The following is a 53067-nucleotide window of genomic DNA, read 5'->3' as shown; positions in this document are numbered from 1 at the left end:
CGATCTCGAACGAGATCGGATTCGTTCTGGCCGTCGTCCTCGGCGGTCTGGCGCTCACGCTCGTCCTGAAGACGTCGTTCGGGTTCTCGCGACCGCCCGAGTCGTTGCAGGCGATTCCGCGCGACGGCCACGGCTTCCCGAGCGGCCACACGATGGCCGCGACGGTTTGCTGGGGCGCCTTGGCGCTGTGGGGGACCGCATTCGGCCGGCGAGAGCGGCTCCTGGGCGCGTCGCTCGCGATCGGACTCGTCGCCGCGTCGCGGCTCGTACTCGGCGTCCACTACGTCGTCGACGTCCTCGCGGCGATCGGCTTCGGCGCGGGCTACCTGCTCGTCGTCGGACGGGGACTCGACGGCGATCCCGACGCGGCGTTTGCGATCGCCGCCGTCCTGGGAATCCTCGCGGCGATCATCACCGGCGGAACCGCGGAGGGGATCCTGGCGACGGTCGGCTGCGTCGGCGGGGCGGCGTGTTGGTGGGCCCTCAACCGTCCCGCGGCCCGAAAACTGTGGGTGACGGTCGTTAACTGATGGCTTTCACGACTCCCGTCGCGGACTTCCGTCGTCGTCACCGCCGCCCGCACGAGGTAGTGGTGGAGACGTCGCACTGAGAACGGTGACCGGTAATTCCTCGCGGCGTCCGCGAGCGACGGCCACTTGGTGCCGGCGTGGTCCACCGATTCGGATCGAGTTTGCGTTCCGACGAGCGGACAGTCGGAACCGTTTTTTCCCTCGACTCGCACGGTCCGATCGATGACTGGGCTCAGCGGCCACCATGTCGGACTCACCGTCACCGACCTCGACGAGACCCTCGCGTTCTACCGGGACGTCCTCGGACTCGAGGTCGTCGCCGCGTTCGGCGTCGACGGCGACGCGTTCGCCGACGCCGTCAGCGTCGACGGCGCCAGCGCGCGGTTCGCTCACCTCGACGCCGATGGAATCAGGCTGGAACTCGTCGAATACGACCCCGAAGCCGAGGCTGCGGGGAGTCCCGAACTCAACCGACCAGGGACGGCACACGTCGGCCTCGCCGTCGACGATCTCGACGCGTTCTACGAGGCCCTCCCCGACGACGTTCCGACGATCAGCGAGCCGCGAACGACCGCGACCGGCACCACCATCCTCTTTCTGCGAGACCCCGAGGACAACCTCGTCGAGATTCTCGACGCCTAACCCCGGTCACTGATGCGAGAACGTCGATCGAACCCGTTCGACGTCGTTCTCGCACTCGGAACAGACGTCCTTCTCCGCGGCGATGTAGACGACCCGGCAGGTCGAACAGTGAAAGAGATTCCCGATCGAGTCGTCCGCCGCTCCCTTTCGCGCCGCAGATTCGCCGCCCGCGTCGGCCTTCGATTCCGGCGCCGCGCCCGTCGCGTCGGTCCGCAGCGACGATCGGACGCGGTCGCGGAGTCGGCCGAGTCGAGAGCGGGAGTCCATCGTCTGACGAAGATCCATACCGAGGGGTTAGCCGATGGCCGCAAAGTAGATACCGTCAAAAGAATTTGGCCCGCGCGTGTGATTCTCGCACAAAAACGGGCGACGCGAAGCCGGTGTCAGATCCCGGTCTCGAATCGCGTCGATCGTGCTCGACGGGACGGCTACCGCGTCGATTCGGGAGGCGGTACCGAGCGATCTCGGCCCTCCGGCCGACGCCTGTCACACCGCCTGAAGCGGGTTCCGCGTCGATCGCGCGGCTGGCGTTCGACTGCACCGTGCGATCGAACGCGTAACGACCCCCAGCGGCGACGATAGCAACCTTTTCCACGGTCGGGCGGCCACTCGCCTCCATGAACTTCTTCGATCGACTGCACGACCGCATTCGAACGGTCGACAGCGTGGTGAGCGTCGGCCTCGATCCGGATCCGTCGCGCATCCCCGAGCACCTCCGGGAGTACGACCTTCCGCGCTGGGCGTTCAACCGCCGGATCATCGACGCGACGCACGAACACGCCGCCGTCTACAAGCCCAACGCCGCCTTCTACGAGGACCCCGACGGCTGGCGGGCACTCGAGGAGACGATCGCGTACGCGCACGGAAAGGGCGTTCCCGTCCTGCTCGACGCCAAGCGGGCGGACATCGGGAACACCACCCGCCAGTACGCACGGGCGCTCGAACGGGTCGACGCGATCACCGTCAATCCGTACATGGGCCGGGACTCCCTCCAGCCCTTCCTGGCGGACGAGGAGTCGGGCGTGTTCGTCCTCTGTCGGACCTCGAATCCCGGCGGCGCCGATCTGCAGGGCCTCGAACTCTCGAGCGGCGAGCGGGTCTACGAACGGGTGGCCGCGCTCGCGGATCTCTGGAACGAAAACGACAACGTCGGACTCGTCGTCGGCGCGACCCAACCCGAGGAACTGGAGGCGTTGCGCGAGCAGGTGCCCGACCTTCCCTTCCTCGTCCCCGGCGTCGGCGCGCAGGGCGGCGACGCCGAAGCCGCGATCGAGTACGGCCTCGCCGACGGCGTCGGACTGGTCAACTCCTCGCGCGGGATCATCTTCGCGGGCGAGAATAGCGAGGCGAAAGGCGCCTCGGGCAGTCGAGCGGGGGGGCCGCGAGACCAGGGCGAAGAGTTCGCGAAAGCGAGCGGGCAGGCGGCCAAACGCCTGAAAGCACGGTTGAACCGGTATCGCGACTAGTCCGGTCGATCAGGATCGACGACGCGCCCGGCGAGCCGATCATCGACGACGCGGCCGAGGATCTCGACCATTACGGGGTCCGTCGGCGGTCGGTCGTCGAGTCGCTCCAGTCCCTCGACGACGGCGATATCCATCGGGCTGGCTGCGTTCGGGTGTTCGGCCACGAGCGTCCCGTCTCGTTCCTCGATGGAGAGACGGTGCGTCTCGCCGATGGCCAGCACGTCACCGAGCAGGTCGCGGATCGAAGTCATTCGATCGCGGCTCAGAACCGGTGGACGTCCACGTCCTCGTGTTCGCTCGGACGCGCCTGTGCGGCGCAGTCGGCGCAGAGTCCCATCTCCCGGTCGTAGTGGACCTCGCAGGCGAGCGTCCCGCAGTTCTGACACCGCTCCTGTGCTTGTCGGGCCTCGCAGATCTGACAGAGTCCGCTGACGCTCATGCTCGTCCGTACGGACTCGAGCGGCTTGAAAGCGGGCCCGGCAACGTCGGCCGGTGACCGCCGTCGGCCGAACCGACCGTCGATCGGTGGTCGAAACCGGTCGAACCGGGTCGGTGACCGCCGAGACGCCGACCACCGCCGATCGGGCTCGAATTCCTCGTCCGGTCGCTCAGGTGGCCTACCATGCGCTATATTGCCAATCCACGGGAAGGCTTTTGCCATGTGAGGCACTACCGGGGTACATGAGCCGTGACCGGGCCCTCCTCGAGCGGGCCCTGGAACGTGGCGAACAGGACGGTGGCAACGTCGAGTTCAAGGAACGCCTTCTACGGGACATACACCTCGAGGGTGGACGTCGGGAGAGTCTGGCAGCGCAGTTACGACACCGCCTCCTCTCCGGCGATGGCGAGGCGACGTACGTCCTCGGCGTGACGGACGACGGCGGACTCGCCGGCGTGGACCCGGACACGTTCTCCGAGACGATGGACGTCCTCTCGCTGCTCGCGGAGGAAGCCGACGCCCACATCGACGACGTCCAGACCTGGGGCATCGGCGACGGACTGGTCGGGCTCGCCTCGATCCGCGACGGCGCGGTCCTCGAGACCGACGACGAGCACGTCGTCATCGGTACGGCGGGCCACGTCGACCACGGAAAGAGCACGCTCGTCGGCTCGCTCGTCACCGGCAAACCCGACGACGGCGACGGCGCGACGCGCGCGTACCTCGACGTCCAGCCCCACGAGGTCGAGCGCGGCCTCTCGGCGGACCTCTCCTACGCCGTCTACGGCTTCGACGACGACGGCCCCGTTCGCGTGCGGAACCCGAACCGGAAGAGCGATCGCGCCGAGGTCGTCGAGGAGGCCGATCGACTCGTCTCGTTCGTCGACACCGTCGGCCACGAGCCGTGGCTCCGGACCACCATCCGCGGCCTCGTCGGCCAGAAACTCGACTACGGCCTGCTGGTCGTCGCCGCCGACGACGGCCCGACGCGGACGACCCGCGAACACCTCGGCGTGTTGCTCGCGACCGATCTCCCGACGATCGTCGCGATCACGAAAACCGACGCCGTCGACGACGAGCGCGTCGAGGAGGTCGAACGCGAGGTCGAACGCGTCCTGCGCGACGTCGACAAGTCGCCGCTGCGGATCGCCCGCCACGGCGTCGACGCCGCCGTCGAGGAGATCAGCGAGCGCGTCGTCCCGATCGTCGAAACCAGCGCGCTCACGATGAATGGCCTCGACGCGCTGGACGAGCTGTTCGATCGCCTCCCCAAGACCTCCCAGGACACCGGCGAGTTCCGGATGTACGTCGATCGGAGCTACTCCGTCACCGGCGTCGGCGCGGTCGCCTCCGGCACCGTCATGGCCGGCGAGGTCGAGGCGGGCGACGAACTCCTTATCGGACCGATGCCCGACGGCCGCTTCCAGGACGTCGAGGTCCGCTCGATCGAGATGCACTACCACCAGGTCGACAAGGCGCGCGCGGGCCGGATCGTCGGCATCGCGCTCAAGGGGATCAAGGAGAGCGCGATCGAGCGCGGGATGGTGTTGCTCCCCGGCGACGCCGACCCCGATCCAGTCCGGGAGTTCGAAGCCGAGGTGATGGTGCTCAACCACCCCACCCGGATCGGCGACGGCTACGAACCCGTCGTCCACCTGGAGACGATCGGCGAGGCCGCGGCCTTCTACCCCGAAGACGGGCGCCTGCTGCCCGGCGACACTGGGGAGACTACCGTCCGGTTCAAGTTTCGCCCGTACCTCGTCGAGGAGGGCCAGAAGTTCGTCTTCCGCGAGGGCCGCAGCAAGGGCGTCGGGACCGTGACCGACGTCACGCCGAGTCGGTGAGGAATCACTCCCCGCCTCGACTCGTCTTCCCTTCCGTCTCCACCGTCCTCCGCCACGTTTTACCAGCTAGGAATCTGCTACGTTGATATCGTCCACCGCTGGCGATCGCGCGGTCGATCCACCGTGCGCCTCTCGTCGGCGGCTAGAAAGTCGCCGATCGGCTGTCGGAGGACTCACTACGGCGGCGTCGCGAGGTCGGCGATCGAGCCAAGCGTGTGATCCGGCGCTGGATCCGGCGTTTCGGGGCAGTCGTCACCGAACGGAACCCAGATCGATCGTAGCCCTGCAGCCCGCGCACCGGCCACGTCGGAGGACAACGAGTTTCCGACGTGGGCCGCCCGATCGGGCGCCGATCCGAGCGCGTCGAGCGCGACCTCGAACGGTTCGGATGCCGGCTTCGCCGCCGCGTCGTACCCCGCGTAGACCACCGCGTCGAACGAGTCGCTCAGCCCGATCGCGGCGAGTTTCTCCCGCTGCATCTCGGGCGCGCCGTTAGTGACGAGTCCGAGACGATGCCGATCGCCGAGGGTCTCGACGACCTCGCGCGCGCCGGGGAGGAGATCGACGGCGTTCTGGTCGCGGACCGCGCTGTACTCGTCGGCGACGGCCAGCCCCGTTTCGCGATCTGCGCCGGCGGCGACGGCCAGATCCGCGAAACACCGGCGACGGAGGTCGTCGACGTGCGCGCTCTCGTCGAGGTAGTCCCGGTATCGCGCGTGGTAGTCGTCGACAGTCCACAGGCGCACGACGCCGACGCGCTCGAACGCTTGCGAGAGAACGTCCGCGCTCGACTGGGTGTACGTACAGAGGGTGTCGTCCAAATCGAAACAGACCGCGTCGACGTCCACAGTCACGTCACGAGATACGAGGAGCGGAGCTAAAACCTGTCGGCTCGCGATCGATTCGATCCAGTGACCGACCCGCGCGGATCGCCGCCGGGTCGATCGCCGCCCCGATTCGGCTCGCGACGGCGGCCGTCACAGCCCGAACGAGTCGGCGACTAGATCCTCGTCCGTCTCGCCGTGGACGTACGTCGGCCCGCCCAGCACGTCGATCGTCACCTCCGCGGGCGCGAACAGGTCGGCGGGGACCTCCTCGAACTCCCAGTCGAGATCGGCGAAGAGGTCGGCGAACGGCTCGCCGTGTTCGTCGGCGACCGTCGAGGGGACGTCGTCGAAGAACTCCGCGTCCTCGCGGACGGTCAGGTGTGCGGTCCCGCCGTAGGCGATCGCGTCGTTCGTGCGGGCGATCGCCGTCCGCTCGTCGTCGGCGACGGGAGGAACGGGGGCGCGACCCGTCGCGGAAACGACATCGAGCGGGTCGTAACCGAGTTCGGACAGCCGGAACGTGGCGAGTTCGGCCGCGCGAGCGGCGTTCGTGATCGAGCCCGCGAGGCTCGCGGTCCGGTAAGCGAGCAGGAAGACGCCGCTCGTCCCCACCTCGGCGAGCTCGGCGACCTGCTCGGCGGCGGACTCGGGCGGGAGGTCGTCCGTCTCGACGGCGAGCGCGGTGAGGTCGAAGACGTCGGTGTAGCCGATCCGCCGGAACTCCGATTCCTCGGCGACCAGCGCGCGGGCCGGCCCACTTCCCAGCCCCTCGAAGTCCTCGGTCGCGAGCTCCCAGCCCGCCTTCTGGGAGCACAGCAGCGACAGCGCCGGCTGGTCGCTGGTCAGTTCGACGTACGGGAGCGGAACGCCGTCGAGTTCGTCGAGCTCGTAACTCGGCGTCGCCAGCCCGGCCGTCTGGATCTCGGTGAGCAGGAGCGCCGCCTCGACGCCGCCGTCGAACTCCACCCCGAAGTCGAGGACGGTCGCGTCGTTTTCGAGGTCGTACCCCCCGACGTTCAACTCCTCGGCGTAATCGAGGGCTTCGTCGACCAGCTCGATCGCCATCCGATTGAGACTCTCCATACACCTCCTTCTGTCTCCGCGGTAAAACAGTTTGTCAGATCCGCCGTGGGAGTCCGCGACGACGGGGCGCGCGATCGAGACCGGGAATCGCTACGGTGTGACCTCGTACCCCGCGTCTTCGATCGCGCTCTCGATCGTCCCGACGTCGATCGACTCGTCGTGTTCGACGCGCACCTCGTCGGCTTCGTGATTCGCCGTCGCTGACGAGATCCCGGCGAGGGTTTCGAGCGTCTCGGTGACGTTCCGTTCGCAGCCGTCGCAGGCCATCCCGGCGACCTCGAGGGTCGTCTGTTCCATGGGCGGGCTACTCGCCGGGCCGAATTGAGCGTTCCGCTCCGATACGCCGTTCGGTTTTCGCGGTCGGCCGCCGTTCGACCTCACTCGGGTCGACTCGTCGGCTGCCGACCGAGTTCCTCGGCGACGGCGTCGACCTTCTCCCGGGCGGAAGTCTCCCGCGTCCGCTTGTCGTCGATCTTGAGGACGGTGCTCACCCGGTCGCCGTCGACCGCGTCGTGGGCGGCCTGCGCGGCCGCGAACAGTTCGTCCGTACTCTCGGCCTCGATCACGGTTCCCATCGGGTTCGTCTCGTACTCGACGTCGTACTCGTCGAGCGCCGCGACAGCCTTGGCGACCTCGCCCGCCATGCTGCCTTCGATCACCGGTGCCACGCTCAACAGTGCAATGACCGTCATGTCCGACCGTGACGATCGCAGGGGACCTAAATCCGCACCCTGTCGGCGGCGACGAGATGGCGGTGGACGAGTCGAAGGCCCGACGGTCGCTGCCGGCTGGCGGGCGACCTCGTGCATACGGCCGCCCTCGGTCTCGTAGTAAGTGAAGTGGACCGTAACAGTTCCGGCCGGCCGTCGCGAGCGCCGTTCCGCCGACGATACCCGTCGCAACCACGTTAGAGATCGCAAATTGTATTCAACGGTATCTGTGTTTAAAACGAGTTGGAGGCCGCCGAAGCGCGGACGCCACCGCGATCGGACCGGAAACTCAGCAGCGGCCGGGTGCGGAGTTACTGCGGGGACGCGGCCGGCGGGTAGATGATCACGTCACCGTTCGCGTACACGTACACCTCGTGATCGAGCGCGGTGAACGCGACGTGACCGCCGGTCCGCTCGGATCCGTCCATTTTCTTGCTAAAGATCCGCTCGAGAGCGTCCGGGTCGACGCTGTCGTAGAGCGAGAACTCTCCCTGCGAGACGTCTGTGTCTACGATGGACGCGAGCGCGTGAACGATCGTCGCAGTGATCGTCGCACTGCCGTCGTTGTCGTAGTGGAAGACGTACCGATCGTTGGCCTGGTCGTACCGAAATTCGTTCGTCTCGTCTGGGGGTGTTGTTTTCGGTTGCATGGGCGGCACTCGGTCGTTCAATCGTCCATTGAATAGTAGCTAGCTACGGTATAAAAGCTAATCGTCCCAACAATAAGTTGCCACGTGTGATAAAATCTCTCGTTTGAGTGTCGGGGATATCGAACGGTATCGATTGTCGATCTGCGCGCCGAATCGCCGGTCGATAGTCCGAACACGGAAGACGACCGGACAGTCACCCCGACATCGAGTACGCGGCACCATTAAACCCATACTGTGCGTAATGGTCGCATATGAGGCTCCGATCGTCTCGAGCTTCGGAAAGACACGTGGAGGTGACGTTCGATATCTCGGCCCTAGTGGGGCTGCGGGGGAACGATGTTTTCTGACGATATCGATCAAGTGGACACCATCGATCTCCTTCGGGAGACGTGGTACCGCATGGAGTACGCGCTCGAAGTCACGGACGCGGTGATCTGGGACTGGGATCACCGGACGAATACCGTGACGTTTTATCCCTCAGCGCTGGGAATCTACGGTCGAGTCGTCGAAACGACCGACGAATTTCTCGATATCGTACATCCCGACGACGAAGAGCGAGTGGAAGCGGTGTTCGAGTCGATGGGATCCGAGTTCGGCTCGACCACGGCCGAATTTCGTATCCGCAAATACGGAGAAATCCGCTGGATCGAAGCCAGAGGGCGCGTCGAGGAGGCCGACGATGGCGCGCCGGTTCGATCGGTCGGCGTCGCGCGAGATGTCACCGAGAAGAAACGACAGGAGCTGGAACTCCAGGAAAAGACGGAGCGCCTGGAGGAGTTTGCCAGCGTTCTCAGCCACGACCTTCGCAATCCGCTCACCGTCGCGAAGGGGTATCTCGAACTCGCTCAGATGGACTGCGAGAGCGAGCACTTCGAACACGTCGCTCAGGCCCACGATCGAATGGAGGCGCTGATAGAGGATCTCCTGACGCTGGCACGAGAAGGGGCGGACTGCATTACGCTCGCGGACGTCTCGCTCGCCGAGACCGCCGCACAGGCCTGGGAAACGGTCGATACGGCCGCCGCCTCGCTTCGTGTCGAGACGGACGCCGTTATCCGAGCCGACCGCAATCGGCTCCAACAGCTCCTCGAGAACCTCATTCGAAACGCGGTCGAACACGGGGGTGTGGACGTGACGGTACGGATCGGCGACCTCGACGACGCAACCGGCTTCTACGTCGAGGACGACGGCCGCGGCATTCCCGAAGCGGAGCACGAGCAGGTCTTCGAGGGCGGCTACTCGACGTCTCACGAGGGGACCGGGTTCGGACTGGCGATCGTCGAGGGGATCGCGGTGAGTCACGGCTGGAGCGTAGCGATTGCGGACAGTGACGCCGGCGGCGTTCGGGTCGAAGTTACCGGCGTCGAGAGCAACGAGTGATACCGAACACGATTACTCACATTGCTGCGCAACGCTCGTGGGGATGAGGTTCGAAAAATGCGCTGGCTGGGATTTGAACCCAGGTTGTGACCATGGCAAGGTCACGTGATACCACTACACTACCAGCGCCCTGCTGCCTTGTTGCATTTTCATCTATCTCGGGGTGGATGTATAAGAGTTGCGAATCGTAGCGGGCGTGGGGGTGGGCGCCGTACCACATCTCCCCCGAGGGCGTCCGGGTTTCGGCTCCGTTCCGAGTCCGATCGACTCGTCGTAACGATCAATTTTATTTCTTACGTGCGTGCGCGCTAGGCCGGCACGTGAATCGTGATAACCCGTCGCTTCGAACGACCTTCGTTCGTTTCGCCCTGTATGCGTCGAATTCTCATCCGTCAGGGGTTCACAACCGGAATTGATTCCGCTACCCTTTTAAGACGCTGTCCGCAAGACATCGCTACAGTCTAGTGACGCGGCGCCGAAGCGTCACGGCATGACCGTCAGCGTACTCGTGCCGTCGTCGCTCACCCGGGAAGCCGAGGACAAACGCGAGGCCACTCGCAAACTCGGCTACGTCGCCCGCGCGGCGACGATCTTCCGGGCCGATCGCCTGATCGTCTTCCCCGATCGGGAGGGCGAGACTGGGCGATACGACGGCGGGTTCGTAAGCACCGTGTTGCGGTACGCCGCAACGCCGCCGTACCTCCGAAACGAGGTGTGGGGGATGCGCGACGAACTGGAGTACGCGGGCATCCTGCCGCCGCTCCGCGCGGCGTCACAGACCGGCTCCGAATCGAACGGTTCGGGGTCGTCAAGACAAGGGATCGTGACCGAGGTCGGACCTGAAGGGCGCGTCCGGGTCAATTGCGGCTTGCAACACCCGATCTCCCTCAACGTACCGCCGAAAATGGCGGTCGAGGAGGGGGAGCGCGTGACCGTCAGGATCTCTTCGCGACGACCGGTCCGGGCGAAGCTCGTCGACGAGCCCCTTCCGGGGCTTTCCGTCGAGCAGACGGACCTACGGGCAGCACTCGGCCGTGAGGACGCCGGCGTCCGTATCGCGTCGTCCCGCTACGGTGAGGAACTCACCGTCGGGCGACTCGAGACGCTGGCCGGACGGGTCGAACGGGACGGAATGACCGTCGCCTTCGGCTCGCCCGAGAGAGGGCTGCCGGACATCCTCGACATCGAGGCATCGGCCGTCGAACCGTCGTCCGATCGGGACGGCGAGGCGGGGACCGATGACGGAGTCGAACCCACTGCCGATCCGGGGTTCGACCTCTGGCTGAACACGGTTCCGAATCAGGGTAGCGAGGTCGTGCGAACGGAAGAAGCGCTGTTCGCCACCCTCGCAACCCTCTCACTGAGAGCGTGATAGAATGCCACAAAAAAACACACCACGCAAAGGCTCACTCGGGTTCGGCCCACGCAAGCGTGCGACCAGCGAGGTCCCGCGCTTTAACTCGTGGCCGGACGACGACGGACAGCCGACGCTCCAGGGTTTCGCGGGCTACAAGGCCGGCATGACCCACGTCGTTATGGTCGACGATCAAGCGAACTCGCCGACCGAGGGGATGGAACAGACCGTTCCCGTGACGATCGTGGAGACGCCGCCGATGCGCGCGGTTGCGCTGCGAGCGTACGAAGACACGCCGTACGGAAAGAAGCCGATCACCGAGGTCTGGACCGACGAGTTCGTTCCCGAACTCGATCGCGTCCTCGACCTGCCCGGTGACGACTACGACGCCGACGCCGCCGAAGACGAACTCCGCGGCCTCGTAGAAGAGGGACGCGTCGACGACGTGCGCGTCATCACGCACACGGTTCCCGCCGAGGTCCCCTCGGTGCCGAAGAAGAAACCGGACGTGATGGAGACGCGCGTCGGCGGCGGCTCCGTCGAGGAGCGCGTCGACTTCGCCCTCGAGCTGCTCGCCGAGGGCGGCGAACACGTCATGAACGACGTGTTCCGCGCCGGCGAGTACGTCGACGCCAGCGGCGTCACGAAAGGGAAAGGGACCCAGGGCCCCGTCAAGCGGTGGGGCGTCCAGAAGCGCAAGGGCAAACACGCCCGGCAGGGATGGCGCCGCCGCATCGGGAACCTCGGTCCCTGGAATCCGTCCCGCGTCCGGTCGACGGTCCCCCAGCAGGGTCAGACCGGCTACCACCAGCGGACGGAACTGAACAAGCGCCTCGTCGACATCGGCGACGGCGACGACGCGACGGTCGACGGCGGCTTCGTCAACTACGGCGAAGTCGACGGACCGCACGCGCTAATCAAGGGCTCGCTCCCCGGGCCGAACAAGCGCCTCGTGCGCTTCCGCCCGGCGATCCGACCCGGAGGACAGCCGCGCCTCGATCCCGAGGTGCGCTACGTCTCCACCGCATCCAACCAGGGATAACACATGGACGCAACAGTACGAGACCTGGACGGTTCGGACGCGGGGCAGATCGAGCTCCCGGCGGTCTTCGAGACCACCTACCGCCCGGACCTGATCGCCCGCGCCGTTCGAGCCGCGCAGGCAAACCGGAAACAGGACTACGGCGCCGACGAGTTCGCCGGCATGCGAACGCCGGCCGAGTCGTTCGGCAGCGGCCGGGGCATGGCCCACGTCCCCCGACAGGACGGACGCGGTCGCCGCGTCCCCCAGACTATCAAGGGGCGCAAGGCCCACCCGCCGAAAGCCGAGAAGGACTGGACCGAATCGATCAACACGAAAGAGAAGAAGTTGGCCGTCCGCAGCGCGATCGCCGCGACGACCGACGCCGACCTCGTCGCCGAGCGCGGTCACAAGTTCGACGACGACACGGAGTTGCCGCTGGTCGTCAGCGACGATTTCGAGAGTCTGGAGAAGACGAAGGAAGTCGTCGAGTTCCTCGAGGCCGCCGGCCTCGACGCGGACGTCGAACGCGCCGACGAGGGCCGCAGCATCCGATCGGGTCGCGGCAAGACCCGCGGACGCAAGTACAAACAGCCCAAGTCGGTCCTCTTCGTCACGTCGAGCGAGACCGGCCCGTCACGCGCGGCCCGGAACCTCGCCGGCGCGGACGTTGCGACGGCCGCGGAGGTCAACGCGGAGGACCTCGCGCCGGGCGCCCAGCCCGGTCGCCTGACCGTCTGGACCGAGAGCGCGCTCGAGGAGGTGGCCGACCGATGACCGGCATCATCGAACACCCGCTGGTCACGGAGAAGGCGATGAACGACATGGACTTCGAGAACAAGCTCCAGTTCATCGTCAACGCCGACGCCACCAAGCCCGAGATTCGGGACGAAGTCGAGGAGCGCTTCGACATCTCGGTCGACACTATCAACACCCAGATCACGATGAAGGGGAAGAAGAAAGCAACCGTCAAACTCTCCGAGGACGACGACGCACAGGAAGTCGCCTCGCGAATCGGGGTGTTCTGAGGATGGGACGACGCATTCTCGGACAACGGCGCGGACGCGGTACGCCGACGTTCCGCGCCCCGTCGCACCGCTACAAGGCGAAACTCGACCACAAGAAGGCCGAGGACGGCGACGTCGTTCGCGGCACGGTCGTGGACATCGAACACGACCCGGCTCGATCGGCGCCCGTCGCCGCCATCGAGTTCGAGGACGGCGAGCAGCGACTCGTCCTCGCGCCCGAGGGCATCACGGTCGGCGAGGAGATTCAGGTCGGCGTCTCGGCGGAGATCAAGCCCGGCAACACCCTTCCGCTCGCGGAGATTCCGGAGGGCGTTCCGGTCTGTAACGTCGAGGCGAACCCGGGCGACGGCGGCAAGTTCGCCCGCGCCTCGGGCGTCAACGCGGACCTGATCACCCACGATCGAAACGCCGCGGTCGTCCAGCTTCCAAGCGGCGAGGTCAAGCGCCTCGATCCGCAGTGTCGCGCCACCATCGGCGTCGTCGCCGGCGGCGGTCGCACGGAGAAGCCGATCGTCAAGGCGGGGAAGAAGTACCACAAGATGAAAGCCCGGGGCTCGAAGTGGCCCCGCGTCCGCGGTGTCGCGATGAACGCCGTCGACCACCCGTTCGGTGGCGGCGGTCGTCAGCACCCCGGCAAGCCCAAGTCCGTCTCGCGGAACGCTCCGCCGGGACGGAAGGTGGGTGACATCTCCTCGCGCCGTACCGGGCGAGGTGGAAACAAATGAGCCAGGAGTACAGAACCGGCCGCGAAGGTGAGGAGTTCACCTACCGCGGCTACACGCTCGACGAGCTGCAGGACATGGAGCTCGAGGAAGTCGCGGAACTGCTGCCCGCTCGCAAGCGGCGAAGTATCGAACGCGGTCTCTCCGTCGAGAAGCGAAAGCTGCTCGAGGAGGCCCGCGAGAAGGACGAGGAAGAGACTGCGAATGCGCCGATCCGGACGCACCTGCGCGACATGCCGGTGCTGCCGGAGTTCGTCGGCCTGACCTTCGAGGTCTACACCGGCCAGGCGTTCGAGCGCGTCCGCGTCGAACCCGAGATGATCGGACACTATCTCGGCGAGTTCCAGCTGACCCGGACGTCCGTCGAACACGGACAGGCCGGCATCGGCGCGACTCGATCCTCGAAGTTCGTCCCACTGAAGTGATCATCGTATGGGAATCAACTACTCAGTCGACGCGGATCCGGACACCACCGCGAAAGCGATGCTCCGGGAGCGTCACATGAGCCACAAGCACAGCAAGGAGGTCGCCCGCGAGATCAAGGGTCGAACCGTCGCGAACGCTCAGGCGTACCTGCAGGACGTGATCGACGAGAAGCAGTCGGTCCCGTTCAAGTCCCATAACACCGGCGCCGGACACCGCTCCGACGTCGAAGGTTGGGACGCCGGCAAGTACCCCGAGAAGGTCTCGGAGGCGTTCCTCGATCTCCTCGAGAACGTCGAGGGAAACGCCGACCACCAGGGCTTCGACGGCGCGTCGATGGAGATCGCCCACGTCGCCGCCCACAAGGTCGGCGAGTCCGTCGGCCGCAAACCGCGCGCGATGGGCCGGGCGTCCGCCTGGAACACGCCGCAGGTCGACGTCGAGATCGTCGTGGAAGAGCCCGAGGACGAGGAGGGTGAGAACTAATGGCTGACGAACACCAGTTCATCGAAAACGGCCTGCAGCGGTCCCAGATCGACGAGTTCTTCGCCGAAGAGCTCGGCCGCGCGGGCTACGGCGGTATGGAGGTCGCCAAGACGCCGATGGGAACCCAGATCGTCCTCAAGGCCGAGAAGCCCGGGATGGTAATCGGCAAGGGCGGCGAGAACATCCGGAAGGTCACGAGCGCGCTCGAGGAGAAGTTCGACCTGGACGATCCCCAGATCGACGTCCAGGAAGTCGACGAACCCGACCTCAACGCGCGGATCGTCGCCGATCGGCTCGCGAACGCCTTAGAGCGCGGCTGGTACTTCCGGAAGGCCGGGCACACGACGATCGACCGAATCATGGACGCCGGCGCGCTCGGCGCCGAGATCGTCCTCTCCGGAAAGGTCACCGGCGCCCGCTCGCGCGTCGAGAAGTTCAACCGTGGCTACATCAAGCACAACGGCGAACCCGCCGAGGAGATCGTCGACGAGGGCCAGGGCGTCGCCGTCATGAAGCTCGGCACGATCGGCGTCACGGTGAAGATCATCCCGCCGAACGCCGAATTGCCCGACGACTTCCAGATCCAGGAGGACGTCGACCCCGAGGAACTCGTCCCCGACGCCGTCGAGGCCAACGAGGCCGAAGGCGTCGAGGAGCTCCTCGAGGGTGAACCCGAGGAGACCGAGGCCGCCGACGAAGGCGCCGAGGCCCCGGCCGACGACGCCGTCGAGCCGGAGATCGACGAGGAGGACGTCGAGGAGGTCATCGAGGAAGAAGTCGCCGCTGACGACGAGGAAGACGTCGAGACCCCCGACGAGTCCCCGATCGAGGAGGACCTCGACGAACTCGAGGAGGACGTCGAAGCCGAAGCCGAAGAGCTCGTCGCCGAGATGGAAGAGGACGACGAGGGAGGTGACGACTGATGGCAATCTTGCACGTCGAAGAGATCCGCGATATGACCCCCGCCGAACGGCAGGAGGAACTCGAGGAGCTCGAGACGGAGCTGCTGAACCAGAAGTCCGTCCTCGCCGCCGGTGGCGCCCCGGAGAACCCGGGTCGGATCGGCGAACTGAGTCGCACGATCGCGCGGATCAAGACGATCCAGCGAGAAGAGGGGGATCTCGAATGAGATCCGGAATCCGAACGGGCTACGCCCGTGAGGAAGGCGACCTGGACGAAGACGACGAATAACACCATGCCACTGACACCCGAGACGCTGCCGCGACACGAACTCAACGGACTTCCCGTCCGCGTCGTCGAGAGTGACGACGCCTCGCGGGAGGGTATCGAAGGGCGAGTCGTCATCGAGACGACGAACACGCTCTCGATCGAAGTTCGAGACGACGGCGAGTCTCGGGTCGTCATGGTGCCGAAATCGGGCTCGGTGTTCGAATTCGCGATCACAGATGACGCCGCTGACTCCGCCAAGGAGTCGGGGACCGCGTCCAAACTGGCCGACACTCAACCCTCGGCCGCCGGCGATCCCGGCGACGAGGACCGGGCTGCCGGCGATGCCGGCAGCCATCGCGGCGATCCCGAAGGGGACCGCCGCGCAGCTGGCGAGGGCGTGGCCTACGTTACGGTCGATGGATCGCGACTGCTCTCACGACCCGCCCGACGAACCGAAACGACTGGTGATTCACCATGGCAATTGGACTAGACGTTGAAACCCCTCCGGAACCAGAGAATCCGGAGGAATACGACTACGAGAAGTGTCCGTTCTACGGCGAGCTTCCCGTTCGAGGGCAAGTCCTCGAAGGGACGGTCGTCTCGACGGACATGGAGAAGACCGTAGTCGTCGAACGAGAGTACGACGTAGCGGTTCCGAAGTACGACCGCTACATGAAGCGACGCTCGCGCATTCCGGCCCACGTGCCGGGCGTGCTCGAGCCGCTCTCGGTCGGTGACACGGTCAAGATCGCAGAGACCCGACCACTGTCGAAGACGAAATCGCACGTGGTCGTCGAAGTAACCCAGGAAGCGACCGCGGAGGACCTCGCCGAGCTCACGAGCCAGGCCGAGCCTGAGCCGGAGCTCTCCGCCGAGGACCTCGCCGCAGGTGCAGACGAGGGTGATCAGTGATGGAAGCGATGAAAGCCGACGTCACGCAAGGCCTCAAAAAGGGGTCGCTAGTTACGTGCGCCGACAACACCGGCGCGCGCGAGCTGAAGATCATCAGCGTCTCGGGCTACCACGGCACCAAGAACCGCCAGCCGAAGGCGGGACTCGGTGATAAGGTGACCGTCTCGGTCACGAAGGGGACGCCCGAGATGCGCCGGCAGGTCCTCGAGGCCGTCGTCGTCCGCCAGCGGAAGTCGATCCGCCGACCGGACGGGACGCGCGTGAAGTTCGAGGACAACGCCGCCGTCATCATCGACGAGAACGAGGAGCCCCGCGGCACGGAGATCAAGGGGCCGATCGCCCGCGAAGTCGCAGAGCGCTTCGGTGCGATCGCGTCCACCGCGACGATGATCGTATAGAACCATGAGTAAGCAACCACACAAACAGCGAACGCAGACGGAGCGTGCGCCGCTACACAAGCGGCAAAAGCAGCTCCACGCGACGCTGTCCGACGAGCTCCGCGAGGAGTACGACACTCGGCGCACCCGCGTCAATGCGGGCGACACGGTCGAGGTCATGCGCGGCGACTACGCCGGCGAAGAGGGCGAAGTCATGCGCGCGATCCTCGAAGACGGCGTCATCCACGTCGAGGACGTGATGGTCGAGACGGCCGACGGCGAAGAAGTGCCGCGGCCGGTCGACCCGTCGAACGTCCGCATTACGGACCTCGACCTCGAGGACGAGCGTCGCGAGGCACGCCTCGAAGGTGATAGCGAATGACGAAACACCAGAAACGACTGTCGGTACCGAAGTCCTGGCCGGTCGAGCGCAAGACGGACGTGTTCACGGTCAAGGCCGGCGCCGGCCCGCACGGTAAAGAGGGCGTTCCCCTCCTCATCCTCCTGCGGGACGTGCTCGGCTACGTGGACTCGAAGAAGGAAGCCCGATACGCCCTGAGCGAGGACGCGATCCTCGTCAACGGCGACCCGATCAACGACGAACAGCGACCGATCGGGATCTTCGACATCGTCGCGTTCCCCGCGCGCGAGGAGTACTACCGCGTCTTCCCCGACGAGGGCGGTCGGCTCTCGCTGACCGAGGTCGGCGAGGACGCAGCCGGAAGCCGCCTCGGAAAGATCGAGGGCAAACAGCAAGTCCCCGGCGGGGACACGCAGCTGACGCTCCACGACGGCACGAACGTGATCGTCGAGGACGGCAGCGAGTACAGCGCGAACGACTCGATCGTCATCGACAACGAGGACAAGTCGATCGTCGCCCACTTCCCGTACGAGGAGGGCGCGCTCGTGACGGCCGTCCGTGGCAACCACGGCGGCAAGATCGGCGAGGTCGACGCGATCGACGTCACGCCCGGTAGCGGCTCGAACACCGTCACCGTTTCCACCGAGGACGGCGGCTTCGAGACGGTCGAGGAGTACGTCGTCGTGATCGACGAGAACTTTACAGGAGGTGACGACTGATGTCGGAAGCTGAAGCCGACTTCCACGCGATGCGCAAACCCTGCGTCGAGAAAGTCGTCGTCCACATGGGCGTCGGCCGCGGCGGTCGCGAACTCGGCCACGCCGAGGACATCATCGAGGAGATCACCGAACAGGAGAGCGTCCGCACCCAGGCGAAGCGGACCGAACCCGACTTCGGCATCCGCCAGGGCGACCCGATCGGGACGAAGGTCACGCTCCGCGGCGAGGACGCCTCCGAGTTCCTCGAGACGGCGCTGCCGCTCGCGGAACTCTCCGCGTCGCAGTTCGACGATACGGGCAACTTCAGCTTCGGCGTCGAGGAACACACCGACTTCCCGAGCCAGGAGTACGACCCGAACGTCGGGATCTACGGGCTGGACGTCACCGTCAACCTGGTGCGTCCGGGCTACCGCGTGGCCAAGCGCGACAAGGCCACCCGATCGATCCCGTCGCGGCACCGCCTGACCCCCGAGGACGCGATCGCGTTCCTCGAATCGAACTTCGACGTCTCCGTCGAGGAATCCACAGATGAGTGAAAGCGAAACCGAAAACGATCGCACGGGCGAGCACGCTGCAAAGCGCACCGGCCAGATCGAGGAGTGCCAGCGCTGCGGCCGCGAACAGGGGCTCGTCGGCAAGTACGACATCAACCTCTGCCGGCAGTGCTTTCGCGAGATCGCCCGCGACATGGGATTCAAGAAGTACCGATAATATGACCGGAAACGATCCACTCAGCAATGCGCTCTCGGGGCTCGACAACGCCGAGAGCGTCGGTCATCTGACCCACGAGGTAGCGCCCGCCTCGAACGAGATCGGCAGCGTGCTCGAGGTCTTCTACGACCGCGGGTACATCGACGGCTTCGAGTTCGTCGACGACGGCAAGGCCGGTCTGTTCGAGGTCGAACTGAAAGGAGCGATCAACGAGTGTGGCCCCGTCAAGCCCCGCTACGCCGCAGGTGCCGACGAGTTCGAGAAGTGGGAGAAGCGCTATCTCCCCGCTCGCGACTTCGGTGCGCTCGTCGTCACGACGAGCAGCGGCATCATGAGCCACTACGAGGCTCGTGAGCAGGGGATCGGCGGCCAGGTGATCGCATACGTCTACTAACCATGCGAGTCGAACTGGAAATCCCCGAAAACGTATCCGTCGAGGTCGACCATCTCGACGTGACCGTCGATGGACCGGAAGGCGCCGTTACGCGGCGTCTCTGGTACCCCGACGTGAGCGTCGATGTCGAAGACGACGCCGTGGTGATCGCAAGCGAGTCCGAGGACGCAAAGACCAACGCGACCGTCGGAACCTTCGAGAGCCACGTCGAGAACGCGTTCCACGGCGTGACCGAAGGCTGGGAGTACAAGATGGAAGTCTTCTACTCTCACTTCCCGATGCAGGTCCGCGTAGAGAGCGACGACGTCGTCATCGAGAACTTCCTCGGCGAGAAGGCAGCGCGACGAACGACGATCCACGGTGACACCGACGTCGCCGTCGACGGCGAGGAACTCGTCCTCTCCGGCCCGAACAAGGACCACGTCGGGCAGACGGCGGCGGACATCGAGCAGCTGACGCGCGTCAGCGGCAAGGACACCCGCGTCTTCCAGGACGGGGTCTACATCACCGAGAAACCCGCCACAGGAGGTGCCTGATAGATGGCAGACGAAGACCAATCCGACGAGCCACAGGAGCTCGAAGACATCAGCGGCGTCGGCGCGAGCAAAGCCGAAGCACTGCGCGAGGCCGGCTTCGAGTCGATCGAGGACATCAAGGAGGCCGACCAGGACGACCTGGCCGAGGCCGAGGGCATCGGTAACGCGCTCGCGGCCCGGATCAAGGCCGACGTCGGCGACCTCGAAGTCACCGATGAGACCGAGGCCGAGATCGAAGACGAAGGCGTCGAAGAGGAAGAACCGGAAGACGTCGAAACCGAACTACGGCCCCGCGGGCTGACCGAGAAGACGCCCGAACTCTCCGAGGAGGAAGAGCGCCTGCTTAACCGCCGTCGGACCGTGGGCACGCCGCAGTTCAACCGACAGGACTACCACAAGAAAAAGCGGACGCCCGAATCCTGGCGCCGACCCCGCGGTGGGCTCTCGAAGCAGCGGATCGGCATCAAGGGCAAGGGTCCGAAGGTCCAGGCCGGCTACCGCACGCCAGAGTCCGTTCGGGGCAAACACCCCAGCGGCTTCGAGGAGGTCTACGTCGAGAACGTCGACGACCTCGAGGGCGTCGACGGCGATCGCGAGGCGGTTCGCATCGCCTCGGCGGTCGGTGCGCGCAAGCGCGAACGGATCGAGGAACAGGCCGAGGAACAGGGCGTCCGCGTCCTGAACCCGACCTACGAAGAAGTCGAGGTGGAGTCCGATGACTGATCTCTCCGCGCAGAAACGACTCGCCGCCGACGTCCTCGACGTCGGCGAGAATCGCGTCTGGCTCGACCCCGACGCCCAGTCGGAGATCGCCGAGGCGATCACCCGCGAGGAGATCCGCGATCTCGTCGCCCAGGGAACCATCCAGGCGGACGAACCGCAGGGCAACTCCCGGGGGCGCGCCCGCGAACGCAACGCGAAGCGCGCGTACGGCCACCAGAAGGGGCCGGGCAAGCGCCGCGGCAAGAAGGGCGCACGCCAGAACGAGAAGGAGGAGTGGCAGAACAAGATTCGCGCACAGCGCCGGAAACTCCGCGAACTCCGCGATACGGGCGAACTCACGCCCACACAGTACCGCGAGCTCTACAAGAAGGCTGGCGGCGGCGAGTTCCGGAGCGTCCGGTACCTGTTGAACTACATCGACGACAATTACGGTGACCAATAATGGCGACAGGACCACGATACAACGTTCCGATGCGCCGTCGCCGTGAGGTCCGGACGGACTACCATCAGAGGTTGCGCCTGCTGAAATCGGGCAAACCACGCCTCGTCGCTCGCAAGAGCAACAAGCACACTATGGCGCAGCTGGTTACTCCCGGTCCTCAGGGCGATGAAACACTCGCAAGCGCCCACTCGGACGATCTCTCCGAGTACGGGTGGGAAGCGCCGACGGGGAACCTCCCCGCGGCCTACCTGACCGGCCTGCTGGCCGGCACGCGAGCCGTCGAGGCCGGCCTCGAGGAAGCGGTCCTCGACATCGGCCTCAACACGGCGACGCCCGGCAACAAGGTGTTCGCCGTCCAGGAAGGTGCGATCGACGCCGGACTCGAGATTCCGCACAACGACAGCGTGCTCGCGGACTGGTCGCGTACCCGCGGCGAACACATCGCCGAGTACGCCGAGCAGTTAGACGAGCCGCTGTACAGCGGTGAGTTCGACGCGACCGAACTACCAGAACACTTCGACGAAGTACGAGAGGCGATTCTCGAATGAGTGGAAACAACTACAACGACGACGGATGGGAGCCCGTCACTCGCCTCGGCCGGAAGGTCCAGGAGGGCGACATCGAGACGATGGAGGCCGCTCTCAACTCGGGGCTTCCGCTGAAAGAGCCCGAAATCGTCGACCAGCTCCTCCCCGGACTGGACGACGAGGTGCTGGACATCAACATGGTCCAGCGGATGACCGACTCCGGACGGCGAGTGAAGTTCCGCTGCGTCGTCGCCGTCGGCAACCGCGACGGCTACGTCGGCTACGCCGAAGGTCGCGACGATCAGGTCGGCTCCGCCATCCAGAAGGCGATCGGCATCGCGAAGCTGAACATCATTCAGGTCCCGCGCGGGTCGGGGTCGTGGGAGGACCGATCCGATCGGGCCCACTCGCTGACCCGCCGCACGAAGGGGAAGGCCGGCTCCGTCGAGGTCGAGCTCATTCCCGCCCCGGAGGGGCTGGGACTGGCCGCCAGCGACACCGTTCGCGCGGTCATCGAGCTCGCGGGCATCGAGAACGCCTGGACCAAGAGCCACGGCAACACCCGCACGACCGTCAACCTCGCGAAGGCGACGTTCAACGCGCTCGAAAACGCCTCGCAGTCGCGACATCCGGCCTCGCGCGGACGGACGGAGGAACCGGAGGTGGCTGATCAATGAAGGCAGTCGTGCAGGTTCGTGGCGAAGTCAACCGACAGCGGAAAGTCCAGGACACGCTGGAGATGCTCAACATCCACAGCGTGAACCACTGTGCGCTCGTCCCCGAGACGGACGCGTACGAGGGGATGATCGCGAAGGTCAACGACTACGTCGCCGTCGGCGAACCGAGCGCGGACGTCCTCGAGACGGTGCTCGCAAAGCGCGCCGAGCCCCTGGAGGGCAAGCAGTCGGACGTCGACGAGGAGTGGCTCGCCGAGAATACCGAGTACGACGACTTCGGCGACCTCGCCGAGGCGCTGCTCGCCGAGGAGACGACGCTGCGCGAGGAGGGACTGTCCCCGACGCTGCGTCTTCACCCGCCCCGCGGGGGACACGCCGGAATCAAGAAACCGACGGTCGAGGGCGGACAACTCGGAAAGCATACAACTGAGCAGATTAACGACCTGCTAGAATCGATGCGATAACCCATGACGAGCAAAAAACGACGCCAGCGCGGATCGCGAACCCACGGCGGTGGCACCCACAAGAACCGACGTGGTGCGGGCCACCGCGGCGGACGCGGTCGCGCCGGGCGGAGCAAACACGAGTTCCACAACTACGAACCGCGGAAGAAACACGGCTTCAAGCGCCCCCAGGACATCCGCGCCGAGGTCGCAGAGATCGACGTCCAGAAGCTCGACGAAGACGCCATCCTCTACGTCGCCGAGGACGACGCGGAAGAGACCGGCGACGGGTACGCGATCGACGCCCGTGACGTCGTCGAAGACGGTCACGAAGTCGACGTCGTCAAGGTCCTCGGCTCCGGCCAGGTCCGTAACGCGCTCGAGGTGACGGCGGACGCCTTCTCCGACGCGGCCCGCGAGAAACTCGAGGCCGCCGGCGGCGAGGCGATCGTCTCGGAGCGCGCCCAAGAGGCCGCGAAGGCGGACGCCGACGACGACGCCGAACAGGACGAGGAGTAATACATGGGATGGAAGGAAGCCGCTGAACCGGTCCTGACGCGGATGCCCGCTGTGCGCCGTCCGGAGGGGCACGTCCCCTTCAAGCGCAAGCTGGCGTGGACGGCCGGCATCCTGATGTTGTACTTTTTCCTGACCAACATCACCCTGCTCGGGCTGTCCGGGGAGGGAAGCGACCTCTTCGGCGAGTTCCGCGCGATCCTCGCCGGCGAGATGGGGTCTCTGCTGCAGGTCGGCATCGGGCCGATCGTCACCGCGAGCATTGTCTTGCAGCTGCTGGGTGGTGCGAATCTGCTCGGACTCGACACTGACGACCCGCGGGATCAGGTCCTCTACCAGGGCCTCCAGAAGCTGCTCGTCATCGTCATGACGGCGTTGACGGCGCTTCCGATGGTGTTCGCCGGCGGCGGCTTCCTGCCTGCCCAGCAGCAGCTGGCGCTCGGCGGACTCAACCTCGATCACACGGGGGTCCAGGTCCTGATGTTCGTCCAGATCTTCATCGGCGGCATCCTCATCCTCTACATGGACGAGGTCGTCAGCAAGTGGGGCGTGGGCAGCGGGATCGGTCTGTTCATCATCGCCGGGGTCAGCCAGCGACTCGTCACCGGATTAGTCCAGCCGTCGGAGCCCGGCTTCTTCTACAACTGGTATCAGATCATCGTCGGAGAAGTCCAGGTCGGCTCGATCGTCGCCGGAAACGGGCTGCACACGATCTTGCTCGGTGAAGGGCAACTCATCGCGCTCCTGACGACCCTGCTGATCTTCGGGATCGTCGTCTACGCGGAATCCGTCCGCGTCGAGATCCCGTTGAGTCACGCCCGAGTGAAGGGCGCTCGCGGTCGCTTCCCCGTGAAGCTCATCTACGCGAGCGTCCTGCCGATGATCCTCGTGCGGGCGCTGCAGGCCAACATCCAGTTCATCGGCCAGATCATGTACAGCCAGTTGGGCAACGGCGGGATACCCGATGTGCTCGGCGTTTACAACAGCCAGGCCCAACCCGTCTCCGGGTTCTTCTACTACCTGGCCCCGATCTACTCGCCGAGCGACTGGATGTGGTGGACCGGCGACATCTCTCAGGCGACCTGGATGGTCCTGGCTCGAATCGGCATCGACATGACGTTCATGATCGTCGGCGGAGCGGTCTTCGCCATCTTCTGGGTCGAAACCACGGACATGGGCCCGGAAGCGACGGCGAAGCAGATCCAAAACTCCGGGATGCAGATCCCCGGCTTCCGCCAGAACGTCGGCGTCATCGAGAAGGTCATGGAGCGGTACATCCCGCAGGTGACCGTCATCGGCGGCGCACTCGTCGGCCTGCTGGCCGTCTGGGCGAACATGCTTGGCACGATCGGGTCTATCAGCGGAACCGGGCTACTGCTGGCCGTCTCCATCACGTACAAGCTGTACGAGGAGATCGCCGAGGAGCAGCTCATGGAGATGCACCCGATGATGCGCCAGATGTTCGGCAAAGAATAACGGATATCTGCGCTCTTCTCCGCTATCTTCGACTCTTCAGACGCGGTTCGTTCTGCCCGCCGAGATCTCGATCGGGCTGGCCCGGATGCGATCGGCGGCGAGCAGTGTCAGAAGAGGGCGTAGTTCGATCCCGATGACCGCGGCTCGATTGTCAATCCATTACTGTCAGTACCCGGCACCGATACTCGATGACGCGATATCGAATTTACGAGTAGGGTGTACGGTCCGCCGCCTCAGCAACTACTGCCCGACCCTGGCATCGACTGATGCGTCGGGGGCGCTGAGGGGGTACCGGACACCGCAGCGGACGACTGCTAATTCTCCGATCCAGGATTCGGACCCGAAAAGGGAGTTCGGACGGCCGTGGCGTGGACGCTATCACCGAAGCGGCGATCGCGATACGCAGGCTGTCAATCATCCGGTGAGATCGCGCCGTTCGAAGTACTCGCTACTGACGATGACGAGGATGAAAATGGCGACCAGCAGAACGGAGAGATCGGTCCACGAAATGTCGCCCTCAACGAGGATCGCGCCGGGGTCGAAGTACCGCGAGAACGCGACGTCACCGAGCCACTCGTAGTCGGTGTCGAACGTGAACGTATCGAGCAGGAACAGGCCGAAGACCGCCCCAGCGCCGGCGGTCTGGGCCCGGCGAATGGAATCGAACGCGACGGACGCCAGCAGTCCGACGCCGGCGCAGGCGAGCAGGTAGGCGATCGAACACGCGTGCACGGCGAATAGATCGATCACGTCGATCGACTCGTCGATGAGGACGAGGCCGACGTAGACCGCGAGAAACGTGATCGCGTTCACGAGGACGACGCCCGGAACGAGCGATAGGAACTTGCCCACGACCACTCGAGTTCGCGTTACCGGCAGCGACAGCGTCAGCCCTACCGTGCCGCGTTCGACCTCCCCCGCGATCGACGACGCCGCGGCGTAGGCGTAGTAAATCGCGAGGAGCAACACCCATCCGAACTGGTATAGCTGGGAGACGAGGTACCCCTCGATCGTCGTCAGCGTCGTCACGTTCCCGACGAACGCGCGCGTCGCCTCGGGCGGAAGCGATTCGAGGTAGGCGTCGAGATCGGCCCCCGACTCCTGAATCGACGGGAAGAGCGCGACGGTGAGAACGATTAGCGCGATCAGCGCCCCGGAGAGGAGCAGGGATCCGCGGAGTCGGCGGCCGGCTTCGAAGGACGTGATTTCGAGCATCGGGTGTCGGTCCGTCGCTGACTCCCGACGAGGGACGGCGCCTTATAGCTGGGTCGCGATCGCCCCCGATCGGCGGAGGTAACGGCCACTTGGCACGACAACGGTCCGGTAATCGACTGTTCGTTCGTGGAACGGGCGCGGCGTTTTATCGTTCACCTGTCCGTTTCGGTGAGGATATGGCGGGCCGAGGGCGCGCGACGGGTCGGAACCGGCGGCGGACGGGAATCGTCGCGTGGAGTCTCGTACTCGGTGCTGGATCGGCGATCGTCGCGATCGCGGTGGTCGCGATGGTGGTGGCCGGAACCGTCCCACCCGCGGCGACGGTTGCCGGTGTCGAAGCGGTCGCTCCGATGCAGAACGAGTCGCCGCAAAACGACACGGACGCGGTGGAACCGGCTCCGGAATCCCCGGGCGGCGATCGGCCACCTCGGACCGATCCGGCGACCGAGAACGAGTCGGCTCGCCGGCCGGCCGCAGAGAACGACACGACCGGAACGCCAGCCGAACGGCCGGCGGGGTCCCCCCAGATCGTCCAAGCGTCCGAAGCGGACGTCACCGTCAATGTCGCGGAAAACCAGTCCATCCAGGCCGGCGACGCGTCGTCGGTCGCGTTCGAGGTGACGAACGACGGCGATCGGCAGGCGACGGACATCGTCGTCACGCTGCAAGCGCCGGACGGCGCGCTATCGCTCGGCTCGCTCGCCGCGCCGCAGCCGACGCAGTCGGTCTACCTGGAAGACCTGTGGCCCGGCGACACCGCGACGATCGACGTCAACGTCGTGGCCGCCGACGTCGACCGAGGGGCGTACCCGCTGTACGCCAGCGTCCAATACCGCGTCGAAACGGACGACGAGGAAGACGGAGACGATCGCGCCGATCGAAACGAATCGGATACGGACGACGTGGTCGACGAGGTCGTCGAGGACGAAGATGACGACGATGGCGGAGATGACGAGGACGACGAGGACGACGAAATCGTCGAGACCGGAGGGCCCTCGGTGCTCGGAATCGCCGTCGATCAGGACCGGCCCTTCGACGTGGAACCCGCGGACGAGGAGGTCCCCGTGGACGGGGAGGGCGTCTACGAGGCGCGGATTACGAACGACGGAACCGAGACGGTGACCGGGATCGTCGCCACGATCGACGTCGGGCCGCCGCTGTCGAGCGAGTCGCGGACGGCGTACGTCGGAACGCTCGGCCCGGACGAGTCGGAGACGGTTCGGTTCGCCCTGGAGTCGTCCGCGGACGCGATCGAGACGACGACCGGCGCCGCGATCACGATCGAGTACGACACCGAGCCGGACGATCGCACCAGCACGGACCCGATCCCGATCCCGGTCTCGATCGTCGACGCCGACGAGGGGACCGACGTCGACTCCGTCGCGCCGTTCGCCGCGGCCGCGGTCGTGGTCGCGCTGACGGCGATCTGGTGGTTCCGCAGACGCTGACGGACGGCCGATCGCGTTCCTCGGTCGGATCAGGCGCTGGACTCGTCCGCTGCAGGATCGGGGTCGCCGCCCGGACTCCCGTCGGGTTCGCCGTCCGCGTCCCCGTAAAAGTGCATGAACACGTCCTCGATCGACGCCTCGCGGACCTCCAGGTCGAGTACGGTGTACTCGCCCAACCGATCGATCAGCGCGTCGAACTCCCGCGAGAGTGCGAGCCGATACGCGCCGTTCTGTCGGTCGACGCGGGCGACGCCCGGGAATTCGAGCGCTTCGGGCGGTGGCTCCTCTTCCAGCCGAACGGTCGCGATCGTGCCGCCCTCGGCGAGGATGTTCGCGACGGTGTCGAGTTCGATCAGCCGCCCGTTCCTGATGATGCCGACGCGATCGCAGACGCGTCGTACCTCGCTCAGGACGTGCGAGGAGAAGAAACTCGTCCGACCCGCGTCCCGCCGTTCTTCGAGCAGTTCGTAGAACTCGTTCTGGACGAGCGGGTCCAGTCCCGACGTCGGCTCGTCCATGACCGCCAGGTCGGGGTCGTGCATGAACGCCGCGACGATGGCGAGCTTCTGTCGGTTGCCGCTCGAGTAGGCCTTCACGTTCCGATCGAGGGGGACCGGAAACCGATCGAGGAGTTCCGCGCGGCGCTCGTCGCCGCGAAGGTGGGCGAAGTGGTCGAGCACGTCTGCGCCCGTCGCGCGGTTGTAGAAGGTGACGTCGCTCGGGAGGTAGCCGAGGCGCCGTTTCGCGTCGCGCAGCCCGTTTCGATCCGTCACGTCGCTCCCCAACAGGTACGCCTCGCCGTCGGTGGGTTTCAACAGCCCGAGGAGAACCCGGATCGCCGTCGACTTGCCCGCGCCGTTCGGCCCTAAAAATCCGAAGATCTCGCCCCGATCGACGGTAACCGTGAGGTCCTCCACGCCCCGAACGTCGCCGTAGTACTTCGTCAGGGAGTCGAATTCGATCGGGGGCGGGCCGGCGCTGCTCACGCGGCGACCGACGACGGCCTGAACCTTAGTGGTGACCCGTGCGAAGGGCGATTCGTGCGGCCTTCGTGAACGCTCGAGTGACAATTGAACGCCGTCACGAGCGGCGGTTGCCGCACCGAGATCGGTTATCGCACGATCGTCACCGGGACCGGCGATCGTCGCGTTACGGTTTCGGCGACGCTACCGAGCAACACCCGCGCGACGCCGGATCGGCCGTGGCTGCCCATGACGATGTGGTCAACGTCGTTTGCGTCCGCGTAGTCGATGATCGCTCGAGCGGACTGTCCGGTTTCCACGACGGTGTTCAGAGTTGTCGCGTCGAGAATTCCCGCGTCCTCGGCTCGGTCACGCGCCTGCTCGCCGATCGATTCGCCGCGCTCGATCGCGCGCTGGAAGGCCTCTTCGTCGTAGATCCCGCCGCCACCGTAGTCGCTGTAGACGCCCTCCATCGGATCGACGACGTGGAGCGTCGTGATCGTCTCACCCTCGTACTGTGATAGCGCGTAATCGAGTGCGGCCCGCGATTGCGACGAGCCGTCGATCGGGACGAGTACGTGCATCACACGGAGAGACGACGCGAGAGTAGAAGAAACCGGGAGGGTGGGAAGTGAACGACAGCTCCGAAGCCGTCGTCTCGCGTCTGGCTTCCCGCCGGCTCCTATTCCGATGGCAAGATTTCAAACTGACCGTAGCCACGAGGAGTTCAGGAGTCCAACGAAACCGCGTTTCGGCCGGTCAGTGAATCGGGTTCGAGACGGACATGTCGAGCCCATAACCCGGTTCCGATGCAACGGGGCGCGATAGGCTCGACGAACGATCAGTGCTGAACCGGGAACGCGATTTCGGTCGTCGCCTTGTACTCGACGATTTCGCCGTCCTCGACGTCGGCCGTCCAGTGCTCGACGTGAACGCCAGAAATGTCAGTGACCGTCTGGCTCGCTTCGCGGAGCGCCTCGCGGGCGGCTTCTTCCCAGGACTCTTCCGACGTACCCATAACGCGGATCACTTTTACTGCCGACATAGCAACCGTCGTACCACCATCACGCTAATAGCCGTTTGCTCGCGTTCACCTGACAGTCTCACGGTCGCGATCGGTTTTAGACGGCTTTCGTCGCAGTCGGTTCACGAACGAGACTCCTATCCGGCGCGGTGACGGTATCGTCCGCGTCGGCGTCGACCTCCTCGTCCGGCCGATCGCCTCGTAGTTCGATCGTCACGCCGATGCCTGCGCGGGCGTCGACACCGTCGAGAACGTCTCGGCCGCGCTCCTCGAGTTCGCCGAGAACGTTGCCGGCATCGGTCAGCACCGGTAGACCGTACCGCGTCGTGTCGACGACGTAGATCGCGCGGCGGTTCGCATCGCACGCCGATACGGGATCGATCACGTGGCCATCACGCGGTTCGCGGCGTCGCTACCGGAGCTTCAACGAGACTTTACGTATGCCTCGCCGTTGGTAGATGTGGATTCTAACGACGTTCGGAAGCAGTGGGCGGATCGGTCCGGCGAATTCTCGCCAGAGTACTACGCGTACTACGGCCCGAACGAAACGAGCGACGTCCTCGTCCGTATGCTCGATCGGTTCGTCGATCGAGACGCGCCCGTTCTGGAACTCGGCTGCAGTTCGGGTCGGCACCTCTCGCACCTCCACGACCGCGGCTTCGAAAACCTTGCGGGCATCGAGGTTAACGAGGAGGCGTTCGACGTGATGGCGGACACCTATCCCGACCTCGCCGACGACGGGGAGTTCTACCCGGACGCGATCGAGAACGTCGTCGCCGACTTCGAAGACGATCGATTCGGCGCGATCTACTCGGTGGAGACGCTTCAACACCTGCACCCGGACGCCGAGTGGGTGTTCGACGAACTGTCCCGGATCACGGCCGATCTCCTCGTCACCGCGGAGAACGAGAGCGAAACGGATCGCGCAGGATCGACCGAACCGACCGTGAGTTACATCGGCGACGACTTTCCGCTCTACTACCGCGATTGGAACGCGATCTTCACTGCCCGAGGCTTCGACGAAGTCGACGTCAGCTCGGGCCAGCGCTCCACCATCCGAACGTTCCGACGGCCCCGAAACCGGTCCACGCGCTGAGTATCGAACGAGGCGGCAACGAGCACCGTAACGCAATTGCTCGCGCTCCACGGGGTCGGAAGAGCTATACCGGGATCGGCCAGTTCCAGCGTATGGCCCTCCATCGGCGAAACTACTACCGGGTGACGAGCGACGCGTTGCTCCCCGGTACGACCGTTCGCTATCACTACCGCGGCGGCAGTTCGCTCGCGACGGTGACCGATCGATCCGATCGGTACGTCACGTTCGTCGGACCGGACTGCGACGGCACGTTCACGCACGATCAGATCGAGCGGCTGTTCGCCGACGATCGGCTCCAGATCGTCCTCGGCGACGCGCGCCGTCCGAACGGCGACGAACGCGAGCGTCGAAGCTGATCGGGATTCGACCGCGATCGTCCGCGAGAACGGGAGAACAGTCAGAAACGAGAGCGGATTCGAACCGAGTCGTCGATCGCGTTACTGGATCGAGTAGCCCGCCGCGATCGTCAGCAGGAGCACCATGAACAGCGCGGTGGCCATCAAGTAGGTGATCGATCGCGGTTCCTCGATCAGGTGCTGGTAGTAGCCGGCGATCAGGGTGGACTTGGTGATCGCGAGGACGATCGTTCCCGCGATCGCCATCTGCTCCGTGAATATCTGATCGAGCTCGAAGAACAGGACCTTGCCCGTGCCTAGCAACAGTAACGCGACGTATATGAGTGCGTAGGTGCGAACGCTCGCCATTGGTGGGGAATGAGGGGGTCGGCCACTTATACCTTCCTGATACGGGTGACCGGAGCCGGGCGAGCGGCGGTGCCGACGGCCGACGCGGAGGCGACGGCGGCGATCGAACGACACGGTGATGGGGATACAGACGAATCGTCAGTCAATGAGAGATCGTTCGGTTCTCGGTCGTCGGACCGCGATCGCGGCCGCGCTCGTCATCGCGACCCTCGCCGCCGGCGTCGGCGTCGCGGCCGCGAGCAACGTCGCCGCCGGGCTCGCCGGCGAGCGAGGCGACGTGACCGTTCCAACGTGGCTCTACCTCGCGACCGGCGGCGGCGTCATCGGCGCCTCCGCTCTGTTGACGATGCTCGTCACCGATCGGGCCGTGATCGACGACTACCACGATCGGGTGGTCGGCGTGCCGACCGAGGCGCTCCTGCGCGCGGGATCGATCGTCCTCGGGACGATCGGCGTGTTGGGGCTCGCGTTCGTCCTCGTCGTCGCCGCGGCGAACCCCGACGTCCCGGGCTTCGCAAGCGCGGCCGTCCTGCTGGTGTTCGTCGGCGGCCGCGCACTCCTGACGATGATCGCCTACACCGTGGGGAATCCGTGGCCGGCGCTGAACCCGTGGCGGCGGATCGCCGACTTGCTCCCCCACGGACTCGTCGCGGACGAGTACCCCTCGCGACTCGGTTGCTGGCCCGCGGTGGCCGTTCTCCTCGGGCTCATCTGGCTCGAGGTCATCGCCCCGCTGAGCTCCTCGCCCGCCGCGTTGGGCCTCGCCGTCGTCGCCTACTCGGCGTACGCGATCGGCGGCGCCGTGGCGTTCTCGCCCGACTCCTGGTTCGAACGCGCCGATCCGATTTCGACGTGGTTCCGCATGTACGGGGCCGTCGCGCCGATCCAGCGAACCGACGACGGGCTCGCGATCCGGTTTCCCGGCGCCCGTCTCAGCGACGACGACGTGCTCACGGACGTCTCCGCGATCGCGTTCGTGCTCGTGTTGGTCTGGGAGCTAACCTTCAGCGGCTTCATCGTCACGGCGCCGGGCGTGGCTACGATCCGCTTTCTCGTCGGCCTCGGGCTGCCGTCGGAGATCGTCTACCTCGGGCTGTTGCTCGTCGGCTTCTGGCTCTTCTGGCGGGTCTACTGGCTCGCCGCCGCCAAGACGCGCGAACAGGCCGACACCTACATCTCGACGCGGTACCTCGCGATCCGCTTTGCGCCCGCCCTGCTCGCGATCGCCGCCGGCTACCACGTCGCCCACTACGCCGGCTTTACGATCACGCTGTGGCCGTCGCTGCTCGAGACGGTGGCCGCGCCGCTCTCCCCGCCGGAGAACCCTACGCAGTACGCGCTCACCTCGTGGTTCGGCTACGTCGAGATCGCCAGCATCCTCCTCGGCCACGTCCTCGCCGTCTGGGTCGCCCACACGATCTCGTTCGAACTCTTTCCCGGAAAGCTCCAGGCGATCCGCAGCCAGTACCCCTTCATTGTCGTGATGATCTCCTTTACGATGATCAGCCTCTACCTCGTCTCATTACCGACGGCGCAGCCGCCGTACGTGCCGAACTGAGGCCGAGACGTCCGTCGAGCGTCGATCCGGTCGCTCGACGATCGGACACCGGTACACACTTCATTGCGCCGCCGCAAGATCGACTACGGACATGACCGCCCAACGGGCCGCGATCGTCGAGGAGGTGACCGCCGTCGAACAGGTGACTGACGTCGAGTACGAGGTCCCCGCCGACGAGACGCCCGAATACAGCTGTCACTACTGCGATCGGCCGTTCCGCACCGAACGCCAGCTCGCGCTCCACGTCGGAACCGTCCACGCAGAGGAGTGCACCGAGGCGGAGCTCGAGGCCTTCGAGGCGGAGCAGGACGACGAACAGTACGAACTGTTCACGTTCCACCTCAAGGCGGCCGTCTCCGTCTTCCTCCTGTACTTCATGTTCACGTTCCTGTACGCGCTGGTCTGGGCCGGATAGCCGACCGACGACGAACCGCGGCTCGTCGCGCCTACGATCGGCGTCGCGACACCGATCGCGCTCCGCCTCGCACGCTCGAGCCGTCGGTAACGCCCTCCAGGTCGGACCGTCCGTCGCGGGCACCAGTCTCTCGACCGATCGGCGCCTCCGGCACCTGTAAAACTCGACAGCGAACGCGTAACGCAGCGACGAACGTGAAGCGGGAACCCGACGCTTGAATTCGGTCAAAACGCCGCAAAATCTCGGAATCGGATGTAGCGGCCGGCCGCTACATCAGGTAGAACAGCGGGAAGAGGAAGACCCAGACGATGTCGACGAAGTGCCAGTAGAGCCCGAAGAACTCCACCGGTCGGTGATCCTCCAGGTAGGCGTCCACCGAGACGACGCGGTAGATCATGAACATCGCGAGCAGGAGTCCGAGGATCACGTGCAGCGCGTGCATCCCGGTCGTCACGAAGTAGATCGAATCCTGGAGGTTGGTGAACCAGTAGACGCCGTGGGCGAACTCCTGGGACCACTCCCAGCTCTTGACACCGAGGAACGTGAACCCGAGCAACAGCGTCGCGCCGAGGGTGGCGAGCAGACCCTGCTTGTTCTTCCGTTCGGCCATCACGAGCGCGAGAATGACCGTGAAGCTCGAAGTCAACAGGACGTACGTGTTGAACAGCCCGGCCATCGTCGACGGCGGGACGGGTTCCCACGTGTTCCAGCCGACGTGGATCCGCATGAAGATGTACGCGCCGATCGCGGCCCCGAAGACGACGACGTCCGACGCCAGGAAGAGCCAGACGCCGAACTTGGAGTTGCCGACGCCGCCGAACGGCCAGCGCTCGGCGATCGCCATCTCGGGCGCGTGGAACTCCTCGACGCCGAACTTGAACAGCGTGACGCCCATGGTCGCGACGCCGAGGAGCGTGATGATCGGGTACATCACGTTGGGTTCGCCCATGTTGACGATATCCTCGGCACCTCGTGCAGCTGCGAACTCCGCGACGTACGGCGTCAGTCCGGACAGTCCGAGGAAGAACAGGAACATCCCGAAGCCGATCCCCAGCGGCCAGATGCTTGCGTGGTCGGCGTGTTCCTCCTCGGGGACGACCTTCTCGGTCGCGACGACGCCGCCGTCAGTCGCAGCCTGCGAGTCGTCGACGAACTCGAGGCGACCGCTCGCGTAGCTCGGTCGATCGGACCAGTTCTCGAGCGGCGGTGGCGAGGGGATCGCCCACTCGGCGGTGCGCGAGAACTGCCAGGGGTTGTCGGGTGCGTCGGGACCCCGGACCCAGCTGTGGATGAACGTCGCGAACATGATCAGGAACGACGCGCCGAGGATGAACGCGCCGACGGTCGCGATCTGGTGGTAGAGCTGAGCTCCCTCGGGGTAGTTGAAGACGCGCCGCGGCGTCTCCCAGGCGAGGAACATCGGGAAGTACAGCAGGTTAAAGCCGATGAAGTACACCGCGAAGTTGAGCTTGCCGAGTTTCTCCGAGTACATCTTTCCGGAGATCTTCGGCCACCAGTAGTAGAGGCCACCGACCAAGGCGGTGACCCCGGAGACCATCACGTAGTGGAAGTGGGCGACGACCCAGTAGGTGCCGCGGAACTCGTAGTCGAGCACGACCGCGCCGAGGAAGACCCCGGTGATGCCACCCAGAATGAACAGCACGAGCGCCCCCAGCGAGAACAGGAACGGCGTCGTGAACCGGACCCGGCCCTTGACCATGGTGTAGATCAGCGCGAAGACCATCAGGTCAAACGGCAGCGAGATGCCGATCGTCGTCGCCATGAACAGCGTCTTGATCTCCAGGTTGATCGTCGTCAGGAACATGTGGTGCATCCAGACCAGGAACGACTGAACCGCCACCAGAACCATCGAGATGATGACCCACTTCCGACCGACGAGCCGGCGTCCGCAGAACGTCTGGAACGTCTCGAACATGATCCCCAACGCGGGGAAGAAGACGATGTACACCTCCGGGTGACCGAAGAACCAGAACAGGTGCGCCCACAGCAGGCTCGATCCCTGATCGGTCGAGAAGTACTGCGTCAGCATGATGCGATCGACCGAAAGCAACAGCAGCGCGGCGAGCAGCGCCGCGAACGCGAACAGCATCATCCAGACCGTCAGCAGCCACGACCAGGTGAACATCGGGAGGTTCCACAGGCCCAGTCCCTCCGCGCGCGATCGGTGGATCGTCACGAGGAAGTTCACCGTCCCGATCGTGATCGACATGACGAACAGCGTCAGCGCGAGCACCGTCGCGGTACCGCCGGCCATCGCCTCCATCGCAGGCGTGTAGGTCGGCACGTTCAGCGGCGCGTACATCGTCCAGCCGCCGGCGAAGGAGCCGCCCTGGAAGAACGAGATGCCGAGCAGGAGTCCCGAGAACAGGTAGAACCAGTAACTCAGCGCGTTCAGCCGCGGGAACGCGAGGTCCTTCGCCCCGATCTGCAGCGGGACGAAGTAGTTCGCGAACCCGGCCGCAAGGGGCGAGAGGAACCAGAAAACCATCAACAGCCCGTGGGTCGTAACGGACTGGTTGTACTCGCGGTCCGCCAACAGGTCGATGCCGCCGGCCTCCCACAGGTGCGCGCGGAAGGCGAGTGCGAGGACGCCGCCGAAGATGAGGTAGAACAGGGCCGTCGAGATGTAGAGGACGCCGACGTCCTTGTGGTTCGTCGTCACGAGCCACCGCTTGACCGACGTCATCGGGGGCAGGTCACTCATCAGTTCTCGCCTCCGTCCGCAGTGCTGTTGTCATCGGTCGTTTCGTTTCCGTTTTCGGAGCCGCCGCCGCTACTCTCGTTTCCGCCGCTACTCTCGTTTCCGCCCCCGTTTTCTTCGGGCGCGTTCTCGGCGAGCCACTGATCGAACTCCTCCTGTTCCATCACGTTGACCGAGCCGGTCATCAGGCTGTGCCCGTTACCGCAGAGTTCGAAGCACCTGACCTCGTGTGTCGTCTCGGGGTCGTCGGCCATGAACCAGGTCTGATCGTACTCGCCTGGGATCGCGTCGGCTTTCACCCGTAAGTCGGGGATGCCGAACGTGTGCCAGACGTCGCCGCCGGTCGCCGTGATCCAGACCGGCGTGTTCGCGGGGACGTTCATCGTACTGACCGACTGCGCGCCGTTTTCGTACTCGAAGTACCACGCGAACCCTTCGCCGGTCACGTTGATCTCGATCGCGTCTTCCGGCGGCTCGCTCGGCCCCTCCTCGACGTACAGCAGCATGCCGTACGTCCAGATGACCAACGAAATGACGATGATAGCACTCAGACCGAACGATACGAACAGTTTTTTGCCGCCCTTTCCACCAGTCGGTAACTCTCCGAGCGTCGGAACGTCCTCGTCGTCGCTATGGGCCCCGCTGTCGCGGTACTTGTACGCGTTGTACAAGACGTACCCGATCACGACGACGCCGACGAGCGTCCCGAGTCCGAGAAAGACGAGGAAAATCTCATCGAACACGTCGACGCGCGTGGCCTGCATCGGAGTTGTGAGTGCGCTGAAGATTGTATTCACCTCTTTTGAACTACGCCTATATGTCGGACGATGATTGCTGGGTGCACTTATCTATTTGGAAACCGCCCCGTCGGAGACCCCGCTCGGCGGCCGTCCGGCGGCGTTCGTCGCGTCTCCGTGACACCTCGCGTTCACGTCCTGATCCGTCACCACTCGGTTGGACCGAGAGCCCTTTTGTCTATCGTTTTCTCCCACTTCACCGCCGCCGACCAACCCCGGATTACCGACGAGTCACGAACCCGTTCGGTTCGAACGCGGCCGCCAGGTGTGAGTCCGCCCTCAGCGCCCGATCGTACCGGGCAAAAATCGCCCGATCGACCCTTTCCGATCGTCGCCCGCGCGAGGGAGGAGACATGTGGGCCGATCGGCGACAGCCTCTATAGGTTCCCTCGCGTACAGGTCCGTATGCCTGAAGAAGTGCTCTTCAAATTCGAGGACTCGATGGACGCCGCGGCGATCGCAGACTACCTCCGGACCGTGGCGGATCGGCTGGAAGCGGGGGACGAACTCACGCTCGAAGCCGGCGGCGAATCGGTGACGATGTCGCCGCCCGCACGTCCGACGTTCGAGGTCAAAGCCGAGCGGGAGACGCCGAGCGGCGGCGGTCCGGGCGAGTTGAGCGTGGAGTTCGAACTCGAGTGGGACGAAGGCGCCGACGGCGGCGAGAGTCGGTCGGGCGGTCTGTCGATCGACTAGGCGAGATCAGAGTTCGACGACCCACACCCGGACGTCGGCCGACAGGTCGTAGACGCGCCGGAACGCGGCGTCGATGAACTGCGCGATGCGGTTCGGATCGGCTTTCGCGCTGATCCGCGCGTTGGTCCCCTCGGCCTCCTCGGGGCGGACGAGGTCGTCGATTTTAAAGGCCGGAAACTCGTCGCACAGCGCTTTCAACGCCTCGAGTTCGTCGTCCGTACAGTCGAGGATGACGGTGCCGTCGGCGAACTGGATCCAGGGGATTCCGAGTTCGGGGTCCGGTCCCGAATCGGGGTCGTCGGTGAGGGAGTCATCGTCGACTTCGAGCGTGCAAAAGCCGCTCCCGCGGGTGCGATGCGCCGTGATCGCGTCGACGTACAGTTTCCGTCGCTCCGTCGGGTCGGCCGCGTCGAACCGGGTCATATCCGAACCGATGTTCGCAATTCTTTAAGCCTTTATGCGGCGGTCCTGAAGGGGAACGTATGGCAGAGCCACGAATCTTGATCCTCGGGGCGCCCGGGGCCGGAAAGGGGACACAGAGCCAGAAGATCGCCGAAGAGTTCGACGTCGAACACGTCACCACCGGCGATGCGCTCCGCGCGAACAAGGACATGGACATCTCCGGGATGGACACGGAGTACGACACGCCCCGGGAGTACATGGATCAGGGCGAACTCGTCCCCGACGAAGTCGTCAACGCGATCGTCGACGAGGCCCTGTCGCAGGCCGACGGCTTCGTGCTCGACGGCTACCCCCGGAACCTCGAGCAGGCGACGGAACTCGACGATATGACCGACCTCGACGTCGTCCTCTATCTCGACGTCGGCGAGGAGGAACTCGTCCACCGGCTGACCGGGCGCCGTCTCGACCCCGAAACGGGCGACATCTACCACGTCGAGTACAATCCGCCGGAAGACCCTGCGGTCGAAGCCCGGCTCGAACAGCGCGACGACGACACCGAGGAGACCGTCCGCGAACGCCTTCGCGTATTCCGCGAGAACACCCAACCCGTCATCGACCACTACGAGGAGCAGGGCGACCTGGAGCGGGTCGACGGCGAACAGGCGCCGGACGAGGTCTGGACAGACGTGAAAGACACGATCGAGAACGCGGCCTAGCGGCCGTCAGACCGGCCATCAACTGTTTTTGATATCGATCTCGTGGTGGGCGACGTTGAGGTAGGTGAGCTGCGGCGGGAGCTCGTACGCCTCGGGGTAGAGGTCGATCGGTTCGTCGGCGAGGTCCTCGTCGTGGATGAAATCGAAACTTCCCCACCCGCCCTGGAAGTGCGCCGACGAGGCGACGAGCGCCCCCGTGTACTCGACGTTGGATTGCATACAGACCTGTTCGTCGTCACAGCCGCCGCCGACCGGATTCGTCCCGGTCCAATCGTCGCTGGGTGCGTAGATCGTCCCGGTGAACGAGCCGTCCGTCATCGCGACGTGCGACTCCGAGGTCCCGTACACCTGCAGGTGTTTCGCCGAACTCCCGCCGATATCGCCTTCGATATCGAGGTTTCCGGTGACGTAGACCTTCAACGAGTTGTCCGTCCCGCTGGCGTTTTCGACGGCGATGGCGCTCCCGCTGTGGTCGAGATCGATGTCCCCGTCGACCATGAGCGTCGCGTTCCCGTCCGAGAGGTCGAACGTGACCGTCTCGCCGTTGCTGTCTAGGAACACCCCCTCGGCCAGGTACGTACCGTTGGTGTAGGTTTCGCTACTGTCGATCATCTCGAGGTCATCGACGTCCTCCCCGTACTCGCCGCCCTCCATATCCGCGAGCATCTCATCGATCACGCTGTCGAGTTCGGGCATGCGGTCGTTCCGGACCTCCGCGTCGCCGTAATCGACGTTTCCGGACTCGCCGGGCGGTTCCGAGAGCGTGACGCCCGAGTCGAACGCGTCTTCGATCTCGAGGTAACCGACCTTGACCGAGACCGTCTGGTTCTCGTGATCGACGGTTCGGACGACGGTGTCGCCGGCTTCGCGCGTGAAAAACCGCTCCCAGCCGCGGTAGTACTCGCTTTTGATCGTGATGCGAACGTCGGCGTCCTGAACCACGTTCGCGTCGGCGTACACGCTGCTTCCGTCGTGTCTGAACGAGACGTCGCCCGAGTTGAGGTACGTTTCGCCGCCGACGGTCGCCACCGGAAGGGTGAGCGTCTCGGTCGTCGCGTCGTAGTGGATCGGCGGCACGGAGACGACGCGCGTCTCGTTGCCCGTCTCGGCGAACACGGCGCCGGACTCGTAGGCGATCTTGGTCCCGTCGTCGCTCTCCCACTCGACCGTCCCGATCGTCTCGTTGATCGGCCGATCGAGGCCGTCCGAGGAGACGTTGATCCACCCGGTTTCGGCGCGGGCGACGGCACCTCGATCGCCGGCTTCGAGATCCATCGAGTGGGTGACGTCGCCGTGCGTCCAGGCCGAACTCATTTTCTGGCTCAGTTCGACGAAGGCCATCTCGATTCGCTGCTCTTCTGTCTGCGCTTCGGTCGCCGACAGCACGTCGCCGGCGGCCAGAACGAGCCCGACGCTGATAATCGCGACCATCCCGATCAGCAGGACGATCGCTACCATCGCCGACTGGGCCCGGTCGGCGCTTCCGGGACGGTCACTTCGGCACCACGAAATCATATTTCGGGTACTGACATCCACTACATTAAGAAAGACGACCTGCCAAACACTTCAAGACAGTTTATTTTGTTTTCGATTTTAAGATAATAATCGCGGGCGAGCGAGCTGGCGATAAACGACCGCGAGTCTGCTCGCGCCGGCGATCCGTCCCCGCGCTCCGCCGAAGAAAACACTTGTATATCCGACGACCCCTAGCCATCGACAGATGACGCGCACAGCCGAGAAGATCGACGCCCTCGTCCGCGAGGACTCTTCGATGACGGAGGCTCTGGAGGCCATTCGCGAGGAAGCCGACGAGAACGGCGGCGAGGTCGAGTGGGCCGACGTCCGCGACGATCTGACGAGCGGCCAGTGGGGCCGACTGATCGAAAAGGGGATCCTCGTGGACGGCAATGACGGGTTCGAAATCGCCGATCGCGAGGCCTACGACGACGCGCTCGACGGCGACGGGGCCACGGGCGACCTTCCCGACGACGATATCGAGGCGGATACCAGCTGGTCGCAGTGGGACAAAACCGCCGGCGCCGGCTCGCTCCTCCTGATGTTCGGCTACTGGATCGACTCCGTCAAGGAGACCGTCGGGAGCTCGATCGACGTGCTGCTCGGACCGCTCGACGCCGCGTTGCCGTTTTACGCCGTGATCCTCTCCGTCGCACTGCTGACGGGACTGTACTCGACGCTCCTGCAGGCGAACCTGATGAATCCGGAAGTTATCGGCAAGTACCAAGAGCGGATGAAAGCGATGCAGGAGAAACAGAAGGACATCCAGGATCGCAAGAAGGACGCCGAGGAACGCGGCGCGAGCGAGGCGGAGCTCGAGCGCCTCGAAAACGAACTCGAGCGCGCGCGCGAAGAACAGATGGAGGCGATGGCCGATAACATCGGGATGTTCAAAGAGCAGTTCCGCCCGATGGTCTGGATCATGCTGTTTACCATTCCGCTGTTCCTCTGGATGTACTGGAAGATCGGCAACTTCGGCTCCGGCGGCGTCGAAGATACCGTGGTCATGCCGCTGATCGGGGAAGTCCGCTGGACCGACTCGGTGATCGGCCCCATGCGCGCGTGGATCGTCTGGTACTTCCTCTGTTCGATGGGATTCACGCAGTTGCTGCGCAAGTCGCTGAACATCGACATGTCTCCGACGGGGTCGTAACGACCACCGTCGAACGGCCGATCGCCGCGTTTCGATTCGACCGGCAGTGTTCGGATGCGCCGTCCTGGCCGGATCGATCGATCGCCGTGGGTCGCGGTGGCACTCGAGGGCCGATCAAAACCCATTTTAGCCGGCGAATCGGAGCAAGAATATGTTACTCACCGTCTCCGGCCCGCCGGGAAGCGGGAAGAGCACGACCGCGGAGTTGCTCGCCGACGCCTTCGATCTCGATCACGTGAGCGGCGGTGATATCTTCCGCGAACTCGCCGACGAACGCGGCTACACGCCCCTGGAGTTCAACAAACTCGCGGAGGAGAACGACCAGATCGATCGGGACCTCGATCGGCGCCTGCACGAGATCGCCGTCGAGGAAGACGGGCTGGTGCTCGAGTCGCGACTCGCCGGCTGGCTCGCGGGCGAGCACGCCGACTTCCGGTTCTGGCTCGACGCCCCAGCGGACGTTCGCGGCGAGCGGATCGCCGAGCGCGAGGACAAAGATCCCGTTCGGGCGACCGAGGAGACGAAAGCGCGGGAGGCCAGCGAGGCCCAGCGCTACGCGGAGTACTACGGCATCGACATCCGCGATCTGACGATCTACGATCTCTCCGTGAACACGGCTCGCTGGGAGCCGGACGCGGTGCTGGACATGCTCGTCACCGCGGTCGAGGAGTACGATCCGACCGGCGACGAAGGGAAAGCGCCCGTAACTGGCGCCGACTACGAGTTCTGATGGCGTTGCGTGGCCCACCCGCGGAGCGATCGCCCGCCGATCTGCTCGCGTTCGGCGTCGTCAATCTCGACAAACCGCCGGGTCCCTCCTCCCACCAGGTGAGCGGGTGGCTTCGCGACGCCATCGCGGAGACGCTCGCCCGGAGCGAAGTCGACGCGACGATCGATCAGGCGGCCCACGCCGGGACGCTCGATCCGAAGGTCACCGGCTGTCTCCCCGTGATGCTCGGGGACGCAACCCGACTCGCACAGGTGTTTCTGGAGGGCACGAAGGAGTACGTCGCGGTGCTCGAGTGCCACGGTCCCGTTCCGGACGACGTTGACTCGATCGTCGCCGAGTTCGAGGGCCCGATCTACCAGAAGCCTCCGCGAAAGAGCGCGGTCGCGCGCCGCCTGCGCGTACGAGAGATCTACGAATTGGACGTACTCGAGGCCGCCGAGCGGCGACTACTCCTTCGAATCCGGTGCGAGAGCGGCACGTACGTCCGGAAGCTCTGTCACGACCTCGGGTTGGCGCTCGGCACCGGGGCGCACATGGGCGACCTTCGCCGGACCGCGACCGACCCGTTCGACGACACGGACCTCCACACGGTCTACGAACTCTACGACGCGCTCGCGTTCTGGTTGGAGGACGACGATCCGGCGCCGCTGCGCGAGATTGTCGACCCCGCGGAACGCATCCTCGAGGGGATTCCGGGTGTCGTGATCGCCGAGAGCGCCGCCCGCGAGGTGGCCACCGGCGCCCCCGTCTACGCACCCGGCGTACTCTCGATCGACGACGCGGCCGATCGAGGTGACCTCGTGGCCTGTTACACGCCGAACGAGTCCGCGGTCTGTCTCGGGACGCTAGTTGGCGATCTGGACGCCGACGGCGGTGTCACAGTCGATCTTGAGCGCGTGGTGGTCTGACTGGGTGTCGGCAGTCGAACCGCATGGCGTCGATCGCCGTCGGTGAGACGTGCGCAATGCAGTGACGTGGCGCCGCCGAAACGATACCCTTAAACGGCAGACGGCCTTCGATCCGAGTGCGGGACCGTGGGGTAGTGGTATCCTCTGCGGATGGGGTCCGTAGGACCCGAGTTCAATTCTCGGCGGTCCCACTCGAAATTTTTGTAAGTGTTCAACTCTTAGCCGCTCATACCCTGAGCCTGCCAAAAATCCAATTCTCTCTTTCGAGATATTACTGGATAGTCGATATACTTCCCGGAGTTGGTCGGCGTGACGATTGCCCCGTGGCCAGCGGCCGGTAATTCGTCGACCTGTGAGCACTGTGGCGCCCATGTCAGCGATCGGTTCTGCCGCGTTTTCGGTGACGATCGCGATCGCGCTCACCGCTGCGGCGAGTGCGATTCCTACCGGCGACTGAGCCGCGGCTCCGCCGCTGGGAAAGACGTCGTGATCCCCGACCCGGAGACGTTGCCGGGCCGTCACGGGGGTGAGGCGGATGTCTGAACGCCTGGAGTGGCCTGTCGCTTCGAGCGAACATCTGCGGGTGATCGGACTCGAAACAACAGCTTCGACATCTCGCTGTCGAAGGCGTTCGACGGTCTCGAGGCAGAGCTGTCGCAGCTCGAGGTCGACGAGTTCCGATACTCGTTCGACGCGCAGCAGCGCCAACGCGATCAACGGCCGTACGCCCGCACGAGTCCGGATGATCCAGGATTCGTTCTCCATTGGAGTATGGGCGCGAGCAATACGCGGTGGCCTGTGATCGATTCTCTCGGCTTCGAGATAACGTTCGCACCGTTGGGCTGTACGTCCGCGAGAAGCGCAAGATGGAGCAGCGGCCGGTCGTCACAGGTGAGTCGGAGTGCGCGAACGCGCGGCTGCCGCCGGCCGAAGATGAGGCGATCGTCGCGGAGGTTCCACCGCGCGCCGTTCTCGACGTCGAACCGGATGCGGACGACAAGACGATTCGCACCGCAGCTTGCGACTGAAGAAAGCCACCACCCGGACCTCGGTGGAGATCGCGAATACTTTCAGCGGGTCATCGAGGCCGAGGAGGCGATGCTCGATGAGTTCGTGCCGGCGAGCCAGCTGTACGACGTCGTGACTCGGACGACGATCGCCCATCCAGCCCACCACGCAAGCGACGAGCAGGTTCGGCACGCGATCGAGAATCAGGAGCGAGAGGTTCGAACCGACGGCGGTCACTCCTCAGGCAGAACGAAGCAGGCTCTTGGCTACGGAGGGTTTCAAAGGATGGCCCTGAAGATACGCCGTCCCCTTATAATTCTGACATCCAATGGCTTTCGTTCCAGGGCCAGTAAAAACAACACAAGGGACGGGGAAAGGTGTGTCACTTGGTTTAGAAAGCAGTCTTTGAGAGCAGCGACCTGTTACATTCGTACGGGCAGTGAGCGACCAGTTTCAGATTCCGAGAACTCCACGAGAAGTGAGGGGGGTGACCGATGAGTCGTCTTCGGCACGTGGATCGCTCCCTTCTCACCGATCCCTGCCACGTTGTCCGAAACCGTCGCCCACGCCGTCCGATCACTTTCGGTCGCGATCGACACCACGCCGTCGGCAAACTCCCAGCCCACGATTCGCGTGAGTACGATCTCGAAACATTCGAATGAATAAGAGCATATTTATAAGATTGTAGGTCTGATAATTTTCGCCTCTATTCGCCGAAGATGGTCTCCAATTGTCCCTTGCGACAGTCATACTACGATATCGGCGGCAACGGCGCCTTTTTCGCGGAAATCACCAGGGACCGCGTCTTCCGCACATACTCGATGTGGGCCCGATGGGTTGAGACAGTGGCCAGATCGTACTGCTTGTTCGACCTCACGGCCCACCGGCAGACTTATCTCTATGTGCAACCAAACAGTTGCATGTTGTCCGATGTCCTCTAACGACGACGTGTTCCGGGCGCTGGCCGACGATACTCGTCGATTGATCCTGGAGGAATTGACGGACAACGAACAGACGCTCTTCGAACTCTGTGCGCGCCTTACCATGGAGCACGATGTCGACATGTCTCGACAGGGCGTAAGCAAGCACCTCGACGTCCTCGAGGAGGCTGGTCTCATCACCTCGACCCGTCGCGGCAGGACCAAGGTCCTAGAGTTCGCTGGCACAGACCATCTGAAGGCGGCAGCAGCCTGGATGGACCGTCTGACCGAGAACGACACCGACACGGAATCCGAGAGGAGTTAACCAAATGGAAATTTACGTAACAAGCGTACCCGTAGACGACCAACAGATGGCGCTGGAGTTCTACACGAACGTCCTTGGCTTCGAGAAGAAGACTGACGATCCAGTGGGCGGGGCGAGGTGGTTGACTGTGGTTGGGCCAAAGTCGCTCGACGGCGTTGAGCTGCTCCTGGAACCCACAGGGAACCAAGCAATTTCCGAAGAGCTGGAAGCGTACCGCGACGCGCTCGTCACCAACGGCATCCCTTGGACCTCGTTCGCATGCGAGGGCGTAGAGGCCGAGTACGAACGCCTGAGCGAACAAGGTGTCGAGTTCACCCAAAAGCCGATGACTGCCGGGGGCGTCACAATGGCCGTCTTCAACGACACATGCGGGAACCTCATCCAGATCATCCAGCAGTGATGTAGATGCCGCGCTGCAGACATCCTTTACACTGAACAGATCTCTACCGCATTATTTACGCTAGTAAAACGCGATCGGGGACGTGTTGCCGACAACCGATCGCCGAACGGTGGTGAGTTCGCCCGCCACTTCCGTATCCCTCTGACACCTGCTCTATCGGGTCGTCACCCGACAAGTTCCGATAATTGGTCGGAGAGAGTATACACTGGTAATCTACACAGAAATCCAGGAGGCCGTATGAATTTATTCGGGGGAGAACCAGTAGGGCTGCTCATGAGTGGAATTGACGGCCTCTACGCCGATAGCCGCGAAGTGACGCAAGGTGACGGAGCGAAACTGGTCGTCATCCGCGATTCGGCCCCGTGCATACATTGATTAAACTATGGCTCGACGAACTAGCCTGAAACTCACCGACGAACGGGAACGCCAGCTCGAATGTGCCAGCGAACTGATCGCCGCCGACCCGCACGACAACTCGTCGATGTCCACCGCGATCGACGCCGCGTTGCCCCACCTGCTCGAGAGTGAACAGAACATCCAAGACGCTCCAGGCGAGTACGGCCCTGAGACGATCCAAGACCTGTGCAATACGTCTGTGATCGGGCTTCGGTATTAGTTATCCTGCCGCCTCTGCAACGAATTGCTTGATGATTCGGCTTTCAGCTCGGCGAAGCAGCCTGCCCGCCGACGATTTGTTGATGTTAAACGACTCTGCCAGCTCCACGAGCGTACAGCCGCGCGGAATATCGTAGTAGCCACGTTCGATGGCGTCAGAAATGAACTGCCATTGCCGATCCGTTAACAGCGTGCTCGATTCATGTGATTGAGTTAGCGATAGAATCTGATATGGAACCCCGGCCGCTGCTAACTCATCTATGTACTCTGACAGCTGTTCCTGTGAAGTGGTCACCGTAAAGGAGAACCACCCGTCTTGAAGGATAGCAGGATATTCTGGGAGGGTTCCTGACCTGCGAAGTGCCTCATACGACTCCGTCATCGGGGCTAAAGCCTGAATCAGCACTCGCTGTTCAGAGATATATAACACCTCTGAGCGCACTTCGGGCGCCTCTTCGAGCTGACGAACGAGTGCGTTCCCGTCCGTCGTCACCACTTCGGCGACCCCTAACAGGCCATCCTCGGTGGGCTGATCCGTCAGCACTCTGAATTCAGCATCCGGGAACTCTATCGAAAAGTCGGCCAACCAATCTTCCACTGCCGTAGCCTGGATCTTGAGCCGTATACTGGGCATTGACACTCTGGAATCAGCCGTCGGATTACTTAAAGACGTACACATGTCTCCGAAAATATTCACCCATAACTCCTGTTTAGTCCACTCATGGTTCAAATGGATCCGAAGATCAAATCTCTGCCCACCATGGCCTTCCCTCAAATCTCTGGCATCGCCGCCCTCGGCTTTGCCTTCCTGATCGTCCTCGGCAACGTATTCTTGGTGCCGGCTGGACTTCCTCACGCTGGCGCCGAAACTGGCGAAGTCATCGCATTCTTCACCACAAGCAAGGATATCGTTGGTATCGCATCTATGCTCACACCCCTTGCCTGGGTGCTGGCCACGCTGTTCGGCGCTGGCGCGGTCTCCGTGCTGTGGCAGTCCGACCGCGACCGAGGCGAGGCATGGTCATTGGTCGGATTCGGTGGCCTGATCCTGCAGAATGGCGCCTTCGCCGCGGTTATCGCAATCCGGCTCGCTCTCGCGTCGACGACCGCGCACGACAGTACAGCGACCACTGAACTCTGGGCGTTGCACGATGCGCTATTCATGCTCAACGGCACCTTCCTGACACTCGCCCTCATTGGCCTGTCCATCAGCGGCCTACGTGCAGGCCTCATCCGCCAGTGGCACGGCAGATTGGGGCTGCTTGCCGCCGCACTGCTGTTTAGCTCAGCCACTCTTGCCCCTCTAATTATGGACCAGGCTGGCCCGCTTGGTCTCCTCGGTCTCATTGGCTGGCTGATGTGGGTTGTCTGGGTCGGCACCTACGGCATCACTCTGATCCGCGGCGGCGCCGTCCCTATCGAATCCCAGTCACATGCAACTTCTTCGAAGCCGTGATTACGCCGCTTTCTTGACCGCATCTCGGCGTTACCACCCCTAATACGGTTTCGACCGACGTCCGAACGGGGAAAGAGTTTACAACCGTTCATTACCATCTCCTTTGAAATGGACGCGCACGCCGAGGAGGATGCGGAACTGCGCGCCCGTATTCGCCAGCAAGAGGTAGTGGCTGACCTCGGACACCGAGCGCTCGAGACGGACGACCTCGATCGGTTGTTTCAGGAGGCCGTCGCCGCCGTGGCGGAGACGCTCGACAACGAGTACGCGACGGTGCTCGAACTGCGACCGGGAGGCGATGAGGCCTTTCTGCGACAAGGTGTCGGCTGGCAAGACGGACTCGTCGGCTCGGCGACGGTGGCTATCGATCGCGATTCACAGGCAGGATACACGTTACTGTCCGAACAGCCGGTTATTGTCGACGATCTCCGATCCGAAGATCGGTTTTCCGGGTCAGATCTGCTCGTAGACCACGACGTCGGCAGCGGGATCAGCGTGATCATCGGCTCGGTCGAAGAGCCGTGGGGAATCCTGGGAACACACACGGCGGACCGTCGAGAGTTCGACGAACACGACGCGAACTTCGTCCAGAGCGTCGCGAACGTGCTCGCGTCGGCAATCGAGAACGAACGGACCCAACGCGAACTCGAGGAGAACAACCGGGCGCTTCAGCGGCTGTACGAGGTCACCGCCGACCAGGACCGATCGTTCGATGAAAAGGTTTCTCGCGTGCTCGAATTGGGACGTGAACGCCTCGGCGTCGAGACCGGCTACCTCGCAGTGGTCGACGAGGAGGAAGATCACTTCCAGATCACGCACGCCAGCAGCGACGACTCTCGCGTCCAGCCTGGGTCCGTCACGCCGCTCTCGGAGACGTACTGTCAGACGACCATCGACATCGACGGATTGCTCGCGTTCACCGAGCGGCCGCCGGATGAGAAGATCGACGAGGCTGTGTACGGTGAATGGGACCTCGACTGTTACATCGGCGGGTCGGTGATCGCCGAGGGCGACCTCTACGGGACGCTCTGCTTCGAAGATCGGGCGTTGCAGCGCACTCCGTTCACGCCGGGCGAGCAGACGTTCGTCGAATTGGCGACGCAGTGGGTCAGTTACGAACTCGAACGGACACGCCGGAGACGGGCGCTCGAGCAGTATAAAGAGTACACCGACAACACCCTGGACGCGGTCGACGACGTCTTCTACGCGCTCGGTAGCGATGGGACGCTCGAGCGGTGGAACGAAAGCGTCTCCGAGATAACGGGCTACGTGGACGAAGAGATCGCATCGATGCACGCGCTCGACTTCTTCGACGAGACCGACCGTGAGGTGATTGCGAGCGCGATCGTCGAGGGATTCGAAACCGGTCAGGTGAGAGTGGAGGCCAAAATACGGACAAAAAACGGCGGGTCCATCCCGTACGAGTTCATCGCCGCCAGCCTCGAAAATCCCGACGGCGAACGAGTACTGGCCGGAATCGGCCGTGACATCACCGAACGGAAAGCGCACGAGCGTGAACTGACCAAGTACGAGACGATTGTCGAGACGATCAACGACGGTATCTACGTGAAAGACGAGGAGGCGCGGTTCACGATGGTCAACAACGCGTACGCGGCGTTGACCGGCTACGATCGCGACGACCTAGTCGGCAAGCCCGCTTCGCTCGTCGTTGACGAGGATACGATCGCTCGATCGCGAGAAATACTAGCGACGCCGGCCGATGAAGACGAGGATCGCCCGACGATGGAGGCGGAAGTTCAGACGGCCGACGGCGATCGAGTTCCGGTCGAAGGAACCTTCGCGACGTTACAGACGGACGACAGAGAACAGCGAGAAGTTGGCGTCGTTCGAGATATCACCGATCGGAAACGCCGGGAGCGGGAACGTCGGCGCGTGATACGTGCCCTCGAAGCGGCCCGCGAGGGGATCAGTTTGCTCGACGCGAGCGGCGAGTTCATCTACGTAAACGACGCCTACGCCGACACCTTCAGGTACGATCCCGACGAGATGGTCGGCAAGCACTGGGACGACCTTGGAATCGAATCCAACCCGTCTCGCTTCTACGACGACATTTTGCCGCGTCTCGCAGACGAAGGCCAATGGTCGGGCACGACCACCTGCGTGCGCAGCGACGGGAGCACCTTCCCCTCTCAGCACTCGCTCACCTACACCGAAGACGGCGAACTCATCTGCCTCGTTCGTGACATTACCGAACAACGGAAACGAAAACGACGCTTGCGCGAGACGCGGGCGCAACTGGATATGGCGACCAAGGCGGCGTCCGTCGGCCTCTGGACGTGGGACATCAGAGATGACGTCGTTACCGCGGACGAGTACCTCGCGGAGTCACACGGGATCGATCCGGCAGAAGCCGCCGCGGGCGTGCCGATGGACGCGTTCTACGAATCGATCCTCGCGGGAGATAGAGAGCGAACGTGGACGCGCCTCGAGCGCGCCGTCGAGGAAACGGGCGAGCTAAACGCCGAGTACCGGGTTCGAAACGAAGACGGCGGGCTCATGTGGATGATCGCCCGCGGTGAAATCGAATACGACGACGCTGGCGAGCCGATCCGGATAAACGGTGCGGTCTCCGACATCACTCAGCGGAAACGACGCGAGCGACAGCTCGAGAAATCCGAGCGTCGCTACCGGACGCTAGCCGAAAATTTCCCGAACGGGGCGGTCGGGATGTACGACCACGACCTTCGGTTCACGCTGACGGAAGGCCGTGCACTGGGCGACACCTTACCTAGCGCCGACCAGCTGGAGGGCGACAGAATACCGGCGCTCCTTCGTTCGGACACCGCCGCCGATCTCGAGGCGCTGTTTCGTGCCGCTATCGAAGACGGCGAGATGAACAGTACTACAACCGAGTTCTGCGGCCGACACTGGCGGGTGTGGGCCGCGCCACTACGCGACGCCACCGACGAAATCTTCGCAGGGTTGAGCTTCGCACAAGACATCACCGAACGGGTCGAATACGAACGGCGGCTCGAAGAACTGATCACTCGGCTCGGAGAATCCAACGAACGCCTCGAACAGTTCGCGTACGCCGCCAGCCACGATATGCAAGAGCCGCTGCGGATGGTCTCGAGCTACCTCCAGTTGATCGAGCACCGGTACGCCGACGAGTTGGATGAAGACGGCGAGGAGTTTCTGGAGTTCGCCGTCAACGGTGCCGAACGCATGCGCGAAATGATCGAGGGCTTGCTCGCGTACTCGCGCGTCGAAACGCAGGGCGACCCGTTCAAGCCCGCCGATCTCGAGGAGGTGCTTGACGACGTCACCGAGGATCTTAGCATGCGGATCGAAGAGAGCGACGCCGCGATCGAGACGGAATCGCTCCCGCGCGTCCGGGGTGACGCCGGCCAACTCCGGCAGGTGTTTCAGAACCTATTGATCAACGCGATCGAGTACAGCGGCGACGACCCGCCGCGCGTGCGCGTCTCCGCCGAGCGTGAGGGGGAAACGTGGGTCGTCTCCGTGCGAGACGAGGGGATCGGCATCGAACCCGCTTCGCAAGACCGGATCTTCGAGGTGTTCCAGCGGCTGCACAGCCGCGACGAACACGCCGGTACTGGGATCGGGTTAGCGCTGTGTCAGCGGATCGTCGAGCGCCACGGCGGCGAAATCCACGTCGACTCCGCGCCGGGCGAGGGTGCGACGTTCTCGTTCACCCTGCCTTCGGTGAACGACCGCTAAAGACCCGTCCTTCAGCGTGGGTCTGCACGAGCGGAAGCGGAACCGACGCGTCATCAGGTACGGACTCGACGCGTGCCGCTGAACCTCGCGATCGCGGCTTCGAACGCCAGCGGAAGCGTCCGCGACCGCATCGGCCGTGCCGTTGAGAATCGAGTTGAACCGACGGCGGTCACGTATCGATCGGTGCTAGCTACTCCTCTTCGGACGACTCGCCGGGATCGGTGTCAGTGACACACGAGAACGATGTACTCCCGCAGGGACAGCCGGTTCTGGATCCGATCGGCGTGATTTGTCCGTCGGCGGTTTCCATCGCAGCGTATACCGATCCACATTCGTCGCAAGTGGCGAGAAAACGCGACTGGTCTTCGTCATCCTCCATAGCTCACTACTTAATAGTAGAACCAAATTACTTAGGTCTAGGTTTAGCAGAAATCGCGCGTTACCGGACGGGAAATGCTGGCGCTGGCTGTTAGGGCGGTTTTCGGCGAATCACCACCTCTCGCCCGACGAGTGCGAACCGGCGCTCGGCGCGGTTCCGTCGGCCGCCACGGCCGATCGGGTCCTTTTTCGTCACACCGGCGAGAGTAGCGATCGATGACGGTCGTCCTCGCCGGCGTCGGCGCCGACAGCACGAACCTCGGCACGGTGGCCCCGCTGTACGACGACGGGCGGTTCGAGTACGTCCCGATCCCCGAGAAGACCCGCGCGACCGACGAGACCGAGACGCTCGGCTCGTGGCCGCTGCGCGCGAGCGAGGGGACGGCGGCGGATCTGACCACCCGGATCGAACCTCAGCCTGTCCGCGGCGAGGCGGACGCCGTGACCGGGGCCGCGATCGACTCGTGGCCACTGCACCGCGACCCTGACTTCGAGGCGCTGACCTACGGCGAACACCGCACCAGCGGCTACGTTTCCCGGCTTTCGGCGCTCGACCCCGGAGACATCGTCGGCTTCTACGCCGGCCTTCGCCGCCCGGGTGGCGATCGCGCCCACCGCTACCTGATTGGCTACATGACCGTCGCCGACGTGACGGTGATCGACCCCGCGATGCCGGCGGCCGAACGCGCTCGACTGCTGGCCGCCAACCCCGAGAACGCCCACGCGAAACGCTCCCGGGACGGCGACCTCTACCTCGACAAACCCGTCGTCATCGTCGACGGGTGCGAACCGGGCGGCCTGTTCGACCGCCACCCGATCCGGCTCAGCGATTACTACGTGAAAGACGGTAACCAGCGCGCCCAGTACTACCTCCGCGAGGAGATCGAGTCGGTCCTCGCGATCGAGGCCGGCGGCCGAAACATGATGTACAAGCCCGCCTACCGGTGCGGCCTTTCGGGATCGGCGTTTCGCGAGATCGTTGGGCTGCCGAGCGATCGAGACGGGCCGGAATTACGATCGATCGAATCGACGCACTGATTCGCCCGAGTATTCGGATTCTGTCTCTGGTCACGTTCAACTATCGATGCGATCGAGAACACTCCGAAGGCCCCTTTCATTCCCATCCACGGTGGCCTACCTGATCAGCCGCTACAGTGGGACTGAAAGGGGCTGGCGCGGTCGGTCCCCTCGGGCACAGTACGGACCGCAATCGAACGGGGTGAGGTCGTTCGAAACGTCTTCGGCGTTTCGTGATGTTCTCGATCGCTTCGGTAGTCGTCGGATGCGATCCGAAGACGATTGAGAATCGATCGGTTTGATTAGGCGATCGGACGAACGCTGTTCGCAGTGATCTCGTAGTGACGGACGATACGACGCGAGGTGAGGGCCCGACCCGACGGCACGATCGCATCAGGTCGCACCCGACGCCGGGGTCGGCGAACTCGCTTTCTCACTGGACGAGCGCGCGGAACCCGCTGCGGGTGGCGGTTCAGTACGTAGTCGTCTGGCTCGTGCGGGTGTCGCCGAGCCTCCGGCTGAAACGCTGGCTCCTGCGCCGGATCGGCGTCACGGTCGGTCCGGGCGTCTCCTGGGGCCTCGAGGCCACGCCCGAC

Annotated in this window: 69 protein-coding genes and 2 tRNA genes (2 of these 71 running past the window's edge); 50 read left to right on the top strand and 21 right to left on the bottom strand. The window is 64.4% G+C overall.

Annotation, left to right across the window (positions count from 1 at the left end):
- Together MUH00_RS00610 and MUH00_RS00605 are read left to right on the top strand one after the other, a co-directional pair.
- Positions 1 to 530: the 3' portion of a phosphatase PAP2 family protein gene (locus tag MUH00_RS00610; protein ID WP_247001645.1), read on the top strand. The gene continues 172 nt to the left of window position 1, outside the view; the window shows 530 of its 702 coding nt (coding positions 173–702); its start codon lies off the left edge, out of view; the stop codon is at positions 528 to 530.
- 222 nt (positions 531 to 752) lie between these two features.
- Complete coding sequence (locus MUH00_RS00605; RefSeq protein WP_247001643.1) at positions 753 to 1172, top strand: VOC family protein; 420 nt, start codon at positions 753 to 755, stop codon at positions 1170 to 1172.
- A gap of 6 nt (positions 1173 to 1178) precedes the next feature.
- On the opposite strand, the gene MUH00_RS00600 is transcribed toward MUH00_RS00605, so the two are convergent.
- Complete coding sequence (locus MUH00_RS00600; RefSeq protein ID WP_247001641.1) at positions 1179 to 1457, bottom strand: hypothetical protein; 279 nt, start codon at positions 1455 to 1457, stop codon at positions 1179 to 1181.
- Positions 1458 to 1789: 332 nt separating this feature from the next.
- On the opposite strand from MUH00_RS00600, the gene pyrF reads away from it, so the two are divergent.
- Positions 1790 to 2638 carry an orotidine-5'-phosphate decarboxylase gene (gene pyrF, locus MUH00_RS00595; protein ID WP_247001639.1) on the top strand — a complete coding sequence of 283 codons (849 nt, stop codon included), beginning with the start codon at positions 1790 to 1792 and terminating at the stop codon, positions 2636 to 2638.
- On the opposite strand, the gene MUH00_RS00590 is transcribed toward pyrF, so the two are convergent.
- Both MUH00_RS00590 and MUH00_RS00585 read right to left on the bottom strand, forming a co-directional pair.
- Positions 2635 to 2889, bottom strand: coding sequence for a hypothetical protein (locus MUH00_RS00590; RefSeq protein ID WP_247001637.1), 255 nt, complete (start codon positions 2887 to 2889; stop codon positions 2635 to 2637). The two genes, pyrF and MUH00_RS00590, sit on opposite strands and share 4 nt — an antisense overlap.
- Positions 2890 to 2900: 11 nt before the next feature.
- Positions 2901 to 3077, bottom strand: coding sequence for a hypothetical protein (locus MUH00_RS00585; RefSeq protein ID WP_247001635.1), 177 nt, complete (start codon positions 3075 to 3077; stop codon positions 2901 to 2903).
- Between the two features lie 242 nt (positions 3078 to 3319).
- On the opposite strand from MUH00_RS00585, the gene MUH00_RS00580 reads away from it, so the two are divergent.
- Entirely contained in the window at positions 3320 to 4921 is a 1602-nt protein-coding gene (locus MUH00_RS00580) for a GTPBP1 family GTP-binding protein (RefSeq protein WP_247001633.1), read from the top strand.
- Positions 4922 to 5097: 176 nt separating this feature from the next.
- On the opposite strand, the gene MUH00_RS00575 is transcribed toward MUH00_RS00580, so the two are convergent.
- The 5 genes from MUH00_RS00575 to MUH00_RS00555 form a co-directional block, all read right to left on the bottom strand.
- Positions 5098 to 5775 carry an HAD family hydrolase gene (locus tag MUH00_RS00575; RefSeq protein WP_247001631.1) on the bottom strand — a complete coding sequence of 226 codons (678 nt, stop codon included), beginning with the start codon at positions 5773 to 5775 and terminating at the stop codon, positions 5098 to 5100.
- Between the two features lie 123 nt (positions 5776 to 5898).
- Positions 5899 to 6831, bottom strand: coding sequence for a methenyltetrahydromethanopterin cyclohydrolase (gene mch / locus MUH00_RS00570; protein ID WP_247001630.1), 933 nt, complete (start codon positions 6829 to 6831; stop codon positions 5899 to 5901).
- A gap of 90 nt (positions 6832 to 6921) precedes the next feature.
- On the bottom strand, positions 6922 to 7128 hold the full coding sequence (locus MUH00_RS00565; protein ID WP_247001628.1) for a heavy-metal-associated domain-containing protein: 207 nt from the start codon (positions 7126 to 7128) through the stop codon (positions 6922 to 6924).
- Positions 7129 to 7208: 80 nt separating this feature from the next.
- Complete coding sequence (locus tag MUH00_RS00560; RefSeq protein ID WP_247001626.1) at positions 7209 to 7523, bottom strand: MTH1187 family thiamine-binding protein; 315 nt, start codon at positions 7521 to 7523, stop codon at positions 7209 to 7211.
- 329 nt (positions 7524 to 7852) lie between these two features.
- On the bottom strand, positions 7853 to 8191 hold the full coding sequence (locus tag MUH00_RS00555) for a HalOD1 output domain-containing protein (RefSeq protein WP_247001624.1): 339 nt from the start codon (positions 8189 to 8191) through the stop codon (positions 7853 to 7855).
- A gap of 336 nt (positions 8192 to 8527) precedes the next feature.
- On the opposite strand from MUH00_RS00555, the gene MUH00_RS00550 reads away from it, so the two are divergent.
- Positions 8528 to 9571, top strand: coding sequence for a sensor histidine kinase (locus MUH00_RS00550; RefSeq protein ID WP_247001622.1), 1044 nt, complete (start codon positions 8528 to 8530; stop codon positions 9569 to 9571).
- Between the two features lie 58 nt (positions 9572 to 9629).
- On the opposite strand, the gene MUH00_RS00545 is transcribed toward MUH00_RS00550, so the two are convergent.
- Positions 9630 to 9700: transfer RNA gene (locus MUH00_RS00545), tRNA-Gly, on the bottom strand.
- A gap of 361 nt (positions 9701 to 10061) precedes the next feature.
- On the opposite strand from MUH00_RS00545, the gene MUH00_RS00540 reads away from it, so the two are divergent.
- From MUH00_RS00540 to secY, 25 genes are all read left to right on the top strand, one after another.
- Positions 10062 to 10943: an RNA methyltransferase gene (locus MUH00_RS00540; protein WP_247001620.1), complete on the top strand. Its 882-nt coding sequence runs from the start codon at positions 10062 to 10064 to the stop codon at positions 10941 to 10943.
- A gap of 4 nt (positions 10944 to 10947) precedes the next feature.
- Positions 10948 to 11967, top strand: a complete 1020-nt coding sequence (locus MUH00_RS00535; RefSeq protein ID WP_247001618.1) for a 50S ribosomal protein L3 — start codon at positions 10948 to 10950, stop codon at positions 11965 to 11967.
- 3 nt (positions 11968 to 11970) lie between these two features.
- Positions 11971 to 12723, top strand: coding sequence for a 50S ribosomal protein L4 (gene rpl4p / locus MUH00_RS00530; protein WP_247001616.1), 753 nt, complete (start codon positions 11971 to 11973; stop codon positions 12721 to 12723).
- On the top strand, positions 12720 to 12974 hold the full coding sequence (locus MUH00_RS00525) for a 50S ribosomal protein L23 (protein ID WP_247001614.1): 255 nt from the start codon (positions 12720 to 12722) through the stop codon (positions 12972 to 12974). Before rpl4p ends, MUH00_RS00525 begins: the two co-directional genes overlap by 4 nt.
- Before the next feature lie 2 nt (positions 12975 to 12976).
- Positions 12977 to 13699: a 50S ribosomal protein L2 gene (locus MUH00_RS00520; RefSeq protein WP_247001612.1), complete on the top strand. Its 723-nt coding sequence runs from the start codon at positions 12977 to 12979 to the stop codon at positions 13697 to 13699.
- Positions 13696 to 14121 (top strand): 30S ribosomal protein S19, encoded by a 426-nt coding sequence (locus MUH00_RS00515; protein ID WP_247001610.1) that lies wholly within the window; start codon positions 13696 to 13698, stop codon positions 14119 to 14121. Before MUH00_RS00520 ends, MUH00_RS00515 begins: the two co-directional genes overlap by 4 nt.
- 7 nt (positions 14122 to 14128) lie before the next feature.
- Positions 14129 to 14605, top strand: a complete 477-nt coding sequence (locus MUH00_RS00510; protein WP_247001608.1) for a 50S ribosomal protein L22 — start codon at positions 14129 to 14131, stop codon at positions 14603 to 14605.
- Positions 14605 to 15528, top strand: a complete 924-nt coding sequence (locus tag MUH00_RS00505; protein WP_247001606.1) for a 30S ribosomal protein S3 — start codon at positions 14605 to 14607, stop codon at positions 15526 to 15528. The genes MUH00_RS00510 and MUH00_RS00505 overlap by 1 nt, the downstream gene beginning before the upstream one ends.
- Positions 15528 to 15734 carry a 50S ribosomal protein L29 gene (gene rpmC, locus MUH00_RS00500; RefSeq protein ID WP_247001604.1) on the top strand — a complete coding sequence of 69 codons (207 nt, stop codon included), beginning with the start codon at positions 15528 to 15530 and terminating at the stop codon, positions 15732 to 15734. The genes MUH00_RS00505 and rpmC overlap by 1 nt, the downstream gene beginning before the upstream one ends.
- A gap of 66 nt (positions 15735 to 15800) precedes the next feature.
- The gene (locus MUH00_RS00495) at positions 15801 to 16265 is read left to right on the top strand and encodes a ribonuclease P protein component 1 (protein WP_247001602.1); all 465 of its coding nucleotides are present in this window, start codon (positions 15801 to 15803) and stop codon (positions 16263 to 16265) included.
- On the top strand, positions 16250 to 16687 hold the full coding sequence (locus tag MUH00_RS00490) for a 30S ribosomal protein S17 (protein WP_247001600.1): 438 nt from the start codon (positions 16250 to 16252) through the stop codon (positions 16685 to 16687). The genes MUH00_RS00495 and MUH00_RS00490 overlap by 16 nt, the downstream gene beginning before the upstream one ends.
- A complete protein-coding gene (locus MUH00_RS00485; RefSeq protein ID WP_247001598.1) occupies positions 16687 to 17085 on the top strand; it encodes a 50S ribosomal protein L14 in 399 nt (132 codons plus the stop codon). The genes MUH00_RS00490 and MUH00_RS00485 overlap by 1 nt, the downstream gene beginning before the upstream one ends.
- Before the next feature lie 4 nt (positions 17086 to 17089).
- Positions 17090 to 17446 (top strand): 50S ribosomal protein L24, encoded by a 357-nt coding sequence (gene rplX, locus MUH00_RS00480; RefSeq protein WP_247001596.1) that lies wholly within the window; start codon positions 17090 to 17092, stop codon positions 17444 to 17446.
- Entirely contained in the window at positions 17443 to 18144 is a 702-nt protein-coding gene (locus MUH00_RS00475; protein ID WP_247001594.1) for a 30S ribosomal protein S4e, read from the top strand. Before rplX ends, MUH00_RS00475 begins: the two co-directional genes overlap by 4 nt.
- Positions 18144 to 18680 carry a 50S ribosomal protein L5 gene (locus MUH00_RS00470; RefSeq protein WP_247001592.1) on the top strand — a complete coding sequence of 179 codons (537 nt, stop codon included), beginning with the start codon at positions 18144 to 18146 and terminating at the stop codon, positions 18678 to 18680. Before MUH00_RS00475 ends, MUH00_RS00470 begins: the two co-directional genes overlap by 1 nt.
- Positions 18673 to 18855 (top strand): 30S ribosomal protein S14, encoded by a 183-nt coding sequence (locus tag MUH00_RS00465; RefSeq protein ID WP_247001590.1) that lies wholly within the window; start codon positions 18673 to 18675, stop codon positions 18853 to 18855. The genes MUH00_RS00470 and MUH00_RS00465 overlap by 8 nt, the downstream gene beginning before the upstream one ends.
- A gap of 1 nt (position 18856) precedes the next feature.
- Positions 18857 to 19249, top strand: a complete 393-nt coding sequence (locus MUH00_RS00460) for a 30S ribosomal protein S8 (RefSeq protein WP_247001588.1) — start codon at positions 18857 to 18859, stop codon at positions 19247 to 19249.
- A gap of 2 nt (positions 19250 to 19251) precedes the next feature.
- Positions 19252 to 19785: a 50S ribosomal protein L6 gene (locus MUH00_RS00455; protein ID WP_247001586.1), complete on the top strand. Its 534-nt coding sequence runs from the start codon at positions 19252 to 19254 to the stop codon at positions 19783 to 19785.
- Positions 19786 to 19788: 3 nt separating this feature from the next.
- On the top strand, positions 19789 to 20508 hold the full coding sequence (locus MUH00_RS00450; protein ID WP_247001584.1) for a 50S ribosomal protein L32e: 720 nt from the start codon (positions 19789 to 19791) through the stop codon (positions 20506 to 20508).
- Positions 20501 to 20950 carry a 50S ribosomal protein L19e gene (locus MUH00_RS00445; protein WP_247001582.1) on the top strand — a complete coding sequence of 150 codons (450 nt, stop codon included), beginning with the start codon at positions 20501 to 20503 and terminating at the stop codon, positions 20948 to 20950. The genes MUH00_RS00450 and MUH00_RS00445 overlap by 8 nt, the downstream gene beginning before the upstream one ends.
- On the top strand, positions 20950 to 21498 hold the full coding sequence (locus MUH00_RS00440) for a 50S ribosomal protein L18 (protein WP_247001580.1): 549 nt from the start codon (positions 20950 to 20952) through the stop codon (positions 21496 to 21498). Before MUH00_RS00445 ends, MUH00_RS00440 begins: the two co-directional genes overlap by 1 nt.
- Positions 21495 to 22154, top strand: coding sequence for a 30S ribosomal protein S5 (locus MUH00_RS00435; RefSeq protein WP_247001578.1), 660 nt, complete (start codon positions 21495 to 21497; stop codon positions 22152 to 22154). Before MUH00_RS00440 ends, MUH00_RS00435 begins: the two co-directional genes overlap by 4 nt.
- Complete coding sequence (locus MUH00_RS00430) at positions 22151 to 22618, top strand: 50S ribosomal protein L30 (RefSeq protein ID WP_247001576.1); 468 nt, start codon at positions 22151 to 22153, stop codon at positions 22616 to 22618. The genes MUH00_RS00435 and MUH00_RS00430 overlap by 4 nt, the downstream gene beginning before the upstream one ends.
- A 3-nt stretch (positions 22619 to 22621) precedes the next feature.
- Positions 22622 to 23116, top strand: coding sequence for an uL15m family ribosomal protein (locus MUH00_RS00425; RefSeq protein WP_247001574.1), 495 nt, complete (start codon positions 22622 to 22624; stop codon positions 23114 to 23116).
- Positions 23117 to 23119: 3 nt separating this feature from the next.
- On the top strand, positions 23120 to 24589 hold the full coding sequence (gene secY, locus MUH00_RS00420) for a preprotein translocase subunit SecY (RefSeq protein WP_247001572.1): 1470 nt from the start codon (positions 23120 to 23122) through the stop codon (positions 24587 to 24589).
- A gap of 414 nt (positions 24590 to 25003) precedes the next feature.
- Here the strand turns inward: secY and MUH00_RS00415 are convergent, their stop codons facing one another.
- A complete protein-coding gene (locus MUH00_RS00415) occupies positions 25004 to 25804 on the bottom strand; it encodes an ABC transporter permease (RefSeq protein WP_247001570.1) in 801 nt (266 codons plus the stop codon).
- Between the two features lie 176 nt (positions 25805 to 25980).
- On the opposite strand from MUH00_RS00415, the gene MUH00_RS00410 reads away from it, so the two are divergent.
- On the top strand, positions 25981 to 27252 hold the full coding sequence (locus MUH00_RS00410) for a COG1361 S-layer family protein (RefSeq protein WP_247001568.1): 1272 nt from the start codon (positions 25981 to 25983) through the stop codon (positions 27250 to 27252).
- Between the two features lie 29 nt (positions 27253 to 27281).
- On the opposite strand, the gene MUH00_RS00405 is transcribed toward MUH00_RS00410, so the two are convergent.
- From MUH00_RS00405 to MUH00_RS00390, 4 genes are all read right to left on the bottom strand, one after another.
- Entirely contained in the window at positions 27282 to 28238 is a 957-nt protein-coding gene (locus tag MUH00_RS00405; RefSeq protein WP_247001567.1) for an ABC transporter ATP-binding protein, read from the bottom strand.
- A 125-nt stretch (positions 28239 to 28363) separates the two neighbouring features.
- Positions 28364 to 28798, bottom strand: a complete 435-nt coding sequence (locus tag MUH00_RS00400; RefSeq protein ID WP_247001565.1) for a universal stress protein — start codon at positions 28796 to 28798, stop codon at positions 28364 to 28366.
- A gap of 257 nt (positions 28799 to 29055) precedes the next feature.
- A complete protein-coding gene (locus MUH00_RS00395; RefSeq protein ID WP_247001563.1) occupies positions 29056 to 29232 on the bottom strand; it encodes a dodecin family protein in 177 nt (58 codons plus the stop codon).
- A gap of 103 nt (positions 29233 to 29335) precedes the next feature.
- Positions 29336 to 29623, bottom strand: a complete 288-nt coding sequence (locus MUH00_RS00390) for a hypothetical protein (RefSeq protein WP_247001561.1) — start codon at positions 29621 to 29623, stop codon at positions 29336 to 29338.
- A gap of 75 nt (positions 29624 to 29698) precedes the next feature.
- Here MUH00_RS00390 and MUH00_RS00385 point away from each other — a divergent pair, with 75 nt between their 5' ends.
- Positions 29699 to 30334 (top strand): class I SAM-dependent methyltransferase, encoded by a 636-nt coding sequence (locus tag MUH00_RS00385; protein WP_247001558.1) that lies wholly within the window; start codon positions 29699 to 29701, stop codon positions 30332 to 30334.
- A gap of 92 nt (positions 30335 to 30426) precedes the next feature.
- The gene (locus MUH00_RS00380) at positions 30427 to 30690 is read left to right on the top strand and encodes a hypothetical protein (protein WP_247001556.1); all 264 of its coding nucleotides are present in this window, start codon (positions 30427 to 30429) and stop codon (positions 30688 to 30690) included.
- An 81-nt stretch (positions 30691 to 30771) separates the two neighbouring features.
- Here the strand turns inward: MUH00_RS00380 and MUH00_RS00375 are convergent, their stop codons facing one another.
- On the bottom strand, positions 30772 to 31038 hold the full coding sequence (locus MUH00_RS00375) for a cytochrome C oxidase subunit IV family protein (RefSeq protein WP_247001554.1): 267 nt from the start codon (positions 31036 to 31038) through the stop codon (positions 30772 to 30774).
- Between the two features lie 145 nt (positions 31039 to 31183).
- On the opposite strand from MUH00_RS00375, the gene MUH00_RS00370 reads away from it, so the two are divergent.
- Entirely contained in the window at positions 31184 to 32596 is a 1413-nt protein-coding gene (locus MUH00_RS00370; protein WP_247001552.1) for a hypothetical protein, read from the top strand.
- A gap of 91 nt (positions 32597 to 32687) precedes the next feature.
- Complete coding sequence (locus MUH00_RS00365) at positions 32688 to 33011, top strand: DUF7410 domain-containing protein (protein ID WP_247001550.1); 324 nt, start codon at positions 32688 to 32690, stop codon at positions 33009 to 33011.
- A 268-nt stretch (positions 33012 to 33279) separates the two neighbouring features.
- Here the strand turns inward: MUH00_RS00365 and MUH00_RS00360 are convergent, their stop codons facing one another.
- The gene (locus MUH00_RS00360; RefSeq protein WP_247001548.1) at positions 33280 to 35736 is read right to left on the bottom strand and encodes a cbb3-type cytochrome c oxidase subunit I; all 2457 of its coding nucleotides are present in this window, start codon (positions 35734 to 35736) and stop codon (positions 33280 to 33282) included.
- Positions 35736 to 36497: a cytochrome c oxidase subunit II gene (coxB, locus tag MUH00_RS00355; RefSeq protein ID WP_247001546.1), complete on the bottom strand. Its 762-nt coding sequence runs from the start codon at positions 36495 to 36497 to the stop codon at positions 35736 to 35738. Before coxB ends, MUH00_RS00360 begins: the two co-directional genes overlap by 1 nt.
- A gap of 438 nt (positions 36498 to 36935) precedes the next feature.
- Here coxB and MUH00_RS00350 point away from each other — a divergent pair, with 438 nt between their 5' ends.
- A complete protein-coding gene (locus tag MUH00_RS00350; protein ID WP_247001544.1) occupies positions 36936 to 37226 on the top strand; it encodes an amphi-Trp domain-containing protein in 291 nt (96 codons plus the stop codon).
- Between the two features lie 6 nt (positions 37227 to 37232).
- Here the strand turns inward: MUH00_RS00350 and MUH00_RS00345 are convergent, their stop codons facing one another.
- Entirely contained in the window at positions 37233 to 37649 is a 417-nt protein-coding gene (locus MUH00_RS00345; protein WP_247001542.1) for a DUF7975 family protein, read from the bottom strand.
- Positions 37650 to 37708: 59 nt separating this feature from the next.
- On the opposite strand from MUH00_RS00345, the gene MUH00_RS00340 reads away from it, so the two are divergent.
- Entirely contained in the window at positions 37709 to 38344 is a 636-nt protein-coding gene (locus MUH00_RS00340) for an adenylate kinase (protein ID WP_247001540.1), read from the top strand.
- An 18-nt stretch (positions 38345 to 38362) separates the two neighbouring features.
- Here the strand turns inward: MUH00_RS00340 and MUH00_RS00335 are convergent, their stop codons facing one another.
- The gene (locus MUH00_RS00335) at positions 38363 to 39802 is read right to left on the bottom strand and encodes a DUF7289 family protein (protein ID WP_247001538.1); all 1440 of its coding nucleotides are present in this window, start codon (positions 39800 to 39802) and stop codon (positions 38363 to 38365) included.
- A 262-nt stretch (positions 39803 to 40064) separates the two neighbouring features.
- On the opposite strand from MUH00_RS00335, the gene MUH00_RS00330 reads away from it, so the two are divergent.
- The 6 genes from MUH00_RS00330 (at position 40065) to MUH00_RS00305 (ending at position 43678) form a co-directional block, all read left to right on the top strand.
- Positions 40065 to 41012: a DUF106 domain-containing protein gene (locus MUH00_RS00330; RefSeq protein ID WP_247001536.1), complete on the top strand. Its 948-nt coding sequence runs from the start codon at positions 40065 to 40067 to the stop codon at positions 41010 to 41012.
- A 151-nt stretch (positions 41013 to 41163) separates the two neighbouring features.
- Positions 41164 to 41742, top strand: coding sequence for a (d)CMP kinase (gene cmk / locus MUH00_RS00325; RefSeq protein ID WP_247001534.1), 579 nt, complete (start codon positions 41164 to 41166; stop codon positions 41740 to 41742).
- Positions 41742 to 42650 carry an RNA-guided pseudouridylation complex pseudouridine synthase subunit Cbf5 gene (locus tag MUH00_RS00320; RefSeq protein ID WP_247001532.1) on the top strand — a complete coding sequence of 303 codons (909 nt, stop codon included), beginning with the start codon at positions 41742 to 41744 and terminating at the stop codon, positions 42648 to 42650. The genes cmk and MUH00_RS00320 overlap by 1 nt, the downstream gene beginning before the upstream one ends.
- Before the next feature lie 120 nt (positions 42651 to 42770).
- Positions 42771 to 42841: transfer RNA gene (locus MUH00_RS00315), tRNA-Pro, on the top strand.
- A gap of 109 nt (positions 42842 to 42950) precedes the next feature.
- On the top strand, positions 42951 to 43193 hold the full coding sequence (locus MUH00_RS00310) for a DUF7563 family protein (RefSeq protein WP_247001530.1): 243 nt from the start codon (positions 42951 to 42953) through the stop codon (positions 43191 to 43193).
- 248 nt (positions 43194 to 43441) lie between these two features.
- Complete coding sequence (locus MUH00_RS00305) at positions 43442 to 43678, top strand: hypothetical protein (protein ID WP_247001528.1); 237 nt, start codon at positions 43442 to 43444, stop codon at positions 43676 to 43678.
- 402 nt (positions 43679 to 44080) lie between these two features.
- Here the strand turns inward: MUH00_RS00305 and MUH00_RS23305 are convergent, their stop codons facing one another.
- Positions 44081 to 44257 (bottom strand): hypothetical protein, encoded by a 177-nt coding sequence (locus MUH00_RS23305; RefSeq protein WP_486606286.1) that lies wholly within the window; start codon positions 44255 to 44257, stop codon positions 44081 to 44083.
- Positions 44258 to 44588: 331 nt separating this feature from the next.
- Between MUH00_RS23305 and MUH00_RS00300 the strand changes: the two genes are divergently transcribed.
- The 3 genes from MUH00_RS00300 to MUH00_RS00290 all read left to right on the top strand — a co-directional run bounded on the left by MUH00_RS00300 (position 44589) and on the right by MUH00_RS00290 (position 45919).
- The gene (locus tag MUH00_RS00300) at positions 44589 to 44903 is read left to right on the top strand and encodes an ArsR/SmtB family transcription factor (RefSeq protein WP_247001527.1); all 315 of its coding nucleotides are present in this window, start codon (positions 44589 to 44591) and stop codon (positions 44901 to 44903) included.
- Positions 44904 to 44907: 4 nt separating this feature from the next.
- A complete protein-coding gene (locus MUH00_RS00295; RefSeq protein ID WP_247001525.1) occupies positions 44908 to 45303 on the top strand; it encodes a VOC family protein in 396 nt (131 codons plus the stop codon).
- A 382-nt stretch (positions 45304 to 45685) separates the two neighbouring features.
- Positions 45686 to 45919 carry a DUF7386 family protein gene (locus tag MUH00_RS00290; RefSeq protein WP_247001523.1) on the top strand — a complete coding sequence of 78 codons (234 nt, stop codon included), beginning with the start codon at positions 45686 to 45688 and terminating at the stop codon, positions 45917 to 45919.
- Here MUH00_RS00290 and MUH00_RS00285 read toward each other — a convergent pair whose 3' ends face one another.
- Positions 45920 to 46552 (bottom strand): helix-turn-helix domain-containing protein, encoded by a 633-nt coding sequence (locus tag MUH00_RS00285; protein ID WP_247004030.1) that lies wholly within the window; start codon positions 46550 to 46552, stop codon positions 45920 to 45922.
- A gap of 96 nt (positions 46553 to 46648) precedes the next feature.
- Here MUH00_RS00285 and MUH00_RS00280 point away from each other — a divergent pair, with 96 nt between their 5' ends.
- The 4 genes from MUH00_RS00280 to MUH00_RS00260 all read left to right on the top strand — a co-directional run.
- Positions 46649 to 47374, top strand: a complete 726-nt coding sequence (locus MUH00_RS00280; protein WP_247001522.1) for a hypothetical protein — start codon at positions 46649 to 46651, stop codon at positions 47372 to 47374.
- A 108-nt stretch (positions 47375 to 47482) separates the two neighbouring features.
- Positions 47483 to 51076 carry a PAS domain S-box protein gene (locus tag MUH00_RS00275; protein ID WP_247001519.1) on the top strand — a complete coding sequence of 1198 codons (3594 nt, stop codon included), beginning with the start codon at positions 47483 to 47485 and terminating at the stop codon, positions 51074 to 51076.
- A gap of 594 nt (positions 51077 to 51670) precedes the next feature.
- Entirely contained in the window at positions 51671 to 52492 is an 822-nt protein-coding gene (locus tag MUH00_RS00265) for an Nmad3 family putative nucleotide modification protein (RefSeq protein ID WP_247001514.1), read from the top strand.
- Positions 52493 to 52812: 320 nt separating this feature from the next.
- Positions 52813 to 53067, top strand: partial view of an acyltransferase gene (locus MUH00_RS00260; protein WP_247001512.1) — the start only. The gene runs 303 nt beyond the window's last position; only the first 255 of its 558 coding nucleotides appear in the window; the start codon lies at positions 52813 to 52815; its stop codon lies off the right edge, out of view.

The sequence above is a fragment of the Halosolutus gelatinilyticus genome (assembly GCF_023028105.1).
Lineage (GTDB): Archaea > Halobacteriota > Halobacteria > Halobacteriales > Natrialbaceae > Halosolutus > Halosolutus gelatinilyticus.
Note: the sequence above shows the minus strand (reverse complement) of the source record. Positions and strands in the feature narration are given on the sequence as shown.

Coding starts and splice junctions, on each gene's coding strand:
- MUH00_RS00525 (WP_247001614.1), top strand. CDS start 12,720: ATGACCGGCATCATCGAACACCCGCTGGTCACGGAGAAGGCGATGAAC.
- MUH00_RS00375 (WP_247001554.1), bottom strand. CDS start 31,038: ATGGCGAGCGTTCGCACCTACGCACTCATATACGTCGCGTTACTGTTG.
- MUH00_RS00445 (WP_247001582.1), top strand. CDS start 20,501: ATGACTGATCTCTCCGCGCAGAAACGACTCGCCGCCGACGTCCTCGAC.
- MUH00_RS00360 (WP_247001548.1), bottom strand. CDS start 35,736: ATGAGTGACCTGCCCCCGATGACGTCGGTCAAGCGGTGGCTCGTGACG.
- MUH00_RS00460 (WP_247001588.1), top strand. CDS start 18,857: ATGACCGGAAACGATCCACTCAGCAATGCGCTCTCGGGGCTCGACAAC.
- MUH00_RS00555 (WP_247001624.1), bottom strand. CDS start 8,191: ATGCAACCGAAAACAACACCCCCAGACGAGACGAACGAATTTCGGTAC.
- MUH00_RS00290 (WP_247001523.1), top strand. CDS start 45,686: ATGGCTCGACGAACTAGCCTGAAACTCACCGACGAACGGGAACGCCAG.
- MUH00_RS00415 (WP_247001570.1), bottom strand. CDS start 25,804: ATGCTCGAAATCACGTCCTTCGAAGCCGGCCGCCGACTCCGCGGATCC.
- MUH00_RS00535 (WP_247001618.1), top strand. CDS start 10,948: ATGCCACAAAAAAACACACCACGCAAAGGCTCACTCGGGTTCGGCCCA.
- rplX (WP_247001596.1), top strand. CDS start 17,090: ATGAGTAAGCAACCACACAAACAGCGAACGCAGACGGAGCGTGCGCCG.
- MUH00_RS00455 (WP_247001586.1), top strand. CDS start 19,252: ATGCGAGTCGAACTGGAAATCCCCGAAAACGTATCCGTCGAGGTCGAC.
- MUH00_RS00565 (WP_247001628.1), bottom strand. CDS start 7,128: ATGGAACAGACGACCCTCGAGGTCGCCGGGATGGCCTGCGACGGCTGC.
- MUH00_RS00505 (WP_247001606.1), top strand. CDS start 14,605: ATGGCTGACGAACACCAGTTCATCGAAAACGGCCTGCAGCGGTCCCAG.
- MUH00_RS00335 (WP_247001538.1), bottom strand. CDS start 39,802: ATGGTAGCGATCGTCCTGCTGATCGGGATGGTCGCGATTATCAGCGTC.
- pyrF (WP_247001639.1), top strand. CDS start 1,790: ATGAACTTCTTCGATCGACTGCACGACCGCATTCGAACGGTCGACAGC.
- MUH00_RS00345 (WP_247001542.1), bottom strand. CDS start 37,649: ATGACCCGGTTCGACGCGGCCGACCCGACGGAGCGACGGAAACTGTAC.
- MUH00_RS00585 (WP_247001635.1), bottom strand. CDS start 3,077: ATGAGCGTCAGCGGACTCTGTCAGATCTGCGAGGCCCGACAAGCACAG.
- MUH00_RS00295 (WP_247001525.1), top strand. CDS start 44,908: ATGGAAATTTACGTAACAAGCGTACCCGTAGACGACCAACAGATGGCG.
- secY (WP_247001572.1), top strand. CDS start 23,120: ATGGGATGGAAGGAAGCCGCTGAACCGGTCCTGACGCGGATGCCCGCT.
- MUH00_RS00540 (WP_247001620.1), top strand. CDS start 10,062: ATGACCGTCAGCGTACTCGTGCCGTCGTCGCTCACCCGGGAAGCCGAG.
- MUH00_RS00605 (WP_247001643.1), top strand. CDS start 753: ATGACTGGGCTCAGCGGCCACCATGTCGGACTCACCGTCACCGACCTC.
- rpmC (WP_247001604.1), top strand. CDS start 15,528: ATGGCAATCTTGCACGTCGAAGAGATCCGCGATATGACCCCCGCCGAA.
- MUH00_RS00440 (WP_247001580.1), top strand. CDS start 20,950: ATGGCGACAGGACCACGATACAACGTTCCGATGCGCCGTCGCCGTGAG.
- mch (WP_247001630.1), bottom strand. CDS start 6,831: ATGGAGAGTCTCAATCGGATGGCGATCGAGCTGGTCGACGAAGCCCTC.
- MUH00_RS00560 (WP_247001626.1), bottom strand. CDS start 7,523: ATGACGGTCATTGCACTGTTGAGCGTGGCACCGGTGATCGAAGGCAGC.
- MUH00_RS00280 (WP_247001522.1), top strand. CDS start 46,649: ATGGATCCGAAGATCAAATCTCTGCCCACCATGGCCTTCCCTCAAATC.
- MUH00_RS00395 (WP_247001563.1), bottom strand. CDS start 29,232: ATGGGTACGTCGGAAGAGTCCTGGGAAGAAGCCGCCCGCGAGGCGCTC.
- MUH00_RS00275 (WP_247001519.1), top strand. CDS start 47,483: ATGGACGCGCACGCCGAGGAGGATGCGGAACTGCGCGCCCGTATTCGC.
- MUH00_RS00435 (WP_247001578.1), top strand. CDS start 21,495: ATGAGTGGAAACAACTACAACGACGACGGATGGGAGCCCGTCACTCGC.
- MUH00_RS00340 (WP_247001540.1), top strand. CDS start 37,709: ATGGCAGAGCCACGAATCTTGATCCTCGGGGCGCCCGGGGCCGGAAAG.
- MUH00_RS00580 (WP_247001633.1), top strand. CDS start 3,320: ATGAGCCGTGACCGGGCCCTCCTCGAGCGGGCCCTGGAACGTGGCGAA.
- MUH00_RS00365 (WP_247001550.1), top strand. CDS start 32,688: ATGACCGCCCAACGGGCCGCGATCGTCGAGGAGGTGACCGCCGTCGAA.
- MUH00_RS00490 (WP_247001600.1), top strand. CDS start 16,250: ATGGCAATTGGACTAGACGTTGAAACCCCTCCGGAACCAGAGAATCCG.
- MUH00_RS00520 (WP_247001612.1), top strand. CDS start 12,977: ATGGGACGACGCATTCTCGGACAACGGCGCGGACGCGGTACGCCGACG.
- MUH00_RS00400 (WP_247001565.1), bottom strand. CDS start 28,798: ATGCACGTACTCGTCCCGATCGACGGCTCGTCGCAATCGCGGGCCGCA.
- MUH00_RS00265 (WP_247001514.1), top strand. CDS start 51,671: ATGACGGTCGTCCTCGCCGGCGTCGGCGCCGACAGCACGAACCTCGGC.
- MUH00_RS00475 (WP_247001594.1), top strand. CDS start 17,443: ATGACGAAACACCAGAAACGACTGTCGGTACCGAAGTCCTGGCCGGTC.
- MUH00_RS00470 (WP_247001592.1), top strand. CDS start 18,144: ATGTCGGAAGCTGAAGCCGACTTCCACGCGATGCGCAAACCCTGCGTC.
- MUH00_RS00450 (WP_247001584.1), top strand. CDS start 19,789: ATGGCAGACGAAGACCAATCCGACGAGCCACAGGAGCTCGAAGACATC.
- MUH00_RS00350 (WP_247001544.1), top strand. CDS start 36,936: ATGCCTGAAGAAGTGCTCTTCAAATTCGAGGACTCGATGGACGCCGCG.
- MUH00_RS00590 (WP_247001637.1), bottom strand. CDS start 2,889: ATGACTTCGATCCGCGACCTGCTCGGTGACGTGCTGGCCATCGGCGAG.
- MUH00_RS00380 (WP_247001556.1), top strand. CDS start 30,427: ATGGCCCTCCATCGGCGAAACTACTACCGGGTGACGAGCGACGCGTTG.
- MUH00_RS00425 (WP_247001574.1), top strand. CDS start 22,622: ATGACGAGCAAAAAACGACGCCAGCGCGGATCGCGAACCCACGGCGGT.
- MUH00_RS00330 (WP_247001536.1), top strand. CDS start 40,065: ATGACGCGCACAGCCGAGAAGATCGACGCCCTCGTCCGCGAGGACTCT.
- MUH00_RS00550 (WP_247001622.1), top strand. CDS start 8,528: ATGTTTTCTGACGATATCGATCAAGTGGACACCATCGATCTCCTTCGG.
- coxB (WP_247001546.1), bottom strand. CDS start 36,497: ATGCAGGCCACGCGCGTCGACGTGTTCGATGAGATTTTCCTCGTCTTT.
- MUH00_RS00300 (WP_247001527.1), top strand. CDS start 44,589: ATGTCCTCTAACGACGACGTGTTCCGGGCGCTGGCCGACGATACTCGT.
- rpl4p (WP_247001616.1), top strand. CDS start 11,971: ATGGACGCAACAGTACGAGACCTGGACGGTTCGGACGCGGGGCAGATC.
- MUH00_RS00320 (WP_247001532.1), top strand. CDS start 41,742: ATGGCGTTGCGTGGCCCACCCGCGGAGCGATCGCCCGCCGATCTGCTC.
- MUH00_RS00600 (WP_247001641.1), bottom strand. CDS start 1,457: ATGGATCTTCGTCAGACGATGGACTCCCGCTCTCGACTCGGCCGACTC.
- MUH00_RS00410 (WP_247001568.1), top strand. CDS start 25,981: ATGGCGGGCCGAGGGCGCGCGACGGGTCGGAACCGGCGGCGGACGGGA.
- MUH00_RS00370 (WP_247001552.1), top strand. CDS start 31,184: ATGAGAGATCGTTCGGTTCTCGGTCGTCGGACCGCGATCGCGGCCGCG.
- MUH00_RS00510 (WP_247001608.1), top strand. CDS start 14,129: ATGGGAATCAACTACTCAGTCGACGCGGATCCGGACACCACCGCGAAA.
- MUH00_RS00430 (WP_247001576.1), top strand. CDS start 22,151: ATGAAGGCAGTCGTGCAGGTTCGTGGCGAAGTCAACCGACAGCGGAAA.
- MUH00_RS00465 (WP_247001590.1), top strand. CDS start 18,673: ATGAGTGAAAGCGAAACCGAAAACGATCGCACGGGCGAGCACGCTGCA.
- MUH00_RS00485 (WP_247001598.1), top strand. CDS start 16,687: ATGGAAGCGATGAAAGCCGACGTCACGCAAGGCCTCAAAAAGGGGTCG.
- cmk (WP_247001534.1), top strand. CDS start 41,164: ATGTTACTCACCGTCTCCGGCCCGCCGGGAAGCGGGAAGAGCACGACC.
- MUH00_RS00495 (WP_247001602.1), top strand. CDS start 15,801: ATGCCACTGACACCCGAGACGCTGCCGCGACACGAACTCAACGGACTT.
- MUH00_RS00285 (WP_247004030.1), bottom strand. CDS start 46,552: ATGCCCAGTATACGGCTCAAGATCCAGGCTACGGCAGTGGAAGATTGG.
- MUH00_RS00515 (WP_247001610.1), top strand. CDS start 13,696: ATGAGCCAGGAGTACAGAACCGGCCGCGAAGGTGAGGAGTTCACCTAC.